The organism is Rhodoferax sp., from assembly GCF_028689295.1.
In the GTDB taxonomy this organism is placed as follows: domain Bacteria; phylum Pseudomonadota; class Gammaproteobacteria; order Burkholderiales; family Burkholderiaceae_C; genus Rhodoferax.
Genome location: NZ_JAQTWL010000009.1, coordinates 1 through 57,671, shown reverse-complemented (window position 1 = coordinate 57,671; position 57,671 = coordinate 1). Strand labels below are relative to the sequence as shown.

Here is a 57,671-nt window from a genome sequence, read left to right as displayed (position 1 = left end):
ACTTTTGCATCGTCGATGCCGCCATGAATGACCTGCCGCGCCCGGCCATGTACCAGGCTTATCAGCAGATCGTGCCGGTCAAGCCACGCAGCGCCCCCGAAGAAACCTGGGAAGTGGTCGGCCCGATCTGCGAGAGCGGCGACTGGCTCGGCCATGACCGCAATTTAGCCGTGCAGCAGGGCGACCTGCTGGCGGTGCTGTCGGCGGGCGCCTACTGCATGAGCATGGCGAGCAACTACAACACGCGCAATCGCGCCGCCGAAGTGCTGGTGGAAGGCGGCCATGCCCACCTGATTCGCGAGCGTGAAAGCTACGCGGATCAAATGCGACTGGAGCGCTTGCCGCTGGCAGCGACCATTGCCAGGTAACGCCACAAGCGCCAACCCAGCAAGACCGCCAGCACGGCGGCGTACACAGCCACCTCGGCAAAGTCGTTTTTGCCGGCACGCATCCAGAAAAAATGCAGGATGGCCAGACCGGCCACCGCGTAAACCGCCTTGTGCAGGCGTTGCCAGCTTTTGGCGCCCAAGGCCTTGATGGCCCGGTTGAACGAGGTCAGCGCCAAACTGGTGAGCAATACGAATGCCGTGAAGCCCACCAAAATGAAGGGCCGCTTGGCAATGTCGTTGGCGATGTCGGCAAGCTCGAACGCCATATCGAAGCCGCTGTAGCTGAGCAGATGCAGCAGCGCGTAAAAGTAAACAAACAGGCCCAGCATACGGCGAAAGCGCGCCAACGCCGGGTTGCCGGTGAGCACCCGCAAAGGTGTGACCGCCAGCACCACGCACAGCATGCGCAGGGTCCAGTCGCCAGTGGAGCGCACCAAGGCCTCGGCTGGGTTGGCGCCCAATTGGCCAAATACCGCGGCCCACAGCAAATATACAAAGGGCAGCAAGGCCACGGCGAACACCAGCGGCTTGGCAAGCTTGCCCACGCGGCCCTGCATCAAAAGTATTTTTTCAAGTCCATGCCGGCGTACAACTGGCCCACTTGCGCCTCATAGCCGTTAAACAGCAGCGTCTTGCGCTTTTTGGCAAACAAGCCGTCTTCGCCAATGCGGCGCTCAGTGGACTGGCTCCAGCGCGGGTGATCCACGTTGGGGTTGACGTTGGAATAAAAGCCGTACTCATTGGCTGCGGCGTTGTTCCAGGCAGTGGCTGGCCGCTTGTCGGTAAAGCGGATTTTGACCAGGCTCTTGCCGCTCTTGAATCCGTATTTCCAAGGCACCACCAGCCGCAAGGGCGCACCGCTTTGCTTGGGCAGCACTTCGCCATACATGCCAAACGCCAGCAGCGTGAGCGGATGCATCGCCTCGTCCATGCGCAGGCCCTCCACATAAGGCCAGTCCAGCACCCGGTTGCCCACGCCCGGCATGGCCTTGGGATCGGCCAGGGTGACAAACTCGACGTACTTGGCGCCGCCCAGCGGCTCCACTTTTTTGATCAGCTCAGACAGTGAATAGCCCACCCACGGAATCACCATCGACCAGCCCTCGACGCATCGCAGGCGATAAATGCGCTCTTCCTGCGCGCTGAGCCTGAGCAAGTCTTCCAGGGCGAACCGACCTGGCTTCTTGATCAGGCCTTCAATCTCCACCGTCCAGGGACTGGTCTTGAGCGTGTGGGCGTTTCTGGCGGGATCGGCCTTGTCGGTGCCGAACTCATAGAAATTGTTGTACGTGCTGGCATCTTTGTACGCGGTCACTTTTTCCATGGTCAAGGCGCCGCTCACCGATGTTTTGCCGCGTGACAATGCGGCCTGTTGCCCGGGTGGCGTCCAGGCTTGAGCCAGGGCTTCGCGCGCCGCCCATGAAGCCATCGTGGCACCCGCCACGCCGGTGGCCATCAACCGAATCAGGTCGCGGCGCGATTGGTAGGCAGCCTTTGAGGTGATTTCGCTGGACACGGAATGAACAAGGTCTTGGGCATTGGTTTTGATGAGCATGGCGGTTTCCTTTGTGCCTTTGTCGGCCGAGGATAGGCGTTCTTACAAAAACCTGCTGCATCTGGAAAATATGACCGTCAGGGAGCGCGGCTACAGGTAAGGCTGGCGGCAAAAAAAGAGGCGGGTTGCTTGAAACAACCCGCCTCTTTTTGAAGAATGGAACCGTAAATCAGCGCAGTCCGGCAATGTAATCGGCCACTGCCTTGATTTCACGGTCATTGAGCTTGGCAGCAACCTGGGTCATTTGCAGGCTGTTTTTTCGCACGCCGTCCCTGAAGGCGGTCAACTGAACCACGGCGTAATCGGCGTGCTGGCCGCTCAAACGCGGGTATTGCGCCGGGATGCCGGCACCATTGGGACTGTGGCAACCCGCGCAGGCCGGGATCTGGCGGTCCGCAATGCCGCCGCGGTAAATTTTTTCGCCCAACATCACGAGCTCTTTTTCCTTGGCAGCACCGGGGGTGGCTTTCTTGCTGCTCACCCAGTAGGCGATATTTTTCATGTCATCTTCGCTCAGCGCAGCCGCCATGCCATTCATGATCGCGTTTTCGCGCTTGCCGGCCTTGAACTCGGTGAGCTGCTTGATCAGGTATTCGGGGTGCTGCTGCGCCAGCTTGGGGTTCACCGGGATCAACGAATTGCCATCAGGCGCGTGGCAAGCGGCGCAGACACCCGCAAAACTGGCTTCACCTTTGGCCAGGTCCGGTTTGGCCGAAGCTGCGGCTTCACTCGCGACACTTGAAAAAACAGTGGCGGACAAGGCGGCGGCTACGGTAAATAAGGCAATCAGCTTCATAGGTGGACAAATCAGTTGATAGTGGGGGAAAACCCTGCAATTCTACAATGGCTCAATTCAACAGATTGCACCCCATGACAATTCTACCCAGCGCCCCTGTTCCGAACGCTTCTGCAGCCAGCGAGGACGCTCCCCAAACGGTTAGCCCGATCATCGCTTTGGGCTGGCTCCACACCGCCAAATTTCTTACCACCGCGCCGCAATTGCATTTTTTGCCGCCTTTGGATGTGCCTGAGATTGCGTTTGTGGGCCGCTCCAACGCCGGCAAATCCACCTGCATCAACACCCTGACCCAGCAAAAGCAACTGGCCTTTGCCTCGAAAAAACCCGGGCGCACCCAGCACATCAACCTGTTTTCCTTGGGCAAGCAGGGCGTGACTGACGCGGTACTGGCTGATCTGCCCGGTTACGGCTACGCGGCGGTTCCCAAGCAGGACAAGATACGCTGGCAACAGGTCATGGCCAACTATCTGGTGACGCGCGAAAACCTGAAGGCGATTGTGCTGATGTGCGACCCGCGCCACGGCCTCACCGAACTCGACGAAGTGTTACTGGATGTGGTGCGTCCGCGCGTCGAAGAAGGTCTGAAATTTCTGGTGATTCTGACCAAGGCCGACAAACTCACCCGCGCCGAACAAAGCAAGGCGCTGTCGATCATGAAGCTGCAGGCTGGCGGTGGTGAAGTGCGCTTGTTTTCAGCCACCAAACGCCAAGGCATCGACGAGGTGGCAACGCTGCTGTGGCAATGGGCACACCCGGGTGCCTGCCAGCAAAGCGAGACCGATCGCTGATCCGGAGCAAGCATCCTTCAGCAAAGCTGGGGGACGCTTGCTTCAAGAGGTTCATGCGCGCTTCACAAGCCCGCAGCTTCACGCAACACCTGGGCTTTGTCGGTGCGCTCCCAGGTGAACTCGGGTTCTTCGCGGCCAAAGTGGCCGTAGGCGGCGGTCTTTTCGTAGATCGGGCGCAACAAATCCAGCATTTGAATGATGCCGCGCGGACGCAGGTCAAAATGCCGATGTACCAAGGCTGCAATTTCGTCATCCGGAATCACACCTGTACCTTCGGTGTAGATCGTCACGTTCATCGGTTTGGCCACGCCGATGGCGTAGGCAACCTGAATCTGGCATTGCCGCGCCAGTCCAGCGGCCACAATGTTCTTGGCCACATAGCGGGCGGCATAAGCGGCGGAGCGGTCTACTTTTGTCGGGTCTTTGCCACTGAAGGCACCGCCACCATGCGGGCAGGCGCCGCCGTAGGTGTCAACGATGATTTTGCGCCCGGTCAGACCGCAGTCGCCCTGCGGGCCACCCACGACAAAACGGCCGGTCGGGTTGATCAGGTACTTGGTGTCGGCCGTGAGCCACTCCCCGGGCAGCACCGGCTTGATGATCTCCTCGCGGATGGCCTCATAAAACGCATCGGTCATGCGATCGCCCAAACTCATCTCAGGCGCATGCTGGCTCGACAGCACCACGGTGTCGATGCTATGCGGCTTGCCATCCACATAGCGCATGGTGACCTGGCTCTTGGCGTCCGGACGCAGGAAAGGCAGACGGCCATCTTTGCGCAATTGGGCCTGGCGCTCGACCAGGCGGTGGGCGTAATAAATGGGCGCGGGCATCAGCTCGGGGGTTTCGTTGCAGGCGTAACCGAACATCAGACCCTGGTCACCAGCGCCCGTGTTGAGGTGGTCATCAGAGGCGTGGTCCACGCCCTGGGCGATGTCGTTGCTCTGCTTGTCGTAGGCCACCAGCACGGCACAACCCTTGTAGTCGATGCCGTAGTCGGTGTTGTCGTAACCGATGCGCTTGAGCGTGTCGCGAGCGACCTGGATGTAATCGACATTGGCGTTGGTGGTGATTTCACCGGCCAGCAAAACCAGGCCGGTGTTGCACAGGGTTTCAGCCGCCACGCGCGATTTGGGATCCTGTTTGAAAACCGCGTCCAGAATGGCGTCAGAAATTTGGTCAGCCACCTTGTCGGGGTGACCTTCGGAGACAGATTCGGAGGTAAATAGAAAGTCGTTCGCCATGATAAAAAGCCCTTCAGAAAAGTTAACAACCGTTGCGCGTTGCTTCTGCTTTTTTGGGCTTTCAGCGAACGCTTTAGCAGATTTGTCCTTGGTTTGACAAGGCACAATGCGCCCATGGGAGCTCTTGTGTGTCGCCCTGCAAGTAGTTCCGTAACTCAGCGACACTGGTATTTTATCTCACGCATGATCACCCTTTTCAAATTGTTGTCAGCTTGGCCTTTATGGCTGTTACATGGCGCAGGTGCTGCCTTGGGCTGGATGGTGTTCCTGCTTTCGCCCATTTACCGCCAGCGCTTTCTAGAAAATACGCAACTCGCGGGCCTGGGCTGGCGGCAATGGTTGGGCGCCGTCGGCGAGGCGGGCAAGTTGGCAGCAGAACTGCCCCGTCTGTGGCTTGGCCGCCCCGTACCCGTGCAATGGGACGGCGCTGGCCTTGTGGAAGCGGCGCTGGCGCAAGGGCGGGGAGTGATATTTTTGACACCCCATATGGGCTGCTTCGAGATCGCGGCGCAAGCCTATGCGCAGCGCTTCGGGCAAGCGGGCACGCCTGTGACGGTGCTGTATCGCCCGCCGCGCCAGCCCTGGTTGCGCGCGTTGGTCGCTGAGTCGCGACAGCGGCCGGGCTTGTTGACAGCACCCACCAGCCTTTCCGGCGTCAAACAGTTGATCAAAGCGCTCAAACATGGCGAGGCAGTTGCCTTGCTGCCTGATCAGGTGCCACCCCAGGGAATGGGCGTGATGGCGCCATTTTTTGGCCGCGAGGCCTACACCATGACTCTGTCGGTGCGCCTGATGCAGCAGACAGGCGCCTGCGTGCTGCTGACCTGGGGTGAGCGCCTGCGATGGGGGCGCGGTTACCGGGTGCATGTGCAACCCCTGGCGCTTGAACTGCCGGCGACACTGCCCGATGCGGTCAGTGCCATCAACCACGTCATGGAAATGCTGGTGTTACATTGCCCGCAACAGTATTTATGGGGCTATGCGCGCTACAAGACACCGCGCACCCTTGCATGACGCCTTTCATCAATTCGACCCATGGGAACCCGATTTCTGCTTTTTCTGATGCGTGCGATGGCTCCTTTGCCCTTGGCCTGGGTGCGTGCCCTGGGTACGCTGCTGGGCTGGGTCTTGTATGGGATTGTGGCGTCGCGAAGGCACGTGGTCCAGGCCAACCTGCGTCTGTGCTTCCCACATCTTGATGCAGCGCAGGTGCGCGCCCTGTCGCGCCGGGTGTTTGTGCGCGTCGCCCAGGCCTGGCTGGATCGAAGTTGGCTTTGGCACGGCTCGCCCATTACCGTGCGCGCCCGCTTGAAGATCACCGGCGCAACAAACCAACTCACAGGTTCGGGTCCCGTGGTCATTTTTGCGCCGCATTTTGTCGGCATGGACGCCGGCGGGACGGCGCTGATGCAACAGTTGTCGCTCCACATCACCACCATCTACACCAACCAGTCGAACAAAGTGGTGGATGCCTGGATACGCGAGGGTCGCCAGCGCTTTGGGGCCATCACACTCTTTGGCCGGATCGATGGCGTCAAAGCCATCGTGACCTCACTGCGCCACGGCGAGCCACTCTACTTGTTGCCCGACATGAACTTTGGCCCGCAAGAATCGCTGTTTGTCCCGTTTTATGGCATCAGTGCGGCCACCGTGCCATCGCTGTCGCGCTTTGCCCGCCTGGGTCGCGCCAAGGTCGTCCCCGTGGTGACGCGCATGACCACCGAAGGCTATGAGGTGCAGGTTTTTCCAGCCTGGGAAAACTTCCCGACGAACGATCTGGTAGCAGACACGGCGTTCATGAATGCCCGCCTGCAAACCTATATTGACACCATGCCGGATCAGTATTATTGGGTGCACAAGCGATTTAAGGACAGACCCCCGGGCGAGCCCGCCATTTATTAGGCGCCCGGCGCTGCAAAAGCAAGAGGCCCCGCAGGGCCTCTTTGAAGTGCGCTATGAAGATCAGGCGCGCAAAGCCGTCAGCACCTCGTCGAGCATCTTCTTGGCATCGCCAAACAACATGCGGTTGTTTTCCTTGTAGAACAGCGGGTTGTCCACGCCCGCGTAGCCACTGGCCATGCTGCGCTTCATGACGATCGAGGTCTTGGCCTTCCAGACTTCGAGCACCGGCATACCGGCAATCGGGCTGCTTGGGTCATCCTGGGCACCTGGGTTGACGATGTCGTTGGCGCCAATAACCATGACCACATCGGTTTTGGGGAAGTCATCGTTCAATTCATCCATTTCGAACACAATGTCGTAAGGCACCTTGGCCTCGGCCAGCAACACGTTCATGTGGCCCGGCATGCGGCCCGCCACCGGATGGATGCCAAAGCGCACGTTGACACCCTTCTCACGCAGAAATTTGGTGATCTCGAAGACCGTATGCTGCGCCTGCGCCACCGCCATGCCATAGCCCGGAACGATGACCATGCTCTTGGCTTCACGCAGCAGTTCGGCCGTCTCGGTGGCACTGATCGGGGTGACCTCGCCGGCCGGTTGGGCGCCGTCACCAGTCGGCTTCGGCGCCGCACTGGCAGTACCGAAACCACCGGCGATCACGCTGATGAAACTACGGGCCATCGCCTTGCACATGATGTAGGACAGGATCGCGCCACTGGAGCCGACCAGCGCACCGGTCACGATCAGCAGGTCATTTGACAGCATGAAGCCGGTGGCCGCAGCGGCCCAACCCGAGTAGCTGTTAAGCATGGACACCACCACCGGCATATCGGCACCACCGATGGCCATCACCATGTGAATGCCAAAGAGCAAGGCAATCACGGTCATCACGATCAAGGGCAGCATGCCGTCAGCAATGGTGTTGGCGTTGATGAACTCACGACCAAACCAGATCACCACAAGCAGGCCGACCAGGTTCAACCAATGACGTCCCGGTAACAGCAGAGGATTGCCACCGATACGGCCAGAGAGTTTGCCAAATGCCACGATGGAGCCTGAAAAAGTCACCGCGCCAATCAGGATGCCTATATAGATTTCAATCCTGTGGATGGATTCCTCGGCAGAAGACAAGGGCATGCCCTGGCCATCGGCCCAATGGAAGGAGGCTGTCGGATCGATGAAGGTGGCAATTCCGACCAGCATCGCGGCCAGACCCACCATGCTGTGCATCAGTGCCACCAGCTCGGGCATTTGCGTCATCTGAACCGTGCGAGCCGCGTACAGACCGACAGAGCCGCCGACCAGCATGGCGCCAATGATCCAGGGTATACCGGCCCACGTCACTTGGGGGCCGAACACCGTGGCCAGCACCGCCAGCGTCATGCCGATCATGCCGTAGAGGTTGCCGCGTAATGCGGTTTGCTGGTTGGACAAGCCGCCGAGGCTCAGAATAAACAAAATGGTTGCGCCGATGTATGCAACTGTGGCCAGACTTGAAGACATGCTCTTGGCTCCTTCTTCTTATTTACGGAACATGGCCAGCATGCGCTGGGTAACGGCAAAACCGCCGAACATATTGATGGCTGTGAGGACGATCGCAGCTGCCGCCACCCAACTGATCCAGTCGTTGGGTCGATCGGCCGCCCCGGCCCAGGGAGATACCTGCACCAAAGCGCCGATGGCAATGATGCTGCTGATGGCGTTGGTCACGCTCATGAGTGGTGTGTGCAGTGCCGGCTTGACGTTCCAGACCACCATGTAGCCAACAAAACACGCCAGCACAAACACGGTGAAGTGCGACAGGAACTCCTTGGGAGCGCTTGAGCCAATCAGCCAGAACAGCGCAGCCGCGACACCGAACATGATGGCCAGCTTGCTGCCGGCCATCGGTTCGCTTTCGCCCCCCCCATGGCCGTGACCCTTCTTGGCAGCGGGTGCTGCCACCGGTTTGGCAGCAGCGGCCGGGGCGGGAGCCGCCGCCACTTTGGGCGCCGGCGGCGGCCAGGTGATGCTGCCCTCCTTGATGACGGTCAGGCCGCGGATGGCCTCGTCTTCCATGTTGACATTGGCGATGCCGTCCTTGGTCTTGCACAACTCCTCGGTGAGGCGGAACAAGTTGGTGCCGTACAACGTGGACGACTGTTTGGCCAGGCGCGAGACAAGGTCGGTGTAGCCGACGATGGTCACACCGTGCCTGACCACGGCCTGACCTGGCTCGGTCAGCTCGCAGTTGCCGCCCTGCTCGGCGGCCATGTCCACGATCACGCTGCCGGGCTTCATGCTCTGCACCATCTCGGCGGTGATCAGTTTGGGGGCCGGCCGGCCCGGGATCAGCGCGGTGGTGATGATGATGTCCACGTCCTTGGCCTGCTTGGCGTACATCGCGCGCTGGGCCTGCTGGAAGCCCTCGCTCATGACCTTGGCGTAGCCGCCGCCGCCAGAGCCCTCTTCTACATAATCGACCTTGACGAATTCGCCACCCAGAGAAACAACCTGGTCGGCCACTTCGGCACGGGTGTCATTGGCGCGCACGATGGCGCCCAGGCTGGCTGCGGTGCCAATCGCCGCCAGACCAGCCACGCCAGCACCCGCCACAAAAACCTTGGCTGGTGGCACCTTGCCTGCCGCTGTGATCTGGCCGCTGAAGAAGCGGCCAAAAGCATTGGCGGCCTCGATGACCGCGCGGTAGCCGGCGACACCGGCCTGGGAGGTCAATGCGTCCATTTTCTGCGCGCGGCTCAGCGTGCGCGGCAGCGCGTCGATGGCCAACACGGTCACCTTTTTGGCGGCGAGCAGTTGCATCAGATCCGGGTTTTGCGCCGGCCAGATGAAGCTGATCAAGTTCTGGTCTTCATGCATCAGCGCGACTTCGTCGGGGGTCGGACCGCGCACCTTGAATACGATATCTGATGCGGCCCAGAGTGCCGCCGCTCCGCCAATGACGTCTGCACCTGCGCCACGGTAAGCATCGTCGCTGAAATTGGCCGCATCACCCGCGCCGGATTCAATGGCCACCTTGAAACCGAGCTTGATCAGTTTTTCCACCACCTCGGGCACCGTGGCCACACGTTTTTCGCCAGGAAAAACTTCGCGCGGGACACCGATGCGCTGTGGGGTTTGAGTTGATGACGGGGGGGGTGAAGCGACCGATTTGTCCGATAGGCCTTGAGTGGTGGCACCAGCTTGCATGAAGCGTCTCCTCGTATGATTTTGGGCAGGATCAAAGTAACCGCGAGAGCTTACATCAGTTTCTTCAATTTTTAGAATGGCGACAAGTCCACTGTTTGATCCATCTCAAACTTTTGGATCAAGCGTAACCGACAGGCAATGGCGCAATTTGCCGATAATCCGGGCATGAAAATAAGATGGAAACCCAGCGCCACCGTGGCGGCAATCATTGAACAGAACGGCAAATTCCTGCTGGTTGAAGAGCACACGCCCGAGGGCTTGCGGCTGAACAACCCGGCAGGCCATCTGGACGAAAGTGAGAGCCTGGTGAATGCATGCGCCCGCGAGGCGCTCGAAGAAACCATGCACCTGTTCACCCCCACGCATTTGCTCGGTGTTTATATGTCGCGCTTTCAGCGCCCGGCGCGCGCGCATCATGCGGCCGAAGACATCACTTACCTGCGCTTTGCCTTTTGCGGCACGCTGGGCGAGGTGCAGGCGGGGCGCGGCCTGGACACCGGCATTGTGCGCACCCTGTGGCTGAGCCCCGACGAGATTCGTGCCAGCTTTAAGCGTCACCGCAGCCCGCTCATCATTGCCTGCATGGAAGACTATTTGAAAGGCCAGCGCTACCCGCTGTCGCTGATTCATACCGACCCCGGCGTGGTAAGCCACGCGCCAGCTGTTGAGTGCAAACCATGAGCAACGCGGGCCGGCGGCACCGCGTGGTGGTGGGCTTGAGCGGCGGCGTGGATTCTGCCGTGACTGCATGGCTGCTCAAGCAACAGGGCCATGAGGTGATCGGCATCTTCATGAAAAGCTGGGAAGAGGACGACCGGCTTGATGAGGACGATCGCTACTGCTCTTCCAACATCGACTTTGTCGATGCCGCTGCAGTGGCCGACGTGATCGGCATCGAGATCGAGCATGTCAACTTTGCCGCCGAGTACAAGGATCGGGTGTTTGCCGAGTTCCTGCGCGAGTACAGCGCCGGGCGCACGCCAAACCCAGACATTTTGTGCAACGCCGAAATCAAGTTCAAGGCTTTCCTGGACCACGCCATGCGCCTGGGTGCCGACAAAATTGCCACCGGTCATTACGCTCGCGTGCGCTTAAATGCCGACACCGCAAAACATGAATTGCTCAAGGGGCTGGACCCGGCCAAAGACCAGAGCTATTTTTTGCACCGGCTCAACCAAAAGCAATTGGCCAACACACTGTTTCCGGTGGGCGAGTTGCTGAAAACCGAGGTGCGCCGCATCGCGCTGGAGATCGGCCTGCCCAACGCCCAAAAGAAGGACTCCACCGGCATCTGTTTTATTGGCGAGCGGCCGTTTCGAGAATTCCTGAACCGCTTCATCGCCAGAGAGCCCGGCCCAATCAAGAACGACAGGGGCCAGACCATTGGCCAGCATGTGGGCTTGAGCTTTTACACCTTGGGGCAACGCCAGGGCCTGGGCATTGGCGGCCTCAAGGCCAAAGGGGCACCGCGCGGCGGCGGCGACCACGCGCCCTGGTTTGTGGCGCGCAAGGAGATGGCCAGCAACACGCTGTGGGTGGTGCAGGGCCATGAGCACCCTTGGCTGCTGTCGCATGAACTCTCGGCGCAGGACGCCAGCTGGGTCGCGGGCCAGGCGCCGGGCGCCACGGCGCTGGCCGCCAAAACCCGCTACCGCCAGCTTGATGCGCCCTGCCGCTTGACCGTCAACACGGCGGACAGCTTCAGCTTGACATTTGCCAAGCCGCAATGGGCCGTCACGCCCGGGCAGTCGGCTGTGCTGTTTGAGGGCGATGTGTGCCTGGGTGGCGGCATTATCTCGGGCTAAGGCACGCGCACTAACCCATGCGCGACAGCAGGCTTTCCATGTCCTTGAGCATGGTGTCCATATTTTCTTTTTGCGTTGCGTCAGGTTCGACACAGCTGGCCAGTTCTTGCGCCATGAAGCACATGGTCATGCGCAAATAGGTGCTGTCGAGCGCCTTGCGCACGGCGGAAAACTGCTGCCCGATCTTCAGGCAGCTTTCTCCTTCTTCGATCATGCGCTGGACGCCCCGAATCTGGCCTTCTGCCCGGCGCAGGCGGTTGAGCACTTCGGCGCGGGCGACTTCGTCGATCAGAACGCTCATGCGACGTTCCAAACCCTAATTGGCGCAACCAATTTTTGACTCGGGCACACCCAGCTTTTTCAGGATGATACCCAGTGGACAAAAATTGGTGAAGCCCGACTGGAACAGATTGGCGCCGACAAAAGCGGTGAAGGCCAGCGCCCATTTACTGACAAACAGCGGGCTGCCCTCAACACCCAAGGCCAGGGAAATCATGATGAACAGGCCGGCAAAAACCAAAATATAACGTTGTACGGTCACGGTGAAACTCCTTTAATTACTTGTTGAGACGATTGATGCCGAGCAGGCCCATGATGTATTTCTCATAGATGGGCTCGGAGGTGCCTTTTTTAAGTTTGCGCATGAAATATTTCTCGTAGGCAATCTTGGCCAGGTGCACCCACTTGCCTTTCTTGAACCAGTTGACGTTGCGCGGCGGGATTTGTGGCAGGGCCACAAACGCGGCGCCGGTGTCACCCATGTCGGCCAGGCAAACCGCATTCCAGGTTCCCTTGGCGGTGGCGGGTTTGCCCGCCAGGTCATCGGCGATGTTGTGGCAGATGGCGGTCATCATGCTCTCGATCATGTAGCCGGTCTTGGGCGTGCCGGTGGGCACGGGTGTCACTTCGACCGGCGGAATCGCGACGCAGACGCCGGCAGAATAAATATTGCGATAAGCCTTGCTGCGCTGGAATTCGTCAATCATGACCATGCCGCGCGGGTTGCACAAATTGGGCACCGTCGCCACGGCATCGACCCCCTTGAAGGCTGGCAGCATCATCGACAGCTTGAACGGCACCTCATGGTCCTTGACCGGGTTGCCATGGTCATCGAGCTGTGTCACGAACATTTTGCCCTGCTCGACCTTGGTGGTCTTGGCGTTGGTGATCCACTTCATGTCGCGGCCACGCAGTTCAGACTCCAGCATCGACTTGCTGTCGCCGACACCACCCAGACCCAGGTGGCCGATGTAAGGTTCACTGGTGACAAAGGTCATGGGCACCTTGTTGCGCAACTTGCGCCGACGCAGGTCGGTGTCCAGGATCATGGCGAACTCGTAAGCCGGGCCGAAGCAGCTCGCGCCCGGCATGGCTCCGACCACGATGGGGCCGGGGTTCTTCAAAAATTCTTCGTAATCGGCAAAAAAGGCCTGGGCGTGGTCCACATGGCAGATGGAGTGGGTAAAGCCACCACCACCCGACTTCACCGGACCGGCACCAGCCACCTCGTCAAACGCCAGCTTCGGGCCAGTGGCGATCAGCAGATAGTCGTAATCGAGCGTCTGACCGTCCAGCAGCGTGAGCTTGCTGGCAGCCGCATCGATGTGGGTCACGGCTTGGCCGATAAAGCCGATTTTTTTACGCGCCAGATACGGCGCAATCGGCAAGGTGACGGCCTCGCGCTGGCGCCAACCCACCGCGACCCAGGGATTGCTGGGTACAAACTGAAAGTAGTCGGTGCTGTTGACCACTGTGATGCGATGCTCCTGGGGCAGCATTTCCCGCATTTCGTAGGCGGCTGGCATGCCGCCGATCCCTGCACCCATGATGACGATGTGAGCCATGTCTTGTCTCCTGAAAATACAAAGTTAATGAATTTGACCGAGGGAAATTGACGCCTCTGCGGGCGCCTTGTTACGGCGCCAGTACAGCGCGTAATACAGCACCGGTATCACCACCAGCGTGAGCAGGGTGGACACCAGAATACCGAATATCAGGGAAATGGCGAGCCCGTTAAAAATCGGGTCATCCAGAATGAAGAAGGCACCGATCATCGCCGCCAGCCCGGTTAGGGCAATGGGCTGCGCGCGCACCGCCGCTGACTGGATGACTGCGTCCCTGAAGGCCACGCCTTGCGCCACCTGCAGCTCGATAAAGTCAACCAGCAAAATGGAGTTGCGCACAATGATGCCTGCCAGCGCGATCATGCCGATCATCGAGGTGGCTGTGAACTGCGCGCCCAGCAGCGCGTGCCCCGGCATGACGCCAATGATGGTCAACGGAATCGGCGCCATGATGACCAGCGGCGTCAGATAGCTTTTGAACTGCGCCACCACCAGCAGGTAAATCAGAATCAGCCCCACGCCATAAGCAGCCCCCATGTCACGGAAGGTGTCGTAGGTGATCTGCCACTCGCCGTCCCACTTGACCGCATACTGGCGATATGGGTCGCTGGGCTGATTGATCCAGTACTCGCCCAATTCGCCCGTGCCTGGCAGCGCTGCCGCCTGCAACTTGTCACGAATGGCAAACAGGCCGTACAGAGGCGAGTCGAGCTTGCCCGCCATGTCACCGAAGACGTAGCTGACGCCTTGCAAATCCTTGGTAAAGAACGGCTTGTCGATCACGCCCTGCTCCACTTGCACCAGTTCTGACAGCGGCACCATCTGGCCGTTGACGGCGCGCAGCGGCATGGCCAGAATCGCATCGAGCCCCACCTGGTCAACCAACGGCAATTGCAGGCGCACCGGCACCGGGTATTTGGTGTGGCCATCATGCAGATAGGCGGCATCGACCCCGCCGAGCGCCATGGCCGCCGTCTGCGCCACCATGGCCACCGGAATCCCCAGCGACTCCGCGCGCTGGCGACGCACTTTCAGGTAAACGCGGGAAGCGTCCTCTTCAAGCGAGGTATCCACACCGACAATGTCCGGGGTGGCGGCAAAAGCCAGCGCCACGCGCAGCGCCACCGCTTGCCGGCCAGCCTCGTCCGGGCCATAGACCTCGGCCACCAATGGCGACATCACCGGCGGGCCGGGTGGCACTTCGACCACCTTGATGAGCGCATGGTGGCGTGCACCGATTTTTTCAAGCTCGGGGCGCAGGCGTTGCGCAATCACGTGGCTTTTGTCGCTGCGGTGGTGCTTGTCCACCAAATTGACCTGCACATCGCCCTGCTCGGCATCGGCGCGCAAATAGTACTGGCGCACCAGGCCGTTGAAGGTGATCGGCGAGGCCGTGCCGGCATAAGCTTGCAGATTCAGCACCTCGGGTTGCTGCGCCAAATAAGCACCGAGCTCATGCAAGGTGGCGGCGGTGTTTTCGAGCGGCGTGCCTGCCGGCATTTCAACCACCACCTGGAACTCGCTCTTGTTGTCAAAGGGCAGCATTTTCAACACCACCCACTGCACCAGCGTCAAACCCACGGAAAGCAGCAGCGCGGCCAAAATGCCCAGCAGCAACAACCAGCGCTTTTTAGCACTGTTCAAAAACGGTGTCAGCACCCATGTGAACAAACGCTGCAATTTGGGACCCAGGCCCTTGGTCTCTGCCTTGGCAGCGCCGGTGTGACTGTGCTCACGCATCACTTTTAGCGCCAACCAAGGCGTGACCGTGAAGGCAATGCCGAGAGAAATCGCCATTCCCAAACTGGCGTTGATCGGAATCGGGCTCATGTAGGGGCCCATCAAACCGGTCACAAAAGCCATCGGCAGCAGCGCGGCAATCACCGTCAGGGTGGCCAGGATGGTGGGGCCACCCACCTCATCGACTGCGGCCGGGATGATCTCGCGCAAGCTGCGATCCGGGAACAGTTTTTGGTGGCGATGGATATTCTCCACCACCACAATGGCATCATCGACCAGAATACCGATAGAAAAAATCAGTGCGAACAAGGACACCCGGTTCAGCGTAAAGCCCCAGGCCCAGGACGCGAAGAGCGTGGCGGTCAAGGTCAGAATGACAGCGGCGCCCACAATCACCGCCTCGCGTCGGCCCAGCGCAAAACCCACCAGCAAGATCACCGAGCCGGTGGCAAAGGCCAGTTTCTGGATCAGCTTGTTGGCTTTTTCAGCCGCTGTCTCACCGTAGTCGCGGGTGATGGTGGTTTGCATGTTGCCGGGGATCACGGTGTTGCCGAGTTCCTGCACGCGCGCACGCACGGCCTTGGCAACATCCACCGCATTGGTGCCGGGCTTTTTGGTCACCGTCAGGGTCAGGGCCGGATAGACCCCACCTGGCGCTATCGCCTGCTCGGCCGGAGCAGGGACAGCGCCCGCGCCCGGCGTGTACCAAACGTAGCGCTGCGGCAACTGGGCGCCGGTCTCGATGCGCGCGACTTCGCGAAGGTACACCGGCAGGCCCTTGCTGACGCCCACCACCACATCACCCACGTCTTGCGCCGACCGCAAAAATTCACCCGTTTCCACGCTCAACATCTGGCCACCTGGCGCTTGCGGATCCAGCACGGAACCCGATGGCATGCTGGCGTTGGCAGCGGCCAGCGTGGCCTTGAGCGACAGCACATCGACCCCGCGCTCGCGCAGGCGCACCGGGTCCAGCCAAACCTGCACGGCACGCCGCGGTCCGCCAATGGTCTGCACCTCGCGCGTGCCCGGGACCCGCTTTAATTCAGCCTCGACGGTGTGCGCCACACGCTCCAGCTCAACGGCTGGCAGGGCGTCCGGGCTCCACAGCGTGACGGCCAGCACCGGCACATCGTCGATGCCCTTGGGCTTGACGATTGGCGTGAGCGTACCCAACTCTCGCGGCAACCAGTCCTGATTGGCATTGAGCACGTCATAAAGACGCACCAGCGCCTCGGTACGCGGCACGCCCACCTTGAACTGCACCGTCATCACGGCCATGCCAGGGCGAGCCACGGAATAGGTGTGCTCGATGTCGGCAATCTGGCTCAGCACCTGTTCGGCCGGCCGTGCCACCATGTTGTGCACATCGACACTGCTGGCCCCGGGAAAAGGAATCAGCACATTGGCCATGGTCACGTTGATCTGCGGCTCTTCTTCACGTGGCGTCACCAACACCGCAAAAACCCCCAGCAGCAGCGCCACCAGAGCCAGCAAGGGCGTGATGGCGTTAAGCTTGAAAGCCCGCGCCATGCGCCCGGAGATGCCCAATTTGGGTTCGTTCGACATGCTCATCTCACTGGACGGCGTTGCCAACGGGTTTGGCCCCGGCCAAGCCGGCGCGCACCGGCTCCAGTGCAACGCGGTCGGTGTCGCTCAGGCCCGCCAGCACTTCAATGCCTTGCGCACCATGCTCGGCACCCAGACGAATTGCCTTGAGCGCGAAGCCCTGGTTCGACACCACATAGACGGCCGTCAACTCGCCACGGCGCAACACGGCTGCAGTCGGAATGAGCAAACGCTGCGACTGCCCGGCTGCAAAGCGCACCCGCACCTGCTGGCCCGGCAGCAGGTCCTTGGCCGCAGTGGCAGGTAACTCCAACCGCCATTCAATGGTTTGCGACACCGCGTCAGCCGTGGGCAGGTGGCTGTTCTGGCTGGGACGCACCCATTGCGTGGAACCGTCTGCGCCGCGCACCTGAACCTCGACTAAAGCGCTATCCTGCACCAGCTTTGATCGCGACACCGGCACCTGCACCACGGCCCGCAATGGCAGTGGTGCGTACAGCGTCAACAATGGCTTGCCAGGAAAAGCCAGGTCACCCGCCTCCGAGAGTGTTTGCAGCACGAAGGCGTCAAATGGTGCGGTGACACGGGTAAAGCCCTGCGACAAGCCGGACTGCTTTTCGCCGGCACTGGCCTGATCACGGCCGGCCTGCGCCGATTTGAGCTGGGCATCGGCGGTGTCCATGGCCGCTTTGCTGATAAAACCCTGAGCCAGCAGCTCGCGGGTGCGGTCAAAATTGGCTTGCGCATTGCGCAACTCGGCCTGCGCCTGCGCTGCCTGGGCACGACTGAGTTGCACGCCGGTTTGCGTCTCGCGGTCGTCAATGGTGGCCAGCACCTGCCCTGCGCGCACTGGGTCACCGGCCTTGATGGCCAGCGTGACAAGCCGCCCCGAGGCCTGTGCCGACACCGTGCTTTGCTTGACCGGTTGCACCACGCCATCAAGCTCAAAACCGCTGCCCACCGCTTTGCGCTGCACAGCTACCACGCTGACCTCGGGCAATGTTTGCGCAGTCACCGACAGCGAAACGAAGGACATGAGCGCAAACAGTGTCCGACCCACCAGCGGAGAACGAACCAGGGAAAGCAATAAAAAAGACGCTCGCATAAGGGCTCCCTAAAAAATACTGCGCCGAGTATATTTGAATACCCCCACCAGTACATGAGAATACGGAATAAACCATAAAAAACCCCGGAAAGTTACCAACTTTTCGGGGTTTTTTATGAAAATGGCTGCGCCCTAAAACGGGATGTCGTCATCCATGTCGTCAAAGCCACTGGGCGGGCGCGCCGCCGGAGCGGTTGCAGTTGCCGCACGGGCGGGCGTAGCCGCTGAGCGCGGCGCAGCGGCTGCCGGACGACCGTAACCGCCGTCATCATCGCCATGGCTGGGCTCGCCCATGCCCTGCCGGCTGCCCAGCATTTGCATCTGGTCGGCGCGAATCTCGGTGGTGTATTTCTCGATGCCGTCCTTGTCGGTCCATTTGCGCGTGCGCAAGCTGCCTTCGACATAAATCTGGGCGCCCTTGCGCAGGTACTGCTCCACAATTTCTGCCAAGCGGCCATTGAAAACAATGCGGTGCCATTCGGTTGCCTCGCGCATTTCGTTGCTCTGCTTGTCTTTCCACTTGTCCGTGGTGGCAATGGTGACATTGGCCACGCGGTCGCCGTTGGGGAAGGTGCGCACCTCCGGATCACGTCCAAGGTTGCCGACAAGAATTACTTTATTGACTGAGGCCATGCTGGTTCCTTTGAATGTTTCAGTTTAGCCGTCTTTTGCCGGTTTTCAATGGCCGTGCGCCAGCGGCGCCTGCATCGGCCAGGCCACCACCAGCCAGACCAGCATCAAGCCCGCGCACACTGCGTACAGGTCGCCGGCGCCGCCGTGCTTCATGAGCCAGCCGCCACCCATCCCGCCGGCGAAAAAACCCAGCGACTGCAGCGTGTTATAGACCCCGATGGCCGCGCCGCGGCTGGCCGGCGGCGCCACGCGCGACACGATGCTGGGCTGGCTGGCTTCGAGCACATTGAAGCCATAAAAGAACACGAACAACAACCCGCCCAACAGCGCAATACTCGGCGCGGCGCCCACCTGCGCCCAGAGCCCGGCCTGCACCAACGCGGTCAAGCCGATCGAGACCAAAAACACGGAGCGCAAATAACCGCGTTTTTCCAGCTGGAACAGACTGCCGCCCATCACCACGAACGAGCCCAGCACCGCCGGCAGGTACACCTGCCAATGGTGGTCGCGCGCCAGTCCGGCCTCGACCAGCATGGCCGGCAGCGCCAGCCACATGGCCAGTTGCACCGCGTGCAGCACAAAGACACCAAAATTCAACCTGAGCAGTGCCGCCGACTTGAGCACATCGGCCAGCCGGCCACGCGGCTGGTTCTTGTGCTGCAAGGGCTCGGCCGGCACCCACCAGAGCACCGCAGCCACGCCCAACAGCGCCAGCACGCCGGTCAGGGCAAAAATACCCACCAGCCCAATCCAGCCATCCAGGATGGGCGCCGCCACCAAAGACAAGGCGAACATCAAGCCGATGCTGGCGCCCACCATGGCCATCGACTTGGTGCGCACCACGTCGCGCGTCTGGTCCGCCAGCAGCGCTGTTACCGCCGCCGACACTGCCCCCGCACCTTGTACCGCACGGCCAATGGCCAGCCAGGTCAATGAAGGCGCCCATGCCGCCACCAGACTGCCTGCGGCGAACACCAGCAAGCCAAACACGATCACGGGTTTGCGCCCGACCCGGTCAGAAGCCAGACCGTATAAAAATTGCAGCATGGCCTGCGTGAGGCCGTAAATGCCCATGGTCAGTCCGACCATCGCGGCATCGTCCCCACCGGGGTAACGTGTCGCCTCGATGGCGAACACCGGCAAAATCAGGAACAAGCCCAGCATGCGCAGGGCAAAGATGGAGGCTAGCGAAAAACTGGCGCGCCGCTCCAGCGACGTCATGGCGGTAACAGGCTTGGCGCTGGCAGACGCCAGCGGGGCATTCACATCTGACAAGGGCTTCTCCGAAATCAAAAATGCGGGCTGAAGGGCCGCAAGCCTTGGATTGTCCCCGATTCTTCACGGTTTGCTAGTCACGCGCCGCCAAGGGCAATGGCAGGGGGGGGATGCCAGCCATCACGCATTGACTATCATGGCAGATTTCCCCTTGCATTTGGCCGACATTTTGAGCACCCCTATCCCGAACCACTCTGACACCGGCAGCGCCGTTCCAGCCCCTGCCGCCGGTCCCTATTTGGGCACAGTCATGCAGCAGCACATCAGCGTCCGCGGCGCGCGCACGCACAACCTGAAAAACATCGACCTCGACATTCCGCGCAACCAGCTCGTGGTGATCACCGGTCTGAGCGGTTCGGGCAAGTCCAGCCTGGCGTTCGACACGCTGTATGCCGAAGGCCAGCGCCGTTATGTGGAAAGCCTGTCCACCTATGCGCGGCAGTTTTTGCAGCTCATGGACAAGCCCGATGTGGACATGATCGAAGGTCTGTCGCCGGCCATCTCGATCGAGCAAAAAGCCACCAGCCACAACCCGCGTTCCACCGTGGGAACGGTGACCGAAATTCATGATTACCTGCGCCTGCTGTTCGCCCGCGCGGGCACGCCCTACTGCCCGGAGCATGGTTTGCCCCTGCAGTCGCAAACGGTGAGCCAGATGGTGGACGCTGTGCTGGCCCTGCCCGCGGACACGCGGCTGATGATCCTAGCACCCATCGCGCGCGAAAAAAAGGGCGAATTCCTGGATGTCTTTGCCGACATGCAGCACCAGGGATACGTACGCTTTAGGGTCAACGGCGAGACTTTTGAATTCGACCAGTTGCCGGTGCTCAAGAAAACCGAAAAACACGACATCGACGTGGTGATCGACCGCATCAAGGTGCGCCATGCGGACGCCGACCCAAGCGCCGACCGCAGCGACCACGACAACCTGAAACAGCGCTTGGCCGAAAGCTTCGAGGCCGCCTTGCGGGTGGCCAACGGGCGCGCCATTGCACTGGAAATGGACACCACGGCCGAGCACCTGTTCAACGCCAAGTTTGCCTGCCCGGTGTGCAGCTATTCGATTGCCGAACTCGAGCCGCGCCTGTTCTCGTTCAACTCGCCCGTGGGGGCCTGCCCGAGTTGCGACGGCCTGGGCGTGCAGGAGTTTTTCGACCCGGCGCGGGTGGTGGCCTTTCCCACGTTGAGCCTGGCCAGCGGCGCCATCAAGGGCTGGGATCGGCGCAACGCCTATTATTTTGCCATGCTGGAGAGCCTGGCCGCGCACTACAAATTCGACATCGAGCAGCCGTTCGAGTCCTTGCCCGATGCTGTGCAACAGGCCGTGCTGCAGGGCTCGGGTGAAGTAGAGATCAAGTTCAGCTACGTCATGGACTCGGGCACGTCCGGCGGCAAGAAGGTCAGCAAAAAACACCCATTCGAAGGCATCATCCCCAACATGCAGCGGCGCTACCGCGAGACCGACTCGAACGTGGTCCGCGAAGACCTGGCGCGCTTGCGCAGCATCCAGCCCTGCCCCGACTGCGCGGGCAGCCGCCTGCGGCGTGAAGCGCGCCATGTGAAGATTGGCGAAGGTGCGCAGGCTCACGCCATTTTTGAGCTCAGTCACTACACGCTGGCCGAGTGTTTTGCCTATTTCAGCGCGCTCAAAATGCACGGCGCCAAGGGCGACATCGCCGCCAAGGTGGTGCGCGAGATCAGCCTCCGCCTGAAGTTCCTGAACGACGTCGGCCTGACTTACCTCAGCCTGGACCGCAGTGCCGAAACGCTCAGTGGTGGCGAGAGCCAACGCATCCGCCTGGCCAGCCAGATCGGCTCGGGCCTGACCGGTGTGATGTATGTGCTCGACGAACCCAGCATCGGCCTGCACCAGCGCGACAACGACCGGCTGATCGACACCCTGAAGCACCTGCGCGACATCGGCAACAGCGTGCTGGTGGTCGAGCACGACGAAGACATGATGCGCGCCGCCGATCAGATCATCGACATGGGACCCGGTGCCGGTGTGCATGGCGGGCGCGTCATGGCGCAGGGTAACTTTGACCAGGTCAAGGCCACGCCCGATTCGCTGACCGGCCAGTATTTGAGTGGCGCGCGCAGCATCGCCGTACCCAAGCACCGCAGCGCCTGGCTGCCCACGCATGCACCCAAGGCCTTCAACGCCGGCAAAACCAGCCGCTTTGTGCCCAGTCCGGCGGCGGTGCGCCGTGCCGAGCGCGAGGCACAGCACAACGCCACGCTGGGCGAGTTGCAGGCGATCAAGGTGATCAAAGCCAGCGGCCACAACCTTAAGGGCGTCGATGTGGCCTTCCCGGTGGGTTTACTCACTTGTGTCACCGGCGTGTCGGGCTCCGGCAAATCCACGCTGGTCAACGACACACTGTACAAGGCGGTGGCGCGCACCATTTACCGCGCCCACGATGAACCTTCAGAGCACAGCGCCATTGAAGGCATCGAGTACTTTGACAAGGTCATCAATGTCGATCAGTCGCCGATCGGCCGCACGCCGCGCAGCAATCCCGCCACCTACACCGGCCTGTTCACGCCAATCCGCGAGCTTATGGCCGAGGTGCCGACCGCCCGCGAACGCGGCTACGGTCCGGGGCGCTTCAGCTTTAACGTGGCTGGGGGCCGCTGCGAAGCCTGCGAGGGCGATGGCATGGTCAAGGTCGAAATGCACTTTTTGCCCGACGTCTATGTGCCCTGCGATGTCTGCGCGGGCAAACGCTACAACCGCGAAACGCTGGAAGTGCTCTACAAGGGCAAAAACATCGCGCAGATTCTCGACCTAACGGTGGAGGCCGCGCACGAATTCTTCAAGGCGGTACCGACCATCGAGCGCAAGCTGCACACCCTGCTGGACGTCGGCCTGAGCTACATCCGGCTCGGCCAGGCGGCCACCACGCTGTCAGGTGGCGAGGCGCAGCGTGTCAAGCTCGCCCTGGAACTGAGCAAGCGCGACACCGGGCGCACGCTCTACATTCTGGACGAGCCCACCACCGGACTGCACTTCGCAGACATCGACCTGCTGCTGAAAGTCTTGCACCAGTTGCGCGACGCGGGCAACACCATCGTGGTGATCGAGCACAACCTGGACGTGATCAAAACGGCAGACTGGCTGATCGACATGGGCCCCGAGGGCGGCAGCGGAGGCGGCACCGTGGTGGGCGTCGGCACGCCCGAGCAATTGGCCGCTAACCAGGCCAGCCACACCGGGCGTTATCTGGCCAAGGTGCTTTGACAAAAACCGGGGCATTTGCCAACGGGTTTAGACTGGCGGGCAGGTGCCGCGGTGATTGCGTGGCACAGATAAAAATCGTGCCTAGAGGAGACCACCCATGCACACCCAGTTCGATGACCTGCATGCCACCGGCGCGCGCCGCAACAAGGTGGTCAGCGCAGCCGAGGCGGTGCGCCTCATTCACGACGGCGACACGGTGGCCACTGGTGGCTTTGTCGGCATTGGTTTTGCCGAAGAGATTGCCGTGGCGCTGGAGGCGCGCTTTGTGCAAACCCGTGAAGAAACCGGTCAGGGTGCACCACAAAACCTGACGCTGGTCTATGCTGCCGGACAGGGCGACGGCCAGAGCCGCGGCCTGAATCACTTTGGCCATGACGGCCTGGTGCGCCGCGTCATCGGCGGCCATTGGGGGCTGGTGCCCACGCTGCAACAGCTTGCCATCGACAACAAGATCGAAGCCTACAACCTGCCCCAGGGCGTGATCACGCACCTGTTTCGCGACATTGCCGCAGGCAAGCCCGGCACGCTCACCCATGTCGGCCTGGATACCTTTGTCGATCCGATCCACGGCGGCGGCAAGCTCAACGCAGCCACCACCACCGACATCGTGCAACGCATGGTCATCGACGGCAAGGATTACCTGTTCTACAAGGCATTCCCGATCCATGTGGGCATCATCCGCGCCACCACCGCCGACCCCGACGGCAACCTGAGCATGGAGCGCGAAGCCCTCACGCTGGAAGCGCTGGCCATCGCCATGGCGGCGCGCAACAGCGGCGGCATCGTGATTGCGCAGGTGGAGCGCCTCGCCGAGCGCAATACGCTGCACCCGCGCAGCGTCAAGGTGCCCGGCGTGCTGGTCGATGCGGTGGTGATTGCCACCGACCCAGCGCACCACATGCAAACCTTTTCCGAGGCCTACAACCCGGCTTATTCGGGCGAGATTCGCGTCCCGGTGGACTTGATCGAGCCCATGGCGCTGACCGAGCGCAAGGTGATTGCGCGGCGCGCCGCGCTGGCGCTCAAACCGAACAGCGTGGTGAATTTGGGCATCGGCATGCCCGAGGGCGTAGCCACCGTGGCCGCCGAAGAAAAAGTGTTCGACCTGCTCACGCTGACCGCCGAGCCCGGCGTGATCGGCGGCATTCCGGCGGGGGGCCTGAGCTTCGGCGCGGCCATCAACGCACAGGCCGTGATCGACCAGCCCAGCCAGTTCGACTTTTATGATGGCGGCGGACTCGACGTGGCCGTGCTCGGGCTGGCGCAGGCCGATGCCGAGGGCAACCTCAACGTGAGTAAATTCGGCCCCAAGCTGGCCGGCGCAGGTGGTTTTATCAACATCAGCCAGAACGCCAAAACGGTGGTTTTTGTCGGCACTTTTACCGCCGGCGACCTGCAGGAGCGCATTGCCGACGGGCGCCTGCACATCGACAGCGAAGGCAGTTGCCGCAAATTCGTCAAGCAGGTGGAACACCGCACCTTCAGTGCCCGCGAATCGCGTCGGCGCGGCCAGCAGGTGCTGTACGTCACCGAGCGCTGCGTATTCCGCCTGACCGGCACCGAACAGGCACCGGCACTGGAACTGATTGAACTGGCCGCAGGGATGGACCTGCAGCGCGATGTGCTGGATCGGATGGATTTTGTACCGCTGATCAGCCCCCAACTCCGCATCATGGACGGCGCCCTGTTTGACAACGCACCCATGGGCCTGCGCGCGCGACTACTGGCCACCCCGCTGACGCAGCGGCTGGAACTGGACCGCGAGCACAAGCTGCTGTTCATCAACTTCGAAGGCCTGTCGGTGGACAACCTGGACGATGTCAATGCGATCGAGGACCATGTCACCGCACTGCTGGCGCCGCTGGGACACCGCGTGGCCGTGGTGGTGAATTACGACAGCTTCACCATTCTGCCGCCGCTGCTCGAGGCCTATACCGCCATGGTGCAGCGGCTCAAGCGCCGCTTTTACAGCCGCGTGACGCGCTACGGCACCGGCGGCTTCCTGAAAGCGCGTGGCGCGGCTGCCAGCGTCGCGCCGGGTGAGGCCCTGGATTTAAGCCAAATCTGACCGCGCGATCCGCAACAGATCACGGGTTTTGACCGCCTCCTGGCGCGCAGCCTGGGCAAAGTCAGCGCCTTGGGCAGCGTACAAAATGGCGCGCGATGAATTCACGATGATCGGCCCGTCCTTGCGCCAACCCGCCTTGACGGTGGCCAGCGCATCACCACCCTGCGCTCCCACGCCCGGAATCAACATCGGCAGCGTCGGCGCCAGGGCGCGCACGCGCGCGATCTCGGCCGGGTAGGTCGCGCCCACTACCAGTCCCAACTGACCATTCAGGTTCCAGGGCCCCTGCGCCAGTTGCGCAATGTGCTCGTACAACAAAGGGGTGCCCGTCAGGTCAGCCAGACGCTGGTTCTGAAAATCATCGCCCCCCGGGTTCGAGGTGCGGCACAGCAAAAAGGCGCCTTTGCCGTGGTACTTGAGATACGGTTGAATGGTGTCAAAACCCATGAACGGCGACAGCGTCACGGCGTCGGCACCGTAGCGCTCAAACGCTTCCTTGGCATACTGCTCGGCGGTGCTGCCAATGTCGCCGCGCTTGGCATCCAGAATGACGGGCACACCCGGCGCCGCGCGGCGCATGTGCGCCATCAAGCGCTCCAGTTGCTCCTCGGCCCGGTGCGCTGCAAAGTAGGCGATTTGCGGCTTGAAGGCGCTCACCAGGTCGGCTGTGGCATCGACGATGGCGGCGCAAAAGTCATAAATCCTGCTGGCATCGCCCTGCATGGCGCCGGGGAATTTGGCTGGCTCGGGGTCCAGCCCGACGCACAACAGGGAGCCGTTTTGGCGCTCGGCAGCGCGCAACATATCTAGAAATTTCATGTGCCAATTGTATGAATCCCTAAGCTTGCCTTAATTTTGGCTAAGCTGGCCTTAAGGTTGCGCCACGATGATCCAGGACATTATCAATCAACACACCAGAGGTTTTCCATGAATTCAGATCTGCGCAACTTTGTTACCCAATACCTTTCCATCGTTCTTGGCACCTTGATGTCAGTCAGCTTTTTTGCCTTTATAGCCATTCCCTACAATCTGGCTGGTCATCCAGGTGAAAACCCCATGGCACAAGCACCCACGGTCGTCACGGCGGCGGCGCTGCAAGTTTGACCCACCGAACTGGTGGCCTAAACTTCAGGACCTTGCATTGATTGATCGACCCATGCGCTCTGACGAATTTCCGGACAACGACGAAGACAGTCCATTTACCCCGGACCAGCGTTCTGCCGTGGCCGCGCGCTCCACCTGGGTCAGCGTGGCAGTCAATCTGGTGCTGAGCATTGCCCAGATTGCGGCCGGGATCATGGCCAAATCGCAAGGTCTGATCGCCGATGGCATTCACACCCTGTCTGACCTGGTGGCAGATTTTGTCGTGCTCATCGCCAACCACCACAGCCAGAAGGACGCCGACCAAGACCACCCCTACGGCCATCAACGCTTTGAAACAGCGGCGTCGCTGGTGCTGGGCGCACTGCTGCTGGCGGTGGGCCTGGGCATGCTGTGGTCAGCCGCCAGCAAATTGCAAAGCCCCGATTCGATTGCCAGCGTGCACATTACCGCGCTGTGGGTGGCCGCTGGCGCACTGATCGCCAAGGAGCTGCTGTTTCGCTACATGCTGGCGATGGCCAAGCGTGTCAAAAGCAGCATGCTGGTGGCCAATGCCTGGCACGCCCGCTCGGACGCGGCGTCGTCGCTGGTGGTGGGCGTAGGCATCATCGGCAACCTGATGGGTTATCCCATCCTGGACCCGATCGCCGCCGCTCTGGTTGGCTTCATGGTGACCCGCATGGGCTGGAGTTTTGGCTGGGACGCGATGCACGACCTGATGGACCGCGCGGTCGATGAAGTGGAAGTGCAGGCCATTCGCCAGACCCTGCTCGCCACCCCTGGCATCAGCAGCGTGCATGACATACGGACCCGCAAAATGGGCGACATGATCGTGGTGGACGCCCATCTGGAAGTAAATGCCACACTGAGCGTGGAGCAAGGTCACGACATTGCCGTGGCGGCGCGCAACCGTGTCATGCAACGGCACCGGGTGATCAACATGATGACGCATGTCGATCCTTACAAGCGACCGGACAGGGACCATGAGGCGCCAAGCGGGGCAAGAGACTTCTCGCAATTGCCCGGAAAGTAGGGCCAATCGTCAGCGGTGGTCTTGAAAACGGGTTAAAAGGCCTTATCATTAGCACTCTCATGAGGCGAGTGCTAGCAAGCGTGTTGGCCATCCCTCTGAAAGGTACTGGTCACCGCAATTCAGATTGTGGCGGCCTTTGTCAATCCCCTGTTTCAAACTTTAAAGGAGTCCCCATGAAACTTCGTCCCCTGCACGACCGCGTGATCGTCAAACGAGTTGAAAACGAAACCCGCACCGCCTCCGGCATCGTCATTCCTGACAGCGCCGCTGAAAAGCCTGATCAAGGCGAAGTGCTGGCCGTTGGCCCCGGCAAAAAGAACGACAAGGGTGAAGTCAGCCCCATGGCGGTCAAGGTTGGCGACCGCGTGTTGTTCGGCAAGTACAGCGGCCAGACCGTCAAGGTCGATGGCGATGAGTTGTTGGTCATGAAAGAAGATGATTTGTTTGCCGTTGTCGAGAAGTAAAGCCAGAGCGCTTTCTTGTCAAACAACGCATATCGTATTAATTTGAAATTATTGGAGTCATAACATGGCAGCAAAAGACGTAGTTTTCGGTGGCGAAGCCCGCGCACGCATGGTTGAAGGTGTGAACATTCTGGCCAACGCAGTCAAGGTCACTCTGGGCCCCAAGGGTCGCAATGTGGTGCTGGACCGCAGCTTTGGCGCCCCCACCGTGACCAAGGACGGTGTATCCGTGGCCAAGGAAATCGAACTCAAGGACAAGTTGCAGAACATGGGTGCGCAGATGGTCAAGGAAGTCGCTTCCAAAACCTCTGACATCGCTGGCGACGGCACCACCACCGCCACCGTGCTGGCACAGGCCATTGTGCGCGAAGGCATGAAGTACGTGGCCGCCGGCATGAACCCGATGGACCTGAAGCGTGGTATTGACAAGGCTGTGACCGTGTTGATCGGCGAGCTGAAAAAAGCCTCCAAGGCCACCACCACCTCCAAGGAAATCGCTCAAGTTGGCTCCATCTCTGCAAACTCTGACGAAACCATTGGCAAGATCATCGCCGATGCGATGGACAAAGTGGGCAAGGAAGGCGTGATCACCGTCGAAGACGGCAAGTCGCTCGAATCCGAACTCGAAGTCGTTGAAGGCATGCAGTTCGACCGTGGCTACCTGTCACCCTACTTCATCAACAACCCCGAAAAGCAAGCCGCTTTGCTGGAAAACCCCTTCGTGCTGTTGTACGACAAGAAAATCAGCAACATCCGTGACCTGCTGCCCACGCTGGAGCAAGTGGCCAAGTCGGGCCGTCCGCTGCTGATCATTGCCGAAGATGTCGAAGGCGAAGCGCTGGCGACTTTGGTGGTCAACACCATCCGTGGCATCCTGAAGGTGGTGGCAGTCAAGGCCCCAGGCTTCGGCGACCGTCGCAAGGCCATGCTCGAAGACATCGCCATCCTGACCGGTGGCAAGGTCATCGCCGAAGAAGTCGGCCTGACGCTGGAAAAAGTGACCCTGGCTGACCTGGGCTCGGCCAAGCGCATCGAAGTGAGCAAGGAAAACACCATCATCATCGACGGTGCCGGCCCGGCTGCTGACATCGAAGCCCGCGTCAAACAAGTGCGTGTGCAAATCGAAGAAGCGACCAGCGACTATGACCGTGAAAAACTGCAAGAACGCGTGGCCAAGCTGGCTGGCGGTGTTGCCGTGATCAAGGTCGGCGCTGCCACCGAAGTCGAAATGAAGGAAAAGAAAGCCCGCGTTGAAGACGCCCTGCACGCCACCCGCGCTGCCGTAGAAGAAGGCATTGTGGCTGGCGGCGGCGTGGCGCTGCTGCGCGCCAAGCAAACTGCTGGCACCATCAAGGGCGACAACGCTGACCAAGACCACGGCATTGCCCTGGTACTGAAAGCGATCGAAGCACCGCTGCGCGAGATCGTTTACAACGCCGGCGGCGAAGCTTCGGTGGTGGTGAACGCGGTGTTGGCCGGCAAGGGCAATTACGGCTTCAATGCCGCCAACGACACCTATGGCGACATGATCGAAATGGGCATCCTGGACCCGACCAAGGTGACCCGCACCGCGCTGCAAAACGCAGCGTCTGTGGCCAGCCTGATGTTGACCACCGAGTGCATGGTGGCCGAGTCTCCCAAGGACGAAGCCGCTGGCGGCGGCATGGGCGGCGGTGACATGGGTGGCATGGGCGGCATGGGCGGCATGGGCATGTGAAAATTGGGATCGGATCGCGATTTTGTGAAGCAAAATTCGTGCTCTGACCCCTGATTTTTACAAAAAACCCCCGCAAGGCGCGAGCCTTGCGGGGGTTTTTCTTGGTCGCTTCTTACTTGATCGGCACATTCAACTGAAGCATCAGCGCCGAGTTTCCCAGCGCGTTCACCTGGGCAGACCAACCGGGCTTGAACTCGTAGGCCAGGGCGAAGACGACACCGGGCGAAAAGCCTTTGTAATTGAACGGCACCTTGTCTTCATAGGGCTCTTTGTAGCCGAACAGCAAGCCCGCCGTCCATTTGAATGACAAGGGCGCAACCCCCCAGATGTTTTTGTAAACACCTCCCCATGGGTAGACGTAAAGGCATTCCTGGCCAAAAGAGTTGCTGAAGAAAGTGATGCCATCGAGCTTGCCACCGGCATGTTCGCGCTCCAGGCCGACCATGAAGACCGACTTGTGTTCCTCGCTGGGCGAAAAGTGATAGGAGTACGGGCTGAACTGCAATTGCAGCTTTGGGCTCTGGCTAACGATCACCTGTTCTCCTGGCTGGGCCAATGCCATCGGTGCCAGCTGCGCCACAATCAGGCCGATGACGGTACAAATCAATTTCTTCATGAAGCTGCCAGTGAATTGGAAATTTCTCAAGTCGGTGAGTGTAACGGCGGTTTTTTTGCGGCTGGGCCTGGTGCTGACGCTGCTTGCCAGCAGCGGTTGCGCCTGGCTCGACGCCAAACAGCGCCAGCTCATTTACCGCCCCACGGCTGGCGTGCCCACCGATTTCGCGGGTCTGCAAACCGGCGACGAGCGCTATTTTGTCAGCTTGCCTGACACGAATGCGCCGCAACACCTGGCCATTTGGTGGCTGCCTAACAGCCGGGCAGATGCGCCCACGCTGTTGTACCTGCACGGCACTTTTCGCAATTTGTTTGGCAACCAGCGCAAGATTGAATCGTTGCGCACGGCCGGCTTTGCCGTGCTGGCGGTGGACTACCGGGGCTGGGGCGAAAGCAGCGCCCTAGCCCCCACCGAGCAAAGCATCCTGGCCGATGCAGAGGTGGCCTGGAGCGAACTCAAGAAACGCCAGCCCCACCCGAAGAAACGCGTGATCTACGGCCACTCCATGGGCAGCGCCGTGGCGATGGATTTGGCCAGCCGCCTGCAATGCCCGGCAGACTATGGCGGCCTGGTGCTGGAGTCGGCCTTCACCAGCTTTGACGATGTGGCCAGCACGGCGGGCATGCTGGGCAGCCTGCTCAATCTGTTCTACCCCGACAATTTTGATTCGATTGGCAAAATCACCAAGGTTCAGGCGCCGCTGTTGATGATGCATGGCCGTGATGACGACACCATTCCGATCCAGTTGGGCGAGCGCCTGTTTGCCGCGGCCAGCCCGCCAAAGCATTGGCTCGTCGTGGAAAACGCCAGGCACAGCGATCTGGATATCGCCAACCCGGCGCTTTATCAGGCCACCTTGCAAAGCTTTGCAGCCAGCTATTTGTCACTCCAGTAAAGGTATGCGTTGCAAGCCGACTTATGACACGCGCAGGCGCGCCAGCAAACCCGCGGTGGAGCCGTCCAGGCCGGTCACGTCACCGCTGTTGAGGCGGGCCTCAACGTCTTTCGCCAGCACCTTGCCCAACTCCACGCCCCACTGGTCGAAGCTGTTGATACCCCAGACCGAGCCGCTCACAAAGACGCGGTGTTCCTGCAAGGCGATCAGGGCACCCAGGCTGGCGGGAGTCAGTTCGTCGAGCAGCAAAAAGGTGGCGGGGCGGTTGCCGGTGAAATGCTTGTGCCCGCCGGGGTCTGCCTTGCCCAGCATCAGCGCCTGGGCCTGCGCCAGCGCGTTGGCCAGCAGCAGCGTGTGGTGGCCGGGCAAACTGTGTTTCGGATTCTTGACCGCGACAAACTCCACAGGCACCACATCCGAGCCTTGGTGCAGCATCTGGAAATAGGCGTGCTGCCCGTTGGTGCCGGGCTCACCCCAGATCACCGGCGAGGTGCCGTAGGGCAAGGCTGCGCCGGTCGCATCGACCCGCTTGCCATTGCTTTCCATTTCGAGCTGTTGCAGGTACGCCGGGTAGCGCTTGAGCGCGCTGTGGTAAGGCGCCACCGAGCGGCTGGAAAAGCCATGGAAGTTGCGGTACCACACGTCGAGCAGTCCGAGTCGTACCGGCAGGTTGTGCGCTAGGGGTGCGCTGCGGAAGTGCTCGTCCATGGCATGCGCACCGGCCAGAAATTCCCTGAATCCCTGGGCGCCAATGGCGATCGCCAGCGGCAGGCCGATGGCCGACCACACCGAATAGCGCCCGCCCACCCAATCCCAAAACCCGAACGTGGTGCTGATGCCGAAGGACCTGGCTGCCGCCACGTTGGTGGTGAGTGCCGCGAAATGCCGTGCAATGTCGGTGCCGCCATTCGTCTCGAACCACGCCTTGGCCGACTGCGCATTGGTCATGGTCTCGATGGTGGTGAAGGTTTTGCTGGCCACCAGGAACAGCGTGCTCTCCACCTTGAGCTTTCTCAGCACCGCATTGAGTTCGTGCCCGTCCACATTCGAGACGAAGTGAAAGCGTTTGCCCGGCAGCACGAATTCATCGAGCGCCGTCACCGCCATTTGCGGCCCCAGGTCAGAGCCGCCAATACCAATGTTGACAATGTCGGTGATGTGCGCATCAGCACGCACGTGTTCCGCAAATACCAGCATGGCGTCGAGCGTGGTGTGCACCTCGTGCAACGTCTCTGCCATATGCCGGTGCACGGACTGCGCCGGCATGGCGGGATCCAGCGAGGGCGTTCTCAGGAGCCAGTGCATCACGGCCCGCTGCTCGGTGGTATTGACGGCCTCACCGGCAAACATGGCATCACGGTGCGCCGCCAGCCCGGTTTGCTGCGCCAGTTCCAGCAGCAAAGCTTCGGTCGCGACGTCGATCCGGTTTTTGGACAGGTCGGCAAACACATGGGGCGCGCTTTGGCTGAAGGCCTCGAAGCGCGACGGGTCAGCGGCAAAAGCAGAACGCACATCGAAAGTGCGACCAGAGGCCTCAAACGCGGTCTGCAGTTTTCCCCAGGCGGGGGCGCGGTCACAACGGGTGGAAGTCATGACGGTTTCTCCTTTGACACCGGCGATCACGCGGCGAGCAACATCTGATCGAGCTTGTCGGCATCGACACAAAACGCGCGAATGCCCTCGGACAGCTTCTCGGTGCCCATGGCATCCTGATTGAGCGCAAAGCGGAAGCTGGCTTCGTCATAACTCATATAGGGAATGTCCAGCGTATGCGCCAACTTCACATCTAGTGCACGCAAAAGTGACCCCTTGCTGCTGGCCAACTGCGCCAGCAAATCCGGACTGATGGTCAGCAGGTCACAACCGGCCAGCGCGGTGATTTGGCCGACGTTGCGAAAGCTCGCGCCCATGACCTCGGTGGCAATGCCATGCTTTTTGTAATAGTTGAAGATTTGCGTCACCGACTGCACGCCGGGATCGTTGGCACTAGCATGATCCGCTTCGACCCAGGCGATGCCGGCAGATTTCCTGTACCAGTCGTAGATGCGTCCGACAAAGGGCGAAATCAGTTGCACCTTGGCTTGGCCGCAAGCAACCGCTTGGCAGAACGAAAACAGCAGCGTCAGGTTGGTGTGAATGCCGCGCTGCTCCAGCCGGGTCGCCGCCTGAATGCCTTCCCAAGTGGCGGCCACCTTGATCAGCACGCGGTCGATGTGAATGCCCTGCGCCTGGTACAGCTCGATCAACCGTTCGGCGCGCGTAAACGTGGCGCTGGCATCAAAGCTCAGGCGGGCGTCAACCTCGGTGGAAACCCGCCCGGGGATGAGCGACAAAATTTCACAACCAAAGCGCACCAGCAGTCGGTCGGTGATCTCGTCGAGCGCACGGTCGCGGTACTGCGCCACGGTGTCGTCCAGCAGCGAGCGGTAGTCGGGCTTTTGCACCGCTTTCAGGATCAGCGACGGATTAGTGGTGGAATCGGTCGGCTGGAAGGCTTCAATTTGCCTGAAGTCGCCGGTATCGGCCACCACGGTGGTGAATTGTTTGAGCGCGTCGAGTTGGTTCATAAGCACATTATCAGGTGGTGGCGCGGTCATCTGATACGGGCGGGTTACCACCGCAACGTCACGCCAGATCGCAAGCCACCTGTGCCAAGGCGTTGAGCGAGCGCAGCTCGGGCGTGTGCTGGGCACAGGCGGCGATCGCCTTCGGGCATCGCGTGCGAAAGCTGCAGCCCGAGGGCGGGTTGATGGGTGACGGCAAGTCGCCTTGCAGCAGTGTCATTGATTTGGTGCGCTCCAAGCGTGGGTCGGGCAGCGGAATGGCACTGAGCAGCGCTTGGGTGTAGGGGTGGCCCGGGTTCTGGTAAATCGCCTGCTTGTCCGCTAGTTCCATGGCCCGACCCAGGTACATCACCATGACGCGCTGGCTGATGTGTTTCACCACGGCCAGGTCATGCGCAATGAAAACCAGCGCCAGCCCCATCTGGACCTGCAGTTCCATCAGCAGGTTGATGATTTGCGCCTGGATCGACACGTCGAGCGCCGACACCGGCTCATCGCAAATGATCAGTTTTGGCTCCAGCACCAGCGCCCTGGCAATGCCGATGCGCTGGCACTGGCCGCCCGAGAACTCATGCGGATAGCGGTTGATCTGCGCCTCGGTCAGACCCACCCTGAGCATCATGGCGCGCACTTTTTGCATGGCTTCCTGTTGGCTCATCTGCGGGAAATGGGTGCGAAGCGGCTCAGCGATGATCTGCCCCACGGTCATGCGCGGATTCAGTGAGGCCAGCGGGTCCTGGAAAATCATCTGCACATTTTTGCGCAGCCCCTGCCATGCCTGCGGGCTTGCGTCCAGCATCTCCTGCCCGTTCCACAGAATGGAGCCGGAAGTGGTGGGAATCAGCTTGAGCATGGCCCGCGCCAGCGTTGATTTGCCACAGCCCGACTCGCCGACCACGCCCAGCGTCTCGCCCGGAAAAATATCGAATGACACGCCATCGACGGCCTTGAGCACACGCGGCGGCGCCCAGGGCCAAGGCGACTCACCGGCCAGTTCAAAGTGCACCTTCAGATCACGAACCGACAACAGCGGCGCAGCTTCGCTCATACGCGCATAGCCCTGGCATGACGTTCCACGGCTTCGACACTCTGGTGGCAGGACCGTAGAACAGCGGGCCGCCCGGCGATGGGCAAGAGCGCAGGTCGGGTGCTGTCGCAACGCGCTTCAACCAAAGTGCAGCGCTCGCTGAACGGGCAACCCGCCGGCAAGCGCGCCATGTTGGGCGGCGCGCCCGGAATGGCCACCAGCGCGCGGTCGCCGTCTTCAAGCCGCGGCACGGCGCCCAGCAGGCCCACGGTGTAGGGATGGGTCGGTCGGTAAAAAATGGCTTCGGCGCTGGCCTGCTCCATCACGCGGCCACCGTAGAGCACCATGACCTCGTCACACAAACCTGCCACTACGCCGAGGTCGTGCGTGATCATGATGATGGCGGTGCCATAGTCGCGCTGCAACTCGCGCAACAGGGCGATGATCTGCGCCTGCACGGTCACGTCCAGCGCCGTGGTGGGCTCGTCGGCAATCAGCACATCGGGCTCGCACAACAAGGCCATGGCGATCATCACGCGCTGGCGCATGCCGCCCGAGAACTCATGCGGGTACATGCCAATACGCTTGGCGGCCTCGGGGATCTTGACGGCATCCAGCGCCTGCACACAGCGCAAGCGGGCCTGCTGACGCGACAAGCCCTTGTGAAACTCCAGCACCTCGGTCATCTGGCGCTCGACCGTCAGGTAAGGGTTGAGCGAGGTCATCGGGTCCTGAAAAATCATCGCGACCCGGTTGCCACGAATCTGGTTCAGCGCCTGCGCCGGCATGGTCAGCAGGTCTTGCCCATCGAAGCGGGCCGACCCCGTGGCGCGCCCATTGATGGCCAACAGGCCCATCATGGCCAACACGGCCTGGCTCTTGCCGGAGCCGCTCTCGCCCACGATGCCGAGCGTCTGCCCTTTGTCCAGCGCGAAGCTGACGCCGTTGACGGCGGTGACCCGACCGTCGGGCGTGTCAAATTGCACGTTCAGGTTGTCAACTTCAATCAAAGGCATGCGTTACCGTTCCTTGGGATCGAGGGCGTCGCGCAGGCCATCGCCAATGAAGTTGAAGCAATACAAGGAGGCCGACAGCGAGCCGGCCGGGAACAGCAATATCCACGGCGACACTTCCATCACCGCGGCGCCGTCCTCGATCAGCACACCCCAGCTCGTCATGGGCTCCTGGATGCCCAGCCCCAGAAACGACAGCACCGACTCGGTCAGGATGACACCGGGCACCGTCACCGTGGTGTAGATCACCACGACGCCCAGCAGATTGGGCACGATGTGGGCGAAGATGATGCGCCGGGTCGACACCCCCATGGCGCGCGCCGCCTCCACATACTCCATGGAGCGCAGCGACAGGGTCTGCCCGCGCACCACGCGCGCCATGTCCATCCACGAAAACACGGTGATGGTCAGCACCACCAGATAAAACTCGCGCCCCAGAATGGTCACCAGCAGGATCGCGATCAACAGGTACGGAATGGCGTACATCATGTCGACGATGCGCATCATCACCGCATCCACCTTGCCACCCATGAACCCTGCCGTGGCGCCCCAGACAATGCCCAGCGACACCGAGGCCAGCGTCGCCAGCAAACCGACCGTGAGCGAAATGCGCCCGCCTATCAGGCTGCGCACCAGCAGGTCGCGCCCGGCTTCGTCGGTGCCCCAGTAATGGGCATTTTTCAGGCTTGGCGGCATGCTCATGGCATCCCAGTCGGCGCTGTCGAACGCATGCGGTAACAGCCATGGTCCCACCACACACGCCAGCGCAATCAGCGACAACAGGCACAGGCTGAAAACGGCCGCCTTGTTGCGCACAAAGCGCCTGCGCGCATCGCTCCACAGGCTGCGCCCGGCCGCCTGGTCGGGGTTCAGCAGCGCACCGTTTTCCGCCAGTTTCGACACCAGGCCGTTCATTTCCTTGGGAGTCACCATAGGCCACTCAGTACCGGATCTTGGGGTCGAGCCAGGCATAGGCCAGGTCCACCAGCAGGTTCAACACCACCGTCAACACGGTGACCAGCACCACCAACCCCAGCACCAGCGTGTAGTCACGGTTGGCGGCACCGTTGACGATCAGCTTGCCCAGCCCCGGCAGGGAAAACACGGTCTCGGTCACCAGCGCCGAGGTGATGGCAGAAATGGCCATCGGCCCGATCAGCGACACCACCGGCACCAGCGCGGGTTTGAGCGCATGGCGCAGCACCACGACACGGGTCGGCAGCCCCTTGGCGCGCGCCGTGCGAATGAAGTTGCTGTGCATCACCTCGATCAGGCTGCCGCGCATGACGCGCCCGATGGTAGAGACGTTGATGAAAATCAACAAGGTCATCGGCAACACCATGAAGCGGGGCTCGAAATTGTTCCAGCCCCCGGCGGGAAGCCACTTGAGGAAAATCGCAAACACCAGGATCAGGACGGGGCCGAAGACAAAGCTCGGCACCGCGCTGCCCACGTTGCCAATCACCATCACCATGTAATCGACGGCGCTGTTTTGCCGCAGCGCGGCGACGATGCCCAAGGCCACACCAATGAACAGCGACAACACCAGGGAACCCCCGCCAATGACGGCCGACACCGGCAGCGCGTTGGCCACCAGGTTGTTCACCGACCAGTCGGCGTAGCGAAAGGAGGCGCCGAGGTCGCCCTGCAACAGGCTCCTGAGGTAGAGCAGGTATTGCTGCCAAAGCGGCAGGTCCAGGTGGTACTTGGCCTGCAAATTGGCCAGCACAGCGGCCGACACCTTGCGCTCGGTGTCAAACGGCCCGCCGGGGGTGGCGTGCAGCAGCAGATAGCACACGGTGATCACGACCAGCATGGTCGGAATCGCCGCCAGCACCCGGCGCAGCGTGTAAGCCCACATCCGTCAGGAACTCAGTGCTTGATGATGTACAGGTCTTTCGAGCGGAACCGGTCTTGGGCATTGAGCAACGAATATCCGCCCACGTAGCTCTTGACCAGACGCGGCGAGGAGTATTGCAGCAGCGGAATGATCGGGTAGTCGTCCATGATCATTTTGGAGGCCTGCGTCAGCAGCGTCTTGCGCTTGGCCTGGTCGGTGCTCTGCGAGCCCTGGTTGATCAGCTCCTGCGCCTTGCGGTTGCAGTTGAAGTTGTTGTTCTGGTCCGAGTCGCATTCGATCAGCGTCAGGAAGGTGCTGGCATCGTTGTAGTCGGCCACCCAGCCATTGCGCGCCATCTGGAACTCGCCATCATGACGCTTCTTCAGCAGCACCTTGAACTCCATGCTTTCGGTCTCGATGCTCAGGCCGAGCTTGGTCTTCCATTCGGAGGCGGCGAAAATCGCCATCTTCTTGTGGTACTCGCTGGTGTTGTAAGAGAACACAAACTTGGAACCCGGCTTGACACCCGCCTGCTCCAACAGGGCTTTGGCTTCAGCAACGCGTTTGGCCATGGGCCAGGTCGCCCATTCATAAGGCGTGACATCCGCACCATTGGTGCCCTTGACGATCACGCTGTAAGCCGGAATCTGGCCATCGGCAGTCACGCGCTGGGCCAGAATGTCGCGGTCGATCACCATCGACAGCGCCTTGCGCACCCGAACATCCTTGAACACCGGGTTTTGCGTGTGGTAGGAGTAGTAACGCAGCCCCAGCATGGGCGAGATGCGGATCTCCTTGGGGTATTGGGACTTGTATTTTTCAAAAGTGCCGGGTGGCAGTTGGTACACCCATTCGTTCTCACCCGACTCATACAACTTGACATCGGCGTTGCCGTCTTCAATCGGCAGATAGGTCACACGGGTCAGCTGGACATTGGCCGCATCCCAGTACTGCGGGTTTTTTTCAAGCACGAGGCGGTTGTTGACTTGCCATTCTTTCAGCGTGTAGGCGCCGTTGCTCACCAGCAGGCCCGGCTTGGTCCAGTCCTTGCCGTTCTTCTCGAGCGAAGCCTTGTGAATGGGACCGAGGTTGTTGTTGCTCATCACATCGGGCAAGAAGCTCACCGGGAAGGCCGTTTTGACTTCGAGGGTCAACTTGTCAAGCGCCTTGACACCAATGTCGGAACTCGGCTTGTCGCCTTTGACCACTGCGGCACCGTTGGCCAGAAAAATGCCATAGGTGGCGGCGTAGGTTGAAGCGGTCTTGGGATCGACAAAACGGCGAATGCCAAAGACAAAATCATCAGCGGTGACCGGGTCGCCATTGGACCATTTGGCGTTCTTGCGCAGCTTGAACACCCAGGTGGTGGCATCGACGCGCTTCCAGCTCTCGGCGACACCGGGCACGATCTTGCCGTCGGCGTCGTTGGCCGTGAGCGCTTCGAACAGGTCACGCGTGAGGTTGTTGGCGCCCACCGACTCGGCCAGCGCCGGGTCTAGTGTTTCGGGCTCGGAGCCGTTGTTGCGAATCAGGGTCTGACTGGCGTGAAGTTGCACGCCAGCAGGAACCGTGGCAGCGTGGCTGGCCAGCACGCAAGCGGTGGCCAATGCCACCCCGATCAGGGTCCGTTTGATAACAAAGCTCATTGGTTTCTTTCTGTGACGTGTGCGTTATGGCAGTTCAAGCTCGGCTCGACGCAAGCTAAAAAGTGTGAAGATTATGGCGTATGTGGCCCGTTGAAAAACGCGGCTTTGCAATGCCATGTCATTCAATCGTCAGGAGCCCCTCAACCGTTAATAATCCCACAGGACGGCTACACTGCCATCAGATGTTGTTTGGCACATGAATTTTCACGATCATGCCAACCTTTTTGCGGCAATTCACTCCCCAAATACAAAAATCAAACATCCAGATTTGATTTAAATAGTAAGCGCTCTCATGACTCAATTCACCATCACCGCTCTCGTTCTGGTCTTGGCCCTGGCCGCCTGCGGCAAGCCCGAGCCAGCCCGCACCGCCGCTGCCAGCCCGACGCTGCTGATCCAGCCGCAAGACCTCGTCACTGTTCAAAGTGGCACCCTGGCGTCCGGCCCCATCATCACCGGCACCATAGAGCCCGAGCGCCGCGCAGACCTGCGCGCCGAGGTGTCTGCAGTGGTGTTGCAGGTCTACAAGGACAATGGCGATGTGGTGCGCCGGGGTGACCTGCTGGTGCGCCTCGACGACAGCGCGATCCGCGACAGCCTGGCCTCGGCGCAAGAAGCGGTGCGGGCCGCCAGCCAGTCGTTCGAGCAGGCCGAGCGCCAATTCCAGCGGCTCAAGACCCTGCGCGAATCCGGCATGGCCACGACCCAGCAATTCGAAGATGCCGAAATCCGCCGCAACAACGCCCAAAGCGATCTCTCGGCTGCGAAAACCCGGTCTGCCCAGGCGCGCCAGCAGCTTGAGCGCACCTTGGCGCGGGCGCCTTATGACGGCGTGGTGAGCGAGCGCAAGGTGTCAGCCGGTGACACAGCGCAAATCGGCAAGGAACTGCTCAAAGTCATGGACCCGAGCAGCATGCGCTTTGAAGGCCTGGTCTCGGCCGATGCCCTTGGCGACATCAAGCTGGGCCAGCCTGTCAGCTTCAGGGTCAATGGCTACGGTGAGCAATTGTTTGCCGGGGCCGTCAAGCGCATCAATCCATTGGCCAACGCCAGCACGCGTCAAGTGGAGGTGATGGTTGATTTTGCCGCTGGCAAGCAGCCCCAGTTGGCCGGTCTCTACGCCGAGGGCCAGATTGAGGCAGCCAGCAGATCCGGCTTGATGGTGCCCGCCCTTGCCCTGGCGCGCGAGGGCGACAGGGTCTTTGCCTGGCGTTTCAAAAACGGCGTGGTGCAAAAGCTCAGTCTCGTGTTGGGTGAGCGCAACCCGCGTCTGGGCGACTATGCGGTACTTAGCGGCCTGAGTGATGGCGACCAGTTGATTCGCAACCCCACGTCCATGCTCAAGGACGGACAGAAGGCAGAGCTCGCGGCCACCGCGATGGCACCAGTAACCACAGCCTCCGGCGCGGGGAGCTGAGCATGCTCCTGTCTGACTTCAGCATCCGTCGTCCGGTGGCGATGGTGGTCATCATCATTGCCCTGATGTGCGTCGGCTTGCTGGCGCTGAAAAACCTGCGCATCAACCAGATTCCCGACGTCGAGATGCCGGTGCTGGTCATCAACCTGCCCTACCCCGGTGCCTCTCCCGAGACGGTGGAGCGCGAAATCATCAACCGCATCGAGAAGTCGCTGCAGAGCATCACCGGCGTCTATCAGATCCATTCAACCGCCAGCGAGAGCAACGCCACCATTGTCATCACCTTCAACTTCAAGAAGAACATGATCGAGGCCTCTGACGAGGTGAGCAACGCGATTGCCTCGGTGCGCTACAAGCTGCCGGCGGAAATGCGCGAGCCAGTGCTGCGCCGCATCGACCCGGCAGCGCAGCCCATCATGCAGATGGCCTTGTCGTCAACTGTCTTGAGTCATGCCGAGATTTCCCGCCTGGCCGAAGACGACCTGTCCACCCGGTTTCGGGCCATCGAGGGCGTGGCCGTGGTCAACGTGAATGGCGCGCTGCGGCGTGAATTGAGCGTGCTGCTGCGTTCCGAAAAGCTGCGCGAGTACAACGTGTCGGTTACCGAGGTGGTAACCGCCCTGCGCAACCAGAACACCACCTCGCCGGTAGGGCGCGTCAAGGGGCCGCTGGACGAGCAGAGCATCCGGCTGGTGGGGCGCATCGAGTCACCGGCCGAATTTGAACAAATCGTGATCAGGCGCCGCGGCAATGAAGTGGTGCGCCTGGCGCAGGTGGCCAGCATCGCCGACGGCTTTGCCGAGCTGGCAGGCCTGAGCATGCGCAACGGCAACCCCAACGTCGGACTGACGGTGACACGTTCGCGCGATGCCAGCACGGTGAGCGTGGCAAACAAAGTGCGTGAACTGGTTGCCGAGTTGAACAAGACCTTGCCCAAGGGCACCGCGCTGGAAGTGACGCGCGACGGCGGCGAAGAAGCGCAAAGCAACCTCAACAACGTGACTGAAGCGCTGATGTTCGGCGCCGTGCTGACCATCTTTGTGGTCTATGTCTTTTTGAATTCCTGGCGCTCCACGCTGATCACGGCGCTGAGCCTTCCGACCTCGGTCATCGCGGCCTTCATCGCCGTCTGGTTAAGCGGCTTTACGCTGAACTTCATGACCCTGCTGGGTTTGTCGCTGGCCATTGGGGTGCTGATTGACGACGCCATCGTGGTGCGCGAAAACATCGTGCGTCACATGGCCAATGGCATGGACCGCCGCACTGCGGCCAGTGTAGGCACGGGCGAGATCGGCCTGGCGGTGACGGCCACCACGTTCTCCATCATTGCCGTCTTCATTCCGGTGGCATTCATGAGCGGCGGTGCCGGTGAGTGGTTCCGACCGTTTGCGCTGACCGTGGCGAGCTCGGTGCTGGTGAGCCTGTTCATCTCCTTCACGCTCGACCCCATGCTGTCGGCCTACTGGGGCGATCCGGTGGCCTTGCAGGGTCAACCGCGGCATGGCGTTGGCCGCGTGCTGGCGCGCTTCAACAACTGGTTTGACCAACAGGCCAACCGCTATGGCGAGGTGATTGCGTGGGCTTTGCACCACCGCCGCGCCATGGCCTTCATTGCCGCCTTCAGCATGGTGGCCGCCTTGGGGTTGCACGCCAAGTTTGGCGGCTCGAGCTTCTTGCCGGCGTCCGACGACGGCACGCTCGCGATCGAGGTGCGCACGCCGTCGAGCGCCAGCCTGGAATTTGCCCGCCTCAAGGTCGAGCAGGCCGCCACGCTGGCGCGCACCCTGCCCGAAACCGTGGCCACCAACAGCAACATCAGCGCCTCTGGTGGGCGCATTTATGTGGACATCGGCAAAAGCACGCAGCGCAAGCGCGGGGCGGTGGAAATTGCCGCCGACCTGCGACTGCTGATGGCGCGCCTGGTCGGTGCCGAATATGTGGTGCTCGACGACCTCAACAACGGCGTGCGCAAGCCGGTGCAAATCCAGTTCTCGGGTCCCGATTCACGCCGCCTGCTGGAGATCACCAACAGCTTCATGACGCAACTGCGACAGGTGCCGGGGGCGGTGGACGTGGGTTTGTCAGAACAAGACCCCAAGGACGAGATCAAGATCGAGCTCAACCGCGGGCTGGCCAATTCGCTTGGCATTTCGGTGGGTGATGCGGCGCAGGCCCTGCGCGTGGCTTTTGCCGGTGTCGAGGTGGGCGACTGGGTTGACCCCACCGGCGAGGCCCGCGACGTGGCGCTACGCCTGCACCCCGATGACCGGGTGAGCGCGGCCAACATCGAGCGCTTGCCCATTGCCGTCAGCGGCAGTGACATGATGGTGCCCTTGAGCCAGATCGCCACCATCACCATGGGCAAGGGCCCGGCGCAAATTCAGCACCAAGACGGCAAACGCATGATGGCGGTGTCGGCCAATGCGCAGGGCCGCTCGGCCGGCGAGGTCACGGCCGACGCCATGAAGCTGGCCAAATCCATTGAATTTCCGCGCGGCTACGGCCTGGAGTTGGGCGGCTCGGCGCGCGACCAGAAAGAGCTGTTCACCGAAATGGGAATTGCGCTGGTGATGGGCATCGGCCTGATGTACCTGATTCTGGTGATGCAGTTCGGCTCGTTCACGGCGCCGATGGCGGTCATGCTGTCCTTGCCGCTGAGCCTGATCGGTGTGGTCATCAGCCTGCTGCTCACCGGCGGCACGCTGAACCTGATGAGCTTCATTGGCATCATCATGCTGATGGGCCTGGTGGCCAAGAACGCCATCCTGTTGCTCGACTGCGCGCGCAAGGAAGAAGCCCAAGGGGCCGAGCGCGAAGCGGCACTGATGCACGCCGGGCGACTGCGCCTGCGGCCCATCTTGATGACCACTTTTGCCCTGATCGCCGGCATGCTGCCGGTGGCCATCGGGCTGGGCGAAGGTGGCGAGTTTTACCGCCCGTTGGCCGTCGCCATCATCGGCGGCACCATCACCTCGACCCTGCTGACGCTGCTGGTCGTGCCCACCTTTTATGACAGCATCGAAATCGCCCGCGACAGGGCGCTTGCCAAGTTCCATCAGCGCGCCGCGGGTGGCAATGCGTTTGTTGCCTTTGTGATGACCCTGGGCGAGGCGCTGCTGGCGCTGTTGCTGCTGAGGTGGGTGTACCGGATGGTGAAGGGCTCCCAGTCAAACTGAGTCTGCTGCTTCGCTGCGGACAAGCCGCGGCACCGCCTTGAGCAGCGCGCACGTGTACGCATGCTGGGGATGGTGAAGAATTTGCTCTGCCGACCCGGCTTCAACGAGCTGGCCGTTTTTCATGACTGCGATGTCGTGTGCAAGATACTCGACAACGCCAAAGTTGTGGGTGATGAACAGGTAAGCGACGCCGAGTTCCTGTTGCAATTGCTTCAGCAGGTTAAGAATCTGCGCCTGCACTGACACATCCAATGCAGAGGTGGGCTCGTCCGCCACAATCAGTCGGGGATCCACCGCAAGCGCCCTGGCAATGGCCAAACGTTGGCGCTGTCCACCGGAAAACTCATGGGGATAGCGCGCCAGCGCGCTGCGCGGCAACCCCACCTTTTCCAGGAGACTGGCAACACGTTCACGCCTGGCGCTGGCGGTCACCTCCGGGTGAAGCGAAGAGACGCCTTCTTCGAGGATCTCGCTGACGCGCATGCGGGGATTGAGCGAAGCAAATGGGTCCTGGAACACGATTTGCACCGCTCGCCGCGCAGTGCGTAGTGACTCGCCGCTGAGTTGATCCAGCGGCTGGCCTGACAACAGGGCAGAACCACTGATTGACGCCTTGCCACGCAACAACTGCAGCAAAGCCTTGCCAACAGTCGTCTTGCCGCTGCCCGACTCACCGACCAGAGCGAGTGTGCGACCCGCCGCAATGCTGAAAGAAACGCCATCGACCGCCTTGACGTGACCAACCGTCCGCTGCAACAGCCCCTTTCGAATCGGGAACCATACCTTGTAGTCGCGCACTTCCAGCACGGTTGGCCCCACCGGCTGATCGACCTGCAACAACTGCTCTCGATCCGAATTGTGGGTTGGCCTATGCAATAAATCCCGACCGTCATAGAGAAAACAGCGCACCGTATGTTCCGGATGAAACTCAACCAGCCCTGGAACGGCGCTGTGGCACCGGTCCATCGCATCCCCGCAACGCTCGACAAAGCGGCAGCCCGCAAACTCCTGATTAAGCGCAGGCACCGATCCGGCGATGGAAGCCAGGCGGCGACCGCGTTTGCTCTCATCAGGCAGGGCGTCAAAAAGGTTGACGGCATAGGGGTGCAAGGGACGGGAGAAGAACTCTGCTGCATCAGCCACCTCGACCACCTGGCCCGCGTACATCAGTGCCACGCGATGCGCCATTTGCGCCACGATGGCCAGGTCGTGGGTGATCAGGAGCATCGCCATTTTTTGCGAGCGCTGCAGTTCCTTGAGCAAGTCAAGTATCTGGGCCTGAATCGTCACGTCGAGCGCCGTCGTGGGCTCATCGGCAATTACCACATCAGGCTCAGCGGCCAGCGCAATGGCAATCATCACGCGCTGCTTTTGTCCGCCAGACATCTGAAACGGGTAATCATGAACTCTGCGCTCAGGTTCGGGAATGCCCACACGCTGCAGCCAATCGACGGCCTTGGCAACCGCCGCTTCACCGCGAATTTGGGTGTGACGCTCAATTACCTCAGCGATTTGACGCCCCACGGTCATCACCGGATTCAGGCTGGTCGAAGGCTCCTGAAAAATAATGCTGATTTTGCGACCACGAACGTCGCGCATCCTGGCTTCCGGCAACTGCATGATGTCGGTGCCATCCACATCAACGCAACCAGCCGCGACACGCCCACTGTCTGGCAACAAGCGCAGGATGGACAAAGCCGTCATGGACTTGCCACAGCCCGACTCACCAACCAGCGCAAATGTTTCACCTTGCTTGATGGTCAGCGTCAAGGCATCAACCGCACGAACCAGCCCACTGTCAGCGTTGAGTTCTGTCGTGAGATTTGTTATCTCAAGCATTTGTAGCCCCCGGCGCTTTTGTGGTGTCCAAGGCAGAGCGCGCTGACGCGGTTGCCGGAGTTTTGTTTCTACGGACACGGAAAGCACGTGCATGCGGGTCGAAGGCCTCGCGCACGGCGCTTGCAAATAGCGTCATGGAAAGCACCAGGGACACCATGAAAGCGAAAGCGGCCAGCAGCGTCCACCACACCACCGGGTCACGCGACATCTCGTTGCGCGCACCATTGATCATGGTGCCAAAGCTATTGGTGGTCGGGTCAACGCCCACACCCACATAGGACAAAACCGCCTCGTAAAGCACCAGACCGGAGAAGTCAAGCACTGACACGATCACCACAATGTGCGTCAGGTTGGGCAGAATATGGCGGCGCATGACGCCCGCGTCCGACACCCCAAACGCACGAGCCGCTTGCACATAGTCAAGCTCACCCAGCTTGAGCGTTTCAGCGCGCAGCAAACGCGCCAGCCCGGCCCAACCGGTAATCCCCAGTATCGCGGCCAACAAAAACAAGCGGATGTCTGCGCGCTCCAGCCCGGTTTCAAACAACTGCGGATTCTTGTCGATAAAGACCTGGATCATCAGCACGAAGGCAGAAATCAGCAGCACCGACGGAATCGACGACAGCACGGTATAAAGGTATTGAATGGCATCATCAACGCGGCCTTTGTAGTAGCCCGCCAGGATGCCGAACACGATGGCCAGCGGCAAGGTTGCAATCGTGGCCAGCGAGCCGATGACCACCGCTGTCCGGATTGACTTCAAGGCCTGGAAGAGGACATCGTTGCCAGTCTGGTCAGTACCCAACACATGATAGTGGGGCCATAAAGCAGCGATCCACCCGGCCAGTAGCGCCAGCACGGTCGCGGTCAGCAGCATGGCACGCCACGGCACCACAGTATTTTGCTGCCAGATGGCACGCAACGAAGCCGTGACGCCACCTGCCGTCGCGCGTCCGCGCAAAAACGCAACCATTAACCAACCAGCCATGGCCACCAATGCGCCCATCAGCAAGCCAGTCAGTGATCGCGACGAGATATCGCCCGCCCACTCAGCCTGCGTATCTTTGAGATGTGCGCCGCCAAACTTCAGGCGCGGAAAGTCACGCACCGGCTTGCCGTCAACGACGATGGACTCTTTGGAGAACTGATGGGTGTCGAGCGGCGCTGAATAGGTCTTTTCGAGCGCCTCGCGTGGGCCAGCCAGCACCAGATCCAGCAAGGACAGCGTGCGGGTTGAATAAGCCGGTTCAGCGTTGGCCGCACTTCCAGCCGCCGGTGGCAGTAACGACCGAAAATGCACCGAGTCGAGCACGGCAATGACCAAAAACAGCAGCAGCACAACACCGGCCGACATGGCGGCCGCGTCGTGCAGCACATGCCGCCATGTCTGGCGCAGCGTCGGTGTGCGCAGCGAGTGCCAGACATAAAGCGCGATAACCACAAGCTGAAGATAGAGGGCAAGATCGGTGGCGAGAAATACGAGTTTGGGCATGGTTCGGTCCTGCGAGAATTAGCCCAAGCGGATGCGAGGATCAGCAACTGTGTAGGAAATATCCGTCAGAATCAGTCCGACGATGTAAAGCAGGGAGCCGACAAAAACCATGGAGCGAACCACCGCGAAGTCCTGCGCATTGATGGCATCAATGGTGAAGCTACCAAGGCCCGGAATGCCAAAGAACGATTCCATGATCAGCGCCCCCAGAAACAGCAGCGGCAGCACGGCGACGGTACTGGTCAAAATTGGCAGGAGCGCGTTGTGAAGCACGTGTCGAAAGAGCACCACGGTCTCGGACAAGCCCTTGGAGCGCGCCGTGCGAACGTAGTCCTTGCCAATCTCCTCCAAAAACATGGTGCGGTAAAACAGCGCCTCACCGCCTAGGCGGGACACTATGCCAATCACCACCGGCAGCGCCAAAAATACAAACATGTCCCAGCCAGCCGAGAAACCTGAGATGGGCACCAGCCTCAAGAGTTTGCTGAATAAGAACTGCCCCGCAATGATGTAAAACAAACCAGAGACTGACAACAGGAACACGGCCAGCGCGACACCCCAGAACTCAAGGTAGGTATTGCGGAAAAACACCAGCGTCAAAGAAAAAACAATGACGACGAAAATGCCCAGAAGGAAGGTAGGAATGGCCAGCGCAACCGACGGGCCAACCCGTTTTTTTAGTTCATAGCCAATGTCGCGCCCACTGTCAGATGCGCCAAACTCCAAGGCAAACAGCGGCACTGATCGCTCAAAAAAGATTGTTTTTGTCAGCTTCTCCACCCCCACCTGGTGACTGTCCCAGAGCAAGGGTTTGTTGTAGCCGCGCTCAACCTTCCACTTCTCGATGGCGTCCTGCGTGACCCGCTTGCCGCCGATGTTCATGCGTGCCATATCGTCAGGCGTGTTGACAGCAAAGAACAAAATGAAAGTAAAAATATTGACGCCGATGAGAATCAGCATGCCATAACCAATGCGCCGGAAGATGTAATTGATCATGATGTTCAGGTCTCGATAGCGATGGAACGGGCGGCCGTTTCGCGTTCACGCCTGCGCCAGGCAAACCATGCCGGCACGATGGCTGCAATCAGCGCCAGCAGAATCAGTGGCATTGGCCACCAGATTGGCTGGTTCCATTCCGCGATTTTGCGGGCACGCAATTCTGGATCAAGCCGCAAGTAACCAATATGGTTGCGGATGATTTGTGTCGGCTTGCCATTGCTGACCCACTGGTGGTAAGCGGCTGCAGAAGTTGGAAAGTAGCCAAAACTCCACACGGCATCGTTTTGCACCAGCACAATCATCTGGTCAATGATGTCCTGTTTCTCCGGCCCATCTTCCAGGAACTTCAAACGCTCGTATAACTTGTCAAACTCAGGATTTTGATAGTTTGAGTTGTTTTCACCATTGCCGTCGGTCAGTGCTTTGGCATTGGGGCCGTAAAGCATGAAGAGAAAATTTTCTGCATCCGGGTAGTCGGCAAGCCAGCCCCAAAAATAAATCTGGATGGAACCCTTGCTCATCTTGTCCTGAAAGCGGTTGTAGTCGGTCGCCCGCACCTCCAGTTGGATGCCAATCTTGGCAAATTGCTTGGTGTACCAGTCGAGCAGCGCCTTGGCACCAGGCGCTGCGTTTTGATAGTCAAAGTTCAGCACCAGGGGCTTGCCTGTTTTGACGTCCCGCCCGTCCGGGTAACCCGCCTCGACCAACAACTGCCTGGCGTCATCAACCGAGCGGCGCACCCGCTTGCCATCGGGATCCTTGCGATAAACCACCGAATTGAAGGCCGATGGACCATCTTCACGGTAACCAAAAAGCGATGGCGGCAATGGTCCCTGCGCAGGCATGCCCTGGCCGCGCTCAAAAATCGCAATGTGCTCTTCCCAGTCAATCGCTATGGCAAGTGCCTGACGCAACTTGCGATTGCGCTCGGCTTGCGCAGGGCTGCTGCCCTTGCCCACCACCGGATCAAGCCAGTTGAAGCCAATGTACCAGTTGTTGGCCTCCACCGTGGTAGGCAGCTTGATGCCCTTCTCTTTGAATTCCTTTTCCTTCTTCTTGTCGTCACCCATGGCCACGATATAGCCGGTGCCATGATCCAGCCGTTCAATGGCGGGAGAATCGTAGTAGCCCTGCAAAAACTTGGCCTGCAAGGGCACACTTTCCTTTTCAATGTCAAACACCACCTTGTCCACAAATGGCGTCGTCTTGCCGCAATCAGCCAGGTAACCCTTCTCTGCATCGCCGGGCTCACCTTCGCACGGATACGGTTCACCCCGGAAGTTCGGATTGCGTTCCAGCACATGGCGCCGGTTTTCTATGAACTCCGTCAGCATGTAGGGTCCCGTTCCGACCGGCCAAAAGTTGAGCTTCAGATTCCTTTCAGCCATACCTGGCTGTGCATAGAAGCGCTCTGCCTCCCACGGAATGGGCGCAAAAAAAGTCATTGCCAGCCAGTACTTGAACTGTGGATATTTGCCCTTGATGCGTATCCTCAGCGTGTGCCTGTCAAGCGCCTGCGCGCCGTCAAAGTGGTACTTGCGAAAATCCAAAAAAGGAAGATCACGATCGGTTGGCGCCAACTGGGCGCGCAGTTCCTTGTCGGCCGCTGTGATTTTTTCGCCATACTCTTTCAGCCCAACGATGTAGTCGGCCATGGTCGAGAACGAGGGCGACTTGATACGCGGCGTAGCCAGGCGCCGGATCGAGTACACGTAGTCGTCGGCAGTCAGTTCACGCGTGCCGGTCTGCTTGAAATCGGTGATTTGGTGCTTGTCGGCAACGTCTTCGCGCCGCAGCGCATGGTAAACATACTCGCCCTTGTCATTTTTGGCGAAAGCTGGATGCGGCGCGAACTTGATTCCCGGTTTTAGCTTGACATCAAAAATCGTCTCGGCAATGAGCTCACCAGCTGCGTTGTCGGGTAACGCCTTGCCCTCTTTGTCAAAGTATTGGGGACTGGCAATCCCTTGCGCTGCACGACCGACCAGTGTGTAGGGTCGCTTCAGATAATGGTAGCCATAGGGTGGCTCATATATCTGGTAGGTGTAGGGTGTTTCGTCGTTGGAATACGAACTGGTTGGGTCAAGGTACTTGGGCGAGCGGTTGCTGAACGGCACGAACAACGTGTTGGTCTTTTCCGTGCTCGGCGGGTGTGGGTTGTTGGAGACTTCGGTGCAACCCAAGAGAAAAATGGGAATGGCAGAAGCCACTAACCAGTACAAAGCAAATAGAGAGGCACGCCGTAAACAGCCAATGAACCAAGTTAAATTCATGGAAATATTTTCAAGATAACGAACGATGATGCCATAGATTGAAACATAATCCGCTTCATGCACTCAGCGGTCGGTCAAACGCGGCGCGCAATGCATCCAAATGACGCTCATAGTGTCGCCAGCGACCCGATGACCGCGTGTACAGCGGTTGACGGACTTGCCAGGCACTGGGTGTCATCACGACTGTATTGGTCTTGTGAAACGCCAAGCATGTCGCATCCCAGGGTAACTCACAATGACTCAGCAGACGACGGATGGTCGGCTCAAAGTCAGTCACCATTCCGTCATAGTCAACGTCATGAATGTCGTCACCGAAAACCGACTTCCAGTGCGCCATCAGCCTCTCATACTGGCGATACCAGTGCGCGATATCAAGCAGATCAAGCGCGTACGGCATTGAGCGGCTCAGATGCAAAAAGAAAATAGACAAACAGTTGTCGATGGCATGACGCCGGGTGTGAATAATCTTTGCCTCAGGAAACAGCAGTTTGATGAGTCCAATGTTGAGAAAATTGTCAGGCCGCTTATCTGTCACCAACTTGCTGCCAGGAAACCTGGCAGCAACCTTGCTGAGGTAGATGTCTCTCAGTTGCTGAAGTTTGGACGGCTCAATCGCACCGGTCGATTCGTTCAACAGCGGCATTAGGTGCTCCCGCGCCATGGTTGGCAGCAGATCAATCTCACCTCCACCCGTCACCTGCGCATGACTAGCCAGGACTTGTTCGACCAGCGTCGAACCAGAGCGGAACATCCCACAAATAAACAGCGGCTGCACCGGTCCGGCCAGTTGTTTAGAGTAGCTCATATGTGAAGGAAAAGCAGCCACCAGTCGATCAATGAAACGCTCGTGCGCCAAGGCATCGTAACGTGCGCCCCCGGGATGGGCGCTAAGGCGACTGGCATCATTGGCGGCAGAATATGCGGCGAAAGCGCGGTCATACTCTGCCGCACTGTCCAGCGCTTTGCCAAGCCCGAATCCGAGATCAGCGCGCTCTGCGGCGGTAATGCCTGGGTTTGCAATCGCCCGCTCCAACCGTTCAATGAGAGGATCGCTAGCGCCAATTGCAAGTTTTAGATTCGGCAAGCGCGAAAGTGCCAGCGCATTGGCAGGTTCGATTACCAGCACCGCCTCGTATGCGGCAAGCGCCTGTTTCCTTTCGCCACATTGCTCATGAATGTTACCAAGATTGAGCAGCGCAGGCACATAACGCGGGTTCAGCTGCAGCGCCAAATCAATTTCCGAGAGGGCCTCGCTGGTTTTTCCCAGGTGTTCGGCCAGGATCACCGCGCGGTTGAGTTGGACCTCCTCGGGGCAATAAACGCCGTATTGCAATGCCCGACTGTAGGAAGTCAACGCCACCTCGAATAACCGCATTCGCTGTTGCAAATATCCCAAGTTATACCAACTGTCAGGCAAATCTGGCTTCATCGCCAGCAGCCGCTGATAAGCCTTGATCGCCTCTGGCACACGTCCACTCTGAAGCAGATGCGATGCCAGATTACTGAGCGACTGCAAGGTTTCGTTTACGGTCATGTTTCAGACTCATCACATTTTCGCAAGTGCCACCAATAGACGCTCTACGCATTGGCGTGTGGATTCTTCTGAAGTGCGCAAATGAACCTCTGGCACCTCGGGCGCTTCGTAAACGCTGTCAATTCCCGTGAAATTGGGGATTTGTCCCTTGATCGCCTTGGCATAAAGCCCCTTGGGATCTCGCCGAATGCATTCCGCAATCGGCGCGTCGACAAAAACTTCCATGAACTCTTCGGGCATAAACAAGGAACGCGCAAAAGCCCGTTCAGTCCGGAACGGGCTAATGAACGACACAATGGCAATCAGGCCGGCATCCACCATCAATCGCGCTACCTCTGCCACGCGCCTGATGTTCTCCACACGATCTGCATCGGTAAAGCCCAAGTCACGATTTAACCCGCAGCGCACGTTGTCACCATCGAGCGAGTAGGTGTGCCGTCCCTGTCCCAACAACTGCAACTCCAACAAACCAGCGATCGTTGACTTACCTGAACCCGACAGGCCCGTGAGCCACACGCAAGCAGGCTGTTGATGTTTGATCGCAGCACGCCCAACCTGTGTGACAGGAAGCACATGCGGAAAAAGATTGTCTTCAGAGACCCTAGCTCGTGATTTCATGGCCAGGTCAGCGTGGTGTGTCAGTAACATCAGACCTTGTCTTAACCAGTGCAAACTAAAAAGCTTGTAGCAATCAACCAATCGCCTTCATGTTCTCGGCCAAAAATTTCTCCACCCGTGTCCAAAAGTCGACATTGTTAGCCACCTTCAACCAGCCATGCCCCTCATCAGCATAGACCACCCACTCCACTTTTTTGTTGTGAGACGCAAGCGCAGCACGCATTTTTTCACCGTTAATTAATGGCACTCGATTGTCAAGTCCCCCGTAAGCCATTAGCACTGGTTGCGTGATATCTGCCGCCCGCTCGACCGGTGACGTACGCTTGAACTGCTCCTTATCTTTGTCGGGGTCCCCAATGAGCAAGGGCAACGTGAAGCGTGCCGCATCCACACGGTTGAAGTCCGTCCATGTGACGCTAAACATGAAGGATGGGTCGGTCACCCCAACCCAATTGATGCCACAACGAAACAGAGATGGCTCCTTGGCTAACCCCATCATGGTCAGATATCCACCGTAGCTGGCGCCTGCAATACAAACCCGCCTCGGATCGGCAATGCCATCCTTGATCAACTGCCGGACACCATCGGTCACATCGTCCTGCATACCCAAGCCCCACTGTTTCCAGCCCGCTTTAAACAGTTTGACACCAAAACCAGTTGATGCGCGTGGCGCCGGCATGAACACCGCGTAGCCTCGTGACACCAAAAACTGCACATGCGGGTCCCAGCGCCATTCGATCGGTCGAACCCAGGGGCCACCGTAGTGCAATACCACCAGAGGAAATGGCCCTTGACCCACGGGCGTTGTCAACTGTGCCGGGATCAACATGCCATCGCGGGTCGCATATCGCAAGAAGCTTGTTGGACGCATCCGTTCAACAGGCATCCAGGGACGTGACTGCGCGATTTGCTCCAACTTGTTGGTTTGCCGATCCAGAAGCAGGAATCTCCCTGGATCCCGGTCGGAATACGAAGACACCAAGATCAGAGATTCTGCGTTAGTAAGCGGCAGCTGTAGCTGATTCACGTGGTCCGGTATTGCTTGATCAACCAGTACCTGCACCTTTGCCAGTGCATCATCAATCCAGTAGGTTGACGGCCGATCAGCATCGTAGTCAACACCCAAAAGACGAGCGCCGTCCGGGCTGAACCGCAGGCCACCGGTCACGTCAAATCCTTTAATTGCAAAGACCGGTTGGGATTCAAGTGCGCCTGTCTTGGCATCAAATCCATAGATGGCTGCCGTATCGGATCCCGCATATGCACTGACGTATAGCTTTCCAGCAACATCAAATGCCAGTGGCACCACCGCTGCCGTTGGTTCAGCTGGACCAAACTTGAAAATCACACGCCAAGGTGCCTGCTCAGAATCGCGCAGATACACGCTGGTGGTGTCTTCGACTGTCACAGTCGCTGCACGCACAATGTTTGACCTGTCAATGACCCATGACTGAGTATTTGCCGGGCCGCCCAAGGTCATCAAGGTGCTACGACCAGTTGCAGTATTTAGCCTGTAAAGATTGCTGGCAAAACGGCCTTTACCCTGAAAAGACGGCACCTCAACCACCACATCATCTGTGGGCAATCCACCTGCCAACGCACGGCCATGCAAACTGGTTCCCGCAGGGAGCAACTTTTCTCCCTCGGTCAACAGACTGCGTTCAACCATAGATTTGAAGTTACTGCCATCGCGATCAATGACAAACAGACCGCTACCGACCTGGTCACCCCCGCCGCGCTCTCTGTCAATCATTGTGAAAATGAGTCTCTCATTGTTCACCCATGACAAACTCGCTACGTCACCATCTGTAAAGCTGGTAACGATCAGAGGTTTTCTGGTGGCCACATTCACCACCGTGATGTTGATCCGGTCCTTGTACTCGCGAAGCGCGGCTATGTTGCGGCCGTCAGGCGACAAACGCAGTGAAGACAGCTGAGGCGCGCGAAAGAAGCTCTTGATGTCCAATACAGCGACAGGTGCCGCTTCGTCCGCCCATGCAAACGGTGATAAGGCAGGCCCCAAAAATGCAGTGGCTACGACAGAACGGCGGCTGATTGTGGGAAGTGATGAAATCATGGTTTGAAATGAAAATGGACGGATGATGCTGGGCTTGATCTGTCACCCCTGAAAAAAAGGCGCCCTTTCGGGCGCCCTGATTTGAAAGTCACCCAATCTCACTTGAAAGTGTACTTTGCCCCGGCGTAAAAGAAACGGCCACGGGCAGTGTACAACTCAGCAAAACCCATTTGGCTATAGCTGTTGCTGCTCACATTCTGGATACTGAAAGGTGGCTCACGATCCATCAGGTTCTTGATACCAAAGGTCAATTCCAGATTTTTATAACCAGAATACTGCGTCACCACATCAAGCTCCGTGAAGGATGAAACCCGACGCGTCGTCGCATTGGCTTCGATGGGCTGCTCCGTGTCCAAGAATCCCCCCACTGTCTTCAACGTACCACCAAACGTCCAAGGACCAGTTTCGGTAGTCACATTCATCGCATTGCGATAAACCGGCGTTGCATAGGTATCAGAAAATTCTGCCCACGGGTCCGCATCCGTTGAGCGCGTTTTGTTGGTGGTGTAGTAAGTTAACAGGTTCCGAATCGTCACGTTACCAATGGGTGTGCCGCCGAGGCGCCAACGGGCATCGATATCAATCCCCGCCGTCTCGCGCTGAGCGATATTCTGCAAATTGGTAAAGATAGATGTCTTGGGTCCAACCCTGGTATACAGCCCTTCCTCAATAGCAGAGGTAATGGTTGGGGAAGAAATCGAGTCGCTCATCTGAATCTTCCACCAATCTACACTGGCGTTGAAGTTTTTCGCCAATTCAAACACCATACCCAAATTAAGTGTCTTGCCTATCTCCGGCTTCAGATCCGGATTGGAACCATTGACCTGATAGGCTGAGTAAAAGCATTCACCATTTGCATCCAAAGGCACACCCAGGATTTGGCATGAAGCAGGATCAGTGATGTTGGTCGCGCCTTCCTCTTGTGCACCGTACAACTGCTTCAGCACCGGTGCGCGAAAGCTCTTGGTGTATGAACCACGAAATGCCAATTCGGGCATTGCAGTCCACTTCACACCAATTTTCGGACTGGTGGCATTGGTGCTGCCGTATTTGTCATAACGGATTGCCGCCTGCCCTTCAATTGTCTTGCTAACTGGAACAGACAACTCACCATAAACAGCTTGATAAGTACGTGACGCATCCACTGCCGCCTGCGCGATGCTACCAACCACTTCACCCTTTTGGGTTAATTCATCCGGCGTGTCCGTCAGGGTTTCACGGTTTGCACTGACACCAACCGCAAAACGCAGCGTGCCGGCAGGCAACTGCATGACATCACCACTCAGTTGGGCATTCAAACTGTCCAGTTTGGACACGCCTTCACGCACTGGATAGACTCGCAGGCTTTGCACCAAGGCTGGATCGTTGGCGCCAGAAGTTGGGTCGATCGACCCATCGGACGTTGCAACCAGCCATTTGTTGTAATCAAAGTAATTGGAATCACTGTTGGTGACCTTGCTCTCGCCATGGTTGTAGCTGACCTTCCAGTCATAATTTCCTACGGTTCCATCCACACCAAGCGCGGTGTTAAAAAAGTCGGATTTACGATCAGTGGTGCGAGGCCCGCCTTGCATGAAACGTCCAGCGATATAAATACTTCCGTCCCCAATATCATAGGGTTGCTGGGCTGGGTCGGTGATCGGGACAATGAAATAGTCAGGCACAGGGTGTGCCTCAAAATGGTCCTTCGATGTGGAATAAGTGAACTCAGCAAACGCTTTAGTGGTTGGCGTTAGTTGTACCGTACCGATTGCCAAAGCACTCACCCGGTCTGCACCGTTGTATGCCGTCAGGACGCTCTTGTTAAAGTCATAACGACAGATATTGCCCGCACCGGTATCTTCTGGTGCGCAAGCGGTGTACGGCAACCCGACAAAATTGCCGGTATTAGGATCAAGCACATTGCCGGCCGGCGCAAAGCCACTACGGCGATCCGGGCCACCAAATGCCTGAAAGTTTACCGAACTGGAAATATCGCGATCCTTGCGATAAATAGGATCACGCTTGAACACATCAAGCCCAAACAAAACGTTGTAACGGTCTTTGGTCAAATCCCCAAAACCTGCGGAAAGACCAAAACGCTTTTCGGCCCCATCGCTACGACTGCTTGTGCCAAGGTTGGCGGTTACTTCAATACCCTGATAGTCATTCTTGGTGATAAAGTTGACCACACCAGCCACAGCATCCGCACCGTAGATAGCTGAGCCGCCATCCTTGAGAATTTCGATGCGTTCAATTGCCCCAATAGGCAGTGAGTTGATGTCGAAGGCTGCACCGGCTCCAGAGGAATCATAAAGCGCATTGACGGGCAAACGGCGTCCATTGAGCAAGACCAGAACCTGGCTATCGCTCAGCCCACGCATACGGACGCTGGCCGTTCCGGAGCCCGCTGGCGAATTGGAAGAAAGTTCACCTTGGTCAAAAATATCGATGGAGGGAATGTTATGCAACAACTCATTGACCGAAGTGGCGCCGGAGCGAGCAATCTCCTTGCGGGTCACGATTTCGACTGGCGCTGGGCCCTCGACATTGGTGCGCTTGATAGCTGAGCCGGTCACTTCGACACGCTCCAGCGTGGTGTCGCTCTGAGCAAGCGCAGCGCCAGACACAAAGGCCAGTCCGCCATACGCAACGATCAATGCCCGAGCCACCGAAGTCGGTTTGAAAATATATCTACCTGAGCTGGAATGCATCATGAGTTACCTTTAAAGATCTAGAACACAAAGCAATTCAAATTCACGCCAAAATTGGCTACAGGTCACCACCCGTCGACAACCTGCATTTGTGTCGGTGTTGTGACTATAAAGTAACAAAATGTGAAGTTGGGTAAGGACTTACCCATAAATTCATGACTGTGGCTCAAATACATCGCGTATTTCAGATACCTGAGTCAATGAGTAGGTTGTTTCAGTTAACTCTACAGCACGCACACCGCTACCATTGCGCATCTGCAGCGCTACGGTCAAATGGAAACTCACAGCCGATTCAAAGGTGAACCAAGATAATTGATCATCAATTGTCCTTCACCTCCCTGAAACTTACTCCACCTTGAAATTGAATTCCTGCGTGGCAATCACATCGCCACCATCGGTGACGCAGGTGTACTGCATCATGGCTGCCTTGACTGCGGCATGGAACACGCGCGGACCCGACAGGATGGTCACATCCACAATGCTGCCACCCT

45 protein-coding genes (1 of these 45 running past the window's edge) are annotated in these 57,671 nt (G+C 59.5%); 15 read left to right on the top strand and 30 right to left on the bottom strand.

Going from position 1 to position 57,671, the window contains the following annotated elements; translation table 11 throughout:
- Positions 1-368: the end of a diaminopimelate decarboxylase gene (lysA, locus tag PHF15_RS09585; protein WP_300120630.1), read on the top strand. The gene continues 928 nt to the left of window position 1, outside the view; only the last 368 of its 1,296 coding nucleotides appear in the window; its start codon lies beyond the left edge, outside the window; its stop codon occupies positions 366-368.
- Here the strand turns inward: lysA and PHF15_RS09580 are convergent.
- The 3 genes from PHF15_RS09580 to PHF15_RS09570 form a co-directional block, all read right to left on the bottom strand.
- Positions 320-946 (bottom strand): protein-methionine-sulfoxide reductase heme-binding subunit MsrQ, encoded by a 627-nt coding sequence (locus PHF15_RS09580; protein ID WP_300120628.1) that lies wholly within the window; start codon positions 944-946, stop codon positions 320-322. The genes lysA and PHF15_RS09580 overlap by 49 nt on opposite strands.
- Positions 946-1,944 (bottom strand): protein-methionine-sulfoxide reductase catalytic subunit MsrP, encoded by a 999-nt coding sequence (gene msrP, locus PHF15_RS09575; protein ID WP_300120626.1) that lies wholly within the window; start codon positions 1,942-1,944, stop codon positions 946-948. Before msrP ends, PHF15_RS09580 begins: the two co-directional genes overlap by 1 nt.
- Before the next feature lie 169 nt (positions 1,945-2,113).
- Entirely contained in the window at positions 2,114-2,740 is a 627-nt protein-coding gene (locus PHF15_RS09570; protein WP_300120625.1) for a c-type cytochrome, read from the bottom strand.
- A gap of 152 nt (positions 2,741-2,892) precedes the next feature.
- Between PHF15_RS09570 and yihA the strand changes: the two genes are divergently transcribed.
- Positions 2,893-3,531: a ribosome biogenesis GTP-binding protein YihA/YsxC gene (gene yihA, locus PHF15_RS09565; RefSeq protein WP_300120760.1), complete on the top strand. Its 639-nt coding sequence runs from the start codon at positions 2,893-2,895 to the stop codon at positions 3,529-3,531.
- A 62-nt stretch (positions 3,532-3,593) separates the two neighbouring features.
- On the opposite strand, the gene metK is transcribed toward yihA, so the two are convergent.
- Positions 3,594-4,775 carry a methionine adenosyltransferase gene (gene metK, locus PHF15_RS09560; protein WP_300120624.1) on the bottom strand — a complete coding sequence of 394 codons (1,182 nt, stop codon included), beginning with the start codon at positions 4,773-4,775 and terminating at the stop codon, positions 3,594-3,596.
- A 183-nt stretch (positions 4,776-4,958) separates the two neighbouring features.
- On the opposite strand from metK, the gene PHF15_RS09555 reads away from it, so the two are divergent.
- The gene (locus tag PHF15_RS09555; protein ID WP_300120622.1) at positions 4,959-5,789 is read left to right on the top strand and encodes a lysophospholipid acyltransferase family protein; all 831 of its coding nucleotides are present in this window, start codon (positions 4,959-4,961) and stop codon (positions 5,787-5,789) included.
- 21 nt (positions 5,790-5,810) lie between these two features.
- Complete coding sequence (locus tag PHF15_RS09550) at positions 5,811-6,677, top strand: lipid A biosynthesis acyltransferase (RefSeq protein ID WP_300120620.1); 867 nt, start codon at positions 5,811-5,813, stop codon at positions 6,675-6,677.
- A gap of 60 nt (positions 6,678-6,737) precedes the next feature.
- On the opposite strand, the gene pntB is transcribed toward PHF15_RS09550, so the two are convergent.
- Positions 6,738-8,180, bottom strand: a complete 1,443-nt coding sequence (pntB, locus tag PHF15_RS09545; RefSeq protein ID WP_300120618.1) for a Re/Si-specific NAD(P)(+) transhydrogenase subunit beta — start codon at positions 8,178-8,180, stop codon at positions 6,738-6,740.
- 18 nt (positions 8,181-8,198) lie between these two features.
- The gene (locus tag PHF15_RS09540) at positions 8,199-9,866 is read right to left on the bottom strand and encodes a Re/Si-specific NAD(P)(+) transhydrogenase subunit alpha (RefSeq protein ID WP_300120617.1); all 1,668 of its coding nucleotides are present in this window, start codon (positions 9,864-9,866) and stop codon (positions 8,199-8,201) included.
- Positions 9,867-10,031: 165 nt separating this feature from the next.
- Between PHF15_RS09540 and PHF15_RS09535 the strand changes: the two genes are divergently transcribed.
- On the top strand, positions 10,032-10,547 hold the full coding sequence (locus tag PHF15_RS09535) for an NUDIX hydrolase (RefSeq protein ID WP_300120615.1): 516 nt from the start codon (positions 10,032-10,034) through the stop codon (positions 10,545-10,547).
- A complete protein-coding gene (mnmA, locus tag PHF15_RS09530) occupies positions 10,544-11,671 on the top strand; it encodes a tRNA 2-thiouridine(34) synthase MnmA (protein WP_300120614.1) in 1,128 nt (375 codons plus the stop codon). Before PHF15_RS09535 ends, mnmA begins: the two co-directional genes overlap by 4 nt.
- Before the next feature lie 10 nt (positions 11,672-11,681).
- On the opposite strand, the gene PHF15_RS09525 is transcribed toward mnmA, so the two are convergent.
- The 7 genes from PHF15_RS09525 to PHF15_RS09495 all read right to left on the bottom strand — a co-directional run bounded on the left by PHF15_RS09525 (position 11,682) and on the right by PHF15_RS09495 (position 19,783).
- Positions 11,682-11,972 (bottom strand): metal-sensing transcriptional repressor, encoded by a 291-nt coding sequence (locus tag PHF15_RS09525; protein WP_300120612.1) that lies wholly within the window; start codon positions 11,970-11,972, stop codon positions 11,682-11,684.
- A gap of 15 nt (positions 11,973-11,987) precedes the next feature.
- Complete coding sequence (locus PHF15_RS09520; RefSeq protein WP_300120610.1) at positions 11,988-12,212, bottom strand: DUF2892 domain-containing protein; 225 nt, start codon at positions 12,210-12,212, stop codon at positions 11,988-11,990.
- A gap of 16 nt (positions 12,213-12,228) precedes the next feature.
- Positions 12,229-13,515, bottom strand: a complete 1,287-nt coding sequence (locus tag PHF15_RS09515; protein ID WP_300120607.1) for an FAD/NAD(P)-binding oxidoreductase — start codon at positions 13,513-13,515, stop codon at positions 12,229-12,231.
- Between the two features lie 24 nt (positions 13,516-13,539).
- Entirely contained in the window at positions 13,540-16,830 is a 3,291-nt protein-coding gene (locus PHF15_RS09510) for an efflux RND transporter permease subunit (RefSeq protein WP_300120605.1), read from the bottom strand.
- A 1-nt stretch (position 16,831) separates the two neighbouring features.
- A complete protein-coding gene (locus tag PHF15_RS09505) occupies positions 16,832-17,860 on the bottom strand; it encodes an efflux RND transporter periplasmic adaptor subunit (protein ID WP_300120604.1) in 1,029 nt (342 codons plus the stop codon).
- Between the two features lie 201 nt (positions 17,861-18,061).
- A complete protein-coding gene (gene ssb, locus PHF15_RS09500; RefSeq protein WP_300120603.1) occupies positions 18,062-18,562 on the bottom strand; it encodes a single-stranded DNA-binding protein in 501 nt (166 codons plus the stop codon).
- A gap of 45 nt (positions 18,563-18,607) precedes the next feature.
- Positions 18,608-19,783 carry an MFS transporter gene (locus PHF15_RS09495; protein ID WP_300120759.1) on the bottom strand — a complete coding sequence of 392 codons (1,176 nt, stop codon included), beginning with the start codon at positions 19,781-19,783 and terminating at the stop codon, positions 18,608-18,610.
- A gap of 304 nt (positions 19,784-20,087) precedes the next feature.
- Here PHF15_RS09495 and uvrA point away from each other — a divergent pair, with 304 nt between their 5' ends.
- Together uvrA and PHF15_RS09485 are read left to right on the top strand one after the other, a co-directional pair.
- Positions 20,088-23,078, top strand: a complete 2,991-nt coding sequence (gene uvrA, locus PHF15_RS09490; RefSeq protein WP_300120757.1) for an excinuclease ABC subunit UvrA — start codon at positions 20,088-20,090, stop codon at positions 23,076-23,078.
- 97 nt (positions 23,079-23,175) lie between these two features.
- Entirely contained in the window at positions 23,176-25,146 is a 1,971-nt protein-coding gene (locus PHF15_RS09485; RefSeq protein ID WP_300120602.1) for an acyl CoA:acetate/3-ketoacid CoA transferase, read from the top strand.
- Here PHF15_RS09485 and pyrF read toward each other — a convergent pair.
- On the bottom strand, positions 25,132-25,965 hold the full coding sequence (gene pyrF, locus PHF15_RS09480) for an orotidine-5'-phosphate decarboxylase (RefSeq protein ID WP_300120601.1): 834 nt from the start codon (positions 25,963-25,965) through the stop codon (positions 25,132-25,134). The two genes, PHF15_RS09485 and pyrF, sit on opposite strands and share 15 nt — an antisense overlap.
- Before the next feature lie 108 nt (positions 25,966-26,073).
- Between pyrF and PHF15_RS09475 the strand changes: the two genes are divergently transcribed.
- The 4 genes from PHF15_RS09475 to groL all read left to right on the top strand — a co-directional run bounded on the left by PHF15_RS09475 (position 26,074) and on the right by groL (position 29,461).
- The gene (locus tag PHF15_RS09475) at positions 26,074-26,250 is read left to right on the top strand and encodes a hypothetical protein (protein ID WP_300120600.1); all 177 of its coding nucleotides are present in this window, start codon (positions 26,074-26,076) and stop codon (positions 26,248-26,250) included.
- 52 nt (positions 26,251-26,302) lie between these two features.
- Positions 26,303-27,280: a cation diffusion facilitator family transporter gene (locus PHF15_RS09470; RefSeq protein ID WP_300120755.1), complete on the top strand. Its 978-nt coding sequence runs from the start codon at positions 26,303-26,305 to the stop codon at positions 27,278-27,280.
- Positions 27,281-27,453: 173 nt separating this feature from the next.
- Complete coding sequence (gene groES / locus PHF15_RS09465; protein WP_296159662.1) at positions 27,454-27,744, top strand: co-chaperone GroES; 291 nt, start codon at positions 27,454-27,456, stop codon at positions 27,742-27,744.
- A 64-nt stretch (positions 27,745-27,808) separates the two neighbouring features.
- On the top strand, positions 27,809-29,461 hold the full coding sequence (gene groL, locus PHF15_RS09460) for a chaperonin GroEL (RefSeq protein ID WP_300120599.1): 1,653 nt from the start codon (positions 27,809-27,811) through the stop codon (positions 29,459-29,461).
- Between the two features lie 112 nt (positions 29,462-29,573).
- On the opposite strand, the gene PHF15_RS09455 is transcribed toward groL, so the two are convergent.
- Entirely contained in the window at positions 29,574-30,077 is a 504-nt protein-coding gene (locus PHF15_RS09455) for a hypothetical protein (RefSeq protein WP_300120598.1), read from the bottom strand.
- 10 nt (positions 30,078-30,087) lie between these two features.
- On the opposite strand from PHF15_RS09455, the gene PHF15_RS09450 reads away from it, so the two are divergent.
- Positions 30,088-30,972 (top strand): alpha/beta fold hydrolase, encoded by an 885-nt coding sequence (locus tag PHF15_RS09450; protein ID WP_300120597.1) that lies wholly within the window; start codon positions 30,088-30,090, stop codon positions 30,970-30,972.
- A 21-nt stretch (positions 30,973-30,993) separates the two neighbouring features.
- Here PHF15_RS09450 and pgi read toward each other — a convergent pair whose 3' ends face one another.
- From pgi to PHF15_RS09415, 7 genes are read right to left on the bottom strand one after another with little or no spacing between them, the layout of a single operon-like run.
- A complete protein-coding gene (gene pgi, locus PHF15_RS09445) occupies positions 30,994-32,565 on the bottom strand; it encodes a glucose-6-phosphate isomerase (RefSeq protein WP_300120596.1) in 1,572 nt (523 codons plus the stop codon).
- 26 nt (positions 32,566-32,591) lie between these two features.
- A complete protein-coding gene (gene tal / locus PHF15_RS09440; protein ID WP_300120595.1) occupies positions 32,592-33,539 on the bottom strand; it encodes a transaldolase in 948 nt (315 codons plus the stop codon).
- Between the two features lie 58 nt (positions 33,540-33,597).
- Complete coding sequence (gene oppF, locus PHF15_RS09435) at positions 33,598-34,584, bottom strand: murein tripeptide/oligopeptide ABC transporter ATP binding protein OppF (RefSeq protein ID WP_300120594.1); 987 nt, start codon at positions 34,582-34,584, stop codon at positions 33,598-33,600.
- Positions 34,581-35,579, bottom strand: a complete 999-nt coding sequence (locus tag PHF15_RS09430; RefSeq protein WP_300120593.1) for an oligopeptide/dipeptide ABC transporter ATP-binding protein — start codon at positions 35,577-35,579, stop codon at positions 34,581-34,583. The genes oppF and PHF15_RS09430 overlap by 4 nt, the downstream gene beginning before the upstream one ends.
- Before the next feature lie 3 nt (positions 35,580-35,582).
- Positions 35,583-36,491: an ABC transporter permease subunit gene (locus tag PHF15_RS09425; RefSeq protein WP_300120754.1), complete on the bottom strand. Its 909-nt coding sequence runs from the start codon at positions 36,489-36,491 to the stop codon at positions 35,583-35,585.
- Positions 36,492-36,516: 25 nt separating this feature from the next.
- Entirely contained in the window at positions 36,517-37,437 is a 921-nt protein-coding gene (gene oppB / locus PHF15_RS09420; protein WP_300120592.1) for an oligopeptide ABC transporter permease OppB, read from the bottom strand.
- Positions 37,438-37,448: 11 nt separating this feature from the next.
- A complete protein-coding gene (locus tag PHF15_RS09415) occupies positions 37,449-39,062 on the bottom strand; it encodes a peptide ABC transporter substrate-binding protein (protein ID WP_300120590.1) in 1,614 nt (537 codons plus the stop codon).
- Positions 39,063-39,354: 292 nt separating this feature from the next.
- On the opposite strand from PHF15_RS09415, the gene PHF15_RS09410 reads away from it, so the two are divergent.
- Both PHF15_RS09410 and PHF15_RS09405 read left to right on the top strand, forming a co-directional pair.
- Positions 39,355-40,479: an efflux RND transporter periplasmic adaptor subunit gene (locus PHF15_RS09410; protein WP_300120588.1), complete on the top strand. Its 1,125-nt coding sequence runs from the start codon at positions 39,355-39,357 to the stop codon at positions 40,477-40,479.
- 2 nt (positions 40,480-40,481) lie between these two features.
- Positions 40,482-43,655 carry an efflux RND transporter permease subunit gene (locus PHF15_RS09405; protein WP_300120586.1) on the top strand — a complete coding sequence of 1,058 codons (3,174 nt, stop codon included), beginning with the start codon at positions 40,482-40,484 and terminating at the stop codon, positions 43,653-43,655.
- On the opposite strand, the gene PHF15_RS09400 is transcribed toward PHF15_RS09405, so the two are convergent.
- The 8 genes from PHF15_RS09400 to PHF15_RS09365 form a co-directional block, all read right to left on the bottom strand.
- Positions 43,647-45,494 carry a dipeptide ABC transporter ATP-binding protein gene (locus PHF15_RS09400; protein ID WP_300120584.1) on the bottom strand — a complete coding sequence of 616 codons (1,848 nt, stop codon included), beginning with the start codon at positions 45,492-45,494 and terminating at the stop codon, positions 43,647-43,649. The genes PHF15_RS09405 and PHF15_RS09400 overlap by 9 nt on opposite strands.
- Positions 45,487-46,986 (bottom strand): ABC transporter permease, encoded by a 1,500-nt coding sequence (locus tag PHF15_RS09395; RefSeq protein WP_300120582.1) that lies wholly within the window; start codon positions 46,984-46,986, stop codon positions 45,487-45,489. Before PHF15_RS09395 ends, PHF15_RS09400 begins: the two co-directional genes overlap by 8 nt.
- Before the next feature lie 18 nt (positions 46,987-47,004).
- The gene (locus PHF15_RS09390) at positions 47,005-47,982 is read right to left on the bottom strand and encodes an ABC transporter permease (RefSeq protein ID WP_300120580.1); all 978 of its coding nucleotides are present in this window, start codon (positions 47,980-47,982) and stop codon (positions 47,005-47,007) included.
- Between the two features lie 5 nt (positions 47,983-47,987).
- On the bottom strand, positions 47,988-50,258 hold the full coding sequence (locus tag PHF15_RS09385; RefSeq protein ID WP_300120579.1) for an ABC transporter substrate-binding protein: 2,271 nt from the start codon (positions 50,256-50,258) through the stop codon (positions 47,988-47,990).
- A 55-nt stretch (positions 50,259-50,313) separates the two neighbouring features.
- Positions 50,314-51,792 (bottom strand): sulfotransferase, encoded by a 1,479-nt coding sequence (locus PHF15_RS09380; protein WP_300120577.1) that lies wholly within the window; start codon positions 51,790-51,792, stop codon positions 50,314-50,316.
- A 12-nt stretch (positions 51,793-51,804) separates the two neighbouring features.
- Complete coding sequence (gene cysC, locus PHF15_RS09375; RefSeq protein WP_300120753.1) at positions 51,805-52,410, bottom strand: adenylyl-sulfate kinase; 606 nt, start codon at positions 52,408-52,410, stop codon at positions 51,805-51,807.
- A gap of 73 nt (positions 52,411-52,483) precedes the next feature.
- Complete coding sequence (locus tag PHF15_RS09370) at positions 52,484-54,487, bottom strand: prolyl oligopeptidase family serine peptidase (RefSeq protein WP_300120575.1); 2,004 nt, start codon at positions 54,485-54,487, stop codon at positions 52,484-52,486.
- A gap of 98 nt (positions 54,488-54,585) precedes the next feature.
- Positions 54,586-57,183 (bottom strand): TonB-dependent receptor, encoded by a 2,598-nt coding sequence (locus tag PHF15_RS09365; protein ID WP_300120574.1) that lies wholly within the window; start codon positions 57,181-57,183, stop codon positions 54,586-54,588.
- Positions 57,184-57,671 lie beyond the last annotated feature (488 nt).

Coding starts and splice junctions, on each gene's coding strand:
- PHF15_RS09425 (WP_300120754.1), bottom strand. CDS start 36,491: ATGAACGGCCTGGTGTCGAAACTGGCGGAAAACGGTGCGCTGCTGAAC.
- PHF15_RS09410 (WP_300120588.1), top strand. CDS start 39,355: ATGACTCAATTCACCATCACCGCTCTCGTTCTGGTCTTGGCCCTGGCC.
- PHF15_RS09400 (WP_300120584.1), bottom strand. CDS start 45,494: ATGCTTGAGATAACAAATCTCACGACAGAACTCAACGCTGACAGTGGG.
- PHF15_RS09385 (WP_300120579.1), bottom strand. CDS start 50,258: ATGAATTTAACTTGGTTCATTGGCTGTTTACGGCGTGCCTCTCTATTT.
- metK (WP_300120624.1), bottom strand. CDS start 4,775: ATGGCGAACGACTTTCTATTTACCTCCGAATCTGTCTCCGAAGGTCAC.
- PHF15_RS09510 (WP_300120605.1), bottom strand. CDS start 16,830: ATGAGCATGTCGAACGAACCCAAATTGGGCATCTCCGGGCGCATGGCG.
- pntB (WP_300120618.1), bottom strand. CDS start 8,180: ATGTCTTCAAGTCTGGCCACAGTTGCATACATCGGCGCAACCATTTTG.
- groL (WP_300120599.1), top strand. CDS start 27,809: ATGGCAGCAAAAGACGTAGTTTTCGGTGGCGAAGCCCGCGCACGCATG.
- PHF15_RS09365 (WP_300120574.1), bottom strand. CDS start 57,183: ATGATGCATTCCAGCTCAGGTAGATATATTTTCAAACCGACTTCGGTG.
- PHF15_RS09415 (WP_300120590.1), bottom strand. CDS start 39,062: ATGAGCTTTGTTATCAAACGGACCCTGATCGGGGTGGCATTGGCCACC.
- ssb (WP_300120603.1), bottom strand. CDS start 18,562: ATGGCCTCAGTCAATAAAGTAATTCTTGTCGGCAACCTTGGACGTGAT.
- PHF15_RS09570 (WP_300120625.1), bottom strand. CDS start 2,740: ATGAAGCTGATTGCCTTATTTACCGTAGCCGCCGCCTTGTCCGCCACT.
- PHF15_RS09580 (WP_300120628.1), bottom strand. CDS start 946: ATGCAGGGCCGCGTGGGCAAGCTTGCCAAGCCGCTGGTGTTCGCCGTG.
- PHF15_RS09395 (WP_300120582.1), bottom strand. CDS start 46,986: ATGCCCAAACTCGTATTTCTCGCCACCGATCTTGCCCTCTATCTTCAG.
- mnmA (WP_300120614.1), top strand. CDS start 10,544: ATGAGCAACGCGGGCCGGCGGCACCGCGTGGTGGTGGGCTTGAGCGGC.
- groES (WP_296159662.1), top strand. CDS start 27,454: ATGAAACTTCGTCCCCTGCACGACCGCGTGATCGTCAAACGAGTTGAA.
- PHF15_RS09505 (WP_300120604.1), bottom strand. CDS start 17,860: ATGTCCTTCGTTTCGCTGTCGGTGACTGCGCAAACATTGCCCGAGGTC.
- PHF15_RS09495 (WP_300120759.1), bottom strand. CDS start 19,783: ATGACGTCGCTGGAGCGGCGCGCCAGTTTTTCGCTAGCCTCCATCTTT.
- PHF15_RS09540 (WP_300120617.1), bottom strand. CDS start 9,866: ATGCAAGCTGGTGCCACCACTCAAGGCCTATCGGACAAATCGGTCGCT.
- PHF15_RS09370 (WP_300120575.1), bottom strand. CDS start 54,487: ATGATTTCATCACTTCCCACAATCAGCCGCCGTTCTGTCGTAGCCACT.
- PHF15_RS09380 (WP_300120577.1), bottom strand. CDS start 51,792: ATGACCGTAAACGAAACCTTGCAGTCGCTCAGTAATCTGGCATCGCAT.
- uvrA (WP_300120757.1), top strand. CDS start 20,088: ATGCAGCAGCACATCAGCGTCCGCGGCGCGCGCACGCACAACCTGAAA.
- PHF15_RS09550 (WP_300120620.1), top strand. CDS start 5,811: ATGGGAACCCGATTTCTGCTTTTTCTGATGCGTGCGATGGCTCCTTTG.
- PHF15_RS09555 (WP_300120622.1), top strand. CDS start 4,959: ATGATCACCCTTTTCAAATTGTTGTCAGCTTGGCCTTTATGGCTGTTA.
- PHF15_RS09455 (WP_300120598.1), bottom strand. CDS start 30,077: ATGAAGAAATTGATTTGTACCGTCATCGGCCTGATTGTGGCGCAGCTG.
- PHF15_RS09515 (WP_300120607.1), bottom strand. CDS start 13,515: ATGGCTCACATCGTCATCATGGGTGCAGGGATCGGCGGCATGCCAGCC.
- pyrF (WP_300120601.1), bottom strand. CDS start 25,965: ATGAAATTTCTAGATATGTTGCGCGCTGCCGAGCGCCAAAACGGCTCC.
- tal (WP_300120595.1), bottom strand. CDS start 33,539: ATGAACCAACTCGACGCGCTCAAACAATTCACCACCGTGGTGGCCGAT.
- PHF15_RS09390 (WP_300120580.1), bottom strand. CDS start 47,982: ATGATCAATTACATCTTCCGGCGCATTGGTTATGGCATGCTGATTCTC.
- PHF15_RS09405 (WP_300120586.1), top strand. CDS start 40,482: ATGCTCCTGTCTGACTTCAGCATCCGTCGTCCGGTGGCGATGGTGGTC.
- PHF15_RS09430 (WP_300120593.1), bottom strand. CDS start 35,579: ATGCCTTTGATTGAAGTTGACAACCTGAACGTGCAATTTGACACGCCC.
- msrP (WP_300120626.1), bottom strand. CDS start 1,944: ATGCTCATCAAAACCAATGCCCAAGACCTTGTTCATTCCGTGTCCAGC.
- pgi (WP_300120596.1), bottom strand. CDS start 32,565: ATGACTTCCACCCGTTGTGACCGCGCCCCCGCCTGGGGAAAACTGCAG.
- oppB (WP_300120592.1), bottom strand. CDS start 37,437: ATGTGGGCTTACACGCTGCGCCGGGTGCTGGCGGCGATTCCGACCATG.
- PHF15_RS09475 (WP_300120600.1), top strand. CDS start 26,074: ATGAATTCAGATCTGCGCAACTTTGTTACCCAATACCTTTCCATCGTT.
- PHF15_RS09470 (WP_300120755.1), top strand. CDS start 26,303: ATGCGCTCTGACGAATTTCCGGACAACGACGAAGACAGTCCATTTACC.
- oppF (WP_300120594.1), bottom strand. CDS start 34,584: ATGAGCGAAGCTGCGCCGCTGTTGTCGGTTCGTGATCTGAAGGTGCAC.
- PHF15_RS09485 (WP_300120602.1), top strand. CDS start 23,176: ATGCACACCCAGTTCGATGACCTGCATGCCACCGGCGCGCGCCGCAAC.
- cysC (WP_300120753.1), bottom strand. CDS start 52,410: ATGAAATCACGAGCTAGGGTCTCTGAAGACAATCTTTTTCCGCATGTG.
- PHF15_RS09525 (WP_300120612.1), bottom strand. CDS start 11,972: ATGAGCGTTCTGATCGACGAAGTCGCCCGCGCCGAAGTGCTCAACCGC.
- PHF15_RS09535 (WP_300120615.1), top strand. CDS start 10,032: ATGAAAATAAGATGGAAACCCAGCGCCACCGTGGCGGCAATCATTGAA.